Raw genomic sequence first — 57,671 nt, 5'->3', positions numbered from 1 at the left:
ACCGAGAGACGCATGAGGTCCTCGCCCACTCCATCGGCCAAATGGGCATCCTTGCGGATCGGCTGCCGAGCACGGGTGAGGCTTGCTGGATGATAGATAAGGCTGTCGGCATCGCCGAGGCTGACGGCGCGAGTGATCAGGTTGAGCCGGTCCATCATCAGGCGCGCTCCTTCGTATCCAGCGTGGAGGCCAAAGGCCAACATGCCCGATCCGTTGGACATCTGTTTTCGCGCCGTCACCTGATCAGGGTGCGAGTCGAGGAACGGATAACTCACAAATGCCACCGCCGGGTGCGCTTCCAGCGCCCGAGCCACCGCAAGGGCCGTGGCGCTGTGCCGTTCCATACGCAGCGTCAGCGTCTTGAGACCGCGCAGGATTAGGAAAGCTGACATGGGCGAGAGCGCTGCGCCGGTGATGTAGCGCAGGCCCGTTTCATGCAGCGTACGGAGCGTTTGGGCGTCGCCGAGAAGCGCCCCGCCAAGGGCATCGCCATGACCATTGATGTACTTGGTCAGCGAATGGAGCACGATGTCTGCCCCGTGCTCAAGCGGTCGCTGGAGCGCGGGCGAGGCGAAGGTGCTGTCGACTGCAACCCTTACACCGCGCGCGTGAGCGCGCTCGGCAATTGCCGCTATGTCTAGGATGCGGCTCAGCGGATTCACCGGCGTCTCGAAGAAAACCAGCCGCGTCCGCTCGGTGATCGCAGCATCGAGATTGTGGGGATTTGACAGATCGACCGCGACGACCTTGATGCCGAAGCGGGGGACCGCCTGTTCGACCATGGCAAGCGTGTTCGCATAAAGCGTCTTGTGGACGATGAGTTCATCGCCCTGGGACAGGAGCGACAGGATCAGAGTGCCGAAGGCCGCCATCCCCGAGGCAACAACCAGCCCCGCCTCGGCTCCTTCCAGATTCGCGAGCCGCTGCTCGAGGATCTCGGTCGTGGGATTGTATTCGCGCGCATAGAGCCGTCCACCAAGGGCGGCGGCGGCATCGTTTGCTGCCACGCTTTCGAACCCATAGGTTGACGTCAGGAACACTGGCGGCTGGACGGCATTGGAAAAGCCGGCCGGATCGTAGCCATGATGGATCGCCCGGGTGGCAAATCCGGGGCTGGTGCGGTTGAGCGACCCCGTGGGAGCATCGGTTTCGGATTGATGGGAGCTGGTCATTCGGCCTCTGCGATCTCTCTTGGGGTTCCGAAAGATTGACGGCAACCTGGCCAATGTGAAATATCCAGTTGGCGATGAAAGAGATGGTCCAGTCTTCAAGTGCCGGGTCTGCAGCGCGCTCGCACGCGATGGGTGCACGCCAGATATACGAAGCCCTTCGCGAGCAAATCCTCGGCGGCGTCTACGAAACCGGCAGTCAGTTGCCATCCTCCCGGGCCCTGGCAAATGACCTCGGCGTTTCGCGAACCACGGTGACGGTCGCCTATGAGCAACTGGCTGCGGAGGGTTTCATCGAAGTCCGTCAAGGCGCACGACCTCGCGTTGCGTCTTCGTTGATGGGCCATGGGACGGGGCGCACTCACGCGCAACGGGTCAGCCCGATCCACCTGTCCGCATATGGCGAGCGGCTGCGCGCGACGTCACCCTGGCCAGATTATCTGCCGACTGGGCTGAAGGTCGAGTTCCGCTATGGCGACCTCGCGCCGTCGGATTTCCCTTCATTGGTCTGGAAACGCGCGATGAACGAGGCGATGGGGCAGCGCCCGCTGCGTCTTGCCTATGACGATCCTCGCGGCTCGCGCCGGCTTCGCCAGGCGCTTCAGGGCTATCTCTGGCGCGCCCGGACCCTGAGCTGCGACCTCGACCAGATCATAGTTGTGAACGGTTCGCAGCAGGGCCTTGATCTGTGCGCGCGCCTGCTTCTCGATCCCGCCGACCGTTTCGTCATCGAGGATCCGTGCTACAGGATGGCGCGTCAGGTCTTTGCCAGTACGGGTGCCTCACCCATCCCGGTCATCGTCGACGAAGACGGGATGAGGACCGAGTTGCTGGCGGGGATCGGGGCACGACTGGCTTATGTGACGCCATCGCATCAGTTTCCGCTGGGCGGCGTCATGCCGATCGCGCGCCGCCATCAGCTTCTGAAATGGGCGCGGCACAACAACGCCTATGTGATCGAGGACGACTACGACAGCGAATATCGCTACGACATCAATCCGGTCCCTCCGCTGCACAGTCTCGAGGACCACGGGGCTGTCATCTACCTCGGCACGATATCCAAGACGCTCTCGCCGATGCTGCGCATCGGCTACCTCGTCGTCCCGCCCGAATTGCAGGAGGTCTTCGCAACCGCCAAACAATTCGCAGACCGGCATTCGCCGGTCGCTGAACAGGAAGCGCTGGCATCGTTGATCGAGAGCGGCGGCTACGAAAGCCATGTGCGCCGTGTGCGCAGGCTGAACGGCGAGCGTCGGGAAACGTTGTTGGGTGCCTTGCAGCACAGCTTCGGGGATCGCATCACTGTCCAGGGAGCAGATGCGGGACTGCACGTCGCGGTTTGGTTCAATGACCTGCCACGATCGCGGGAAACGGCCTTGGTCGAATCCGCCCGCGACGCTGGCCTGGGGCTACACCTGATCTCGCCGCTCTACGAACGGCCATCGGACCAAGGCCGCACCGATCGCGTCGGACTTGTCATGGGCTATGCCGCCTTGAGCATTCGGCAGATCGGGAAGGGCGTTGAGGTCCTTCGAGAGGTTGTCAAGCAGGTGCAAGACGCGATGCCGGCGCGGAACAACTGAGACGGGGCGACGCCGAAAGCTGGCGCTGAAAACGGTCCGAGGCCCCCCCGTATTTCTTTCCAAACAGCCAACTGGACCGGGAAAATGCCATGCAACTGGCGCTGTTGATCAGGCCAGTTTTGCAGCAGGTTTCCACGAGACGAATTTCCGAGAGCGATGATGACCTGGCGAGGAAAGCTGCTTCACGTCCATATCGCGCCTGCCGCCTCTTATGAAATGGAGGAGCTGGCGCAGGCGCAGCTTATTGCCGGCCAAGGCATTGTCGGAGACCGCTACTACCTGGGGACGGGGACCTATTCCGCGCGTCCTGACGTTCGCGAAGTGACGCTGATCGAAGCTGAAGTCTTGGACGCCATCGCGCAGGGCGAACCCAGGATTCCGGGCTTCAAGGCCAAGCTCGCACCCGAAGATCACCGGCGCAATCTGACGACACGAGGCGTTCCGCTTAGCCATCTTGTCGGCAAACGCTTCCGGGTCGGGGAAACGATTCTCAGAGCCGCCCGGATGAATGTGCCGTGCAAGTATATCGAGGAGTTGCTCGGGCTTCCGGGTCTCTACGAGGGGCTTCTGAACCGCTCCGGCCTGAACTGCACAATCGAGGTCGGGGGCGTGATCCGCCCCGGTGATCTGATCTTGCCCATCGACGAGTGAAACGCCATGGCCTCGCCGCGCATCATCATGAAGCTGACCGTGACCGCCGCCCGCAAGGAGCCGGGCGACGTGCTGGTCATCGACCTGAAACACCCACGCAAACCTGTGCTGCCGGCGTTCGAAGCGGGTTCTCACGTCGACGTCCATCTGCCTGAAGGGAAGGTGCGTCAGTATTCACTTTGCGGCGACCCGACCGAGCTCAGCTGCTACACCATCGCGGTGAAGCGCGAGAATGACGGCCGTGGCGGCTCGGCGTGGATCCACGAAACCATTGCCGTCGGCTCCACACTGCCTGTCTCCGCGCCACGCAACCATTTTGCGCTCAAGCCAGGCGAGGGGCCGACTTTGCTGCTGGCAGGGGGAATCGGGATCACCCCGATTCTGGCCATGGCGCGCGCGCTCACCCGGCAGGCCAAGCCCTTCGAGTTGCACTATTTCACCCGCAGCCGGGCGCTCACGCCACTCTTGGCGGCGATCGGGAGCGATCTTCCTGGCGGCAATGTGCGGATCCATTTCGACGACGAGCCTCAGACCCGGCAGAACATCGCCGCGCTGCTGGCGAACCGTTCGGACGACGCGCAGACATACTACTGCGGACCGCCTGGCTTCATGGCGGTTGTGGGGCGCGCGGCTCAACACTGGCCCGAGGGTACTGTTCATTTCGAAACTTTCCAGCCTCCCGAGTTTGATGGCGCGCCACCGGAATCATTCGTCATAGAACTCCGTGCGGGCAGGGTGGTTGAGGTTTCGGCTGAGACCACGGCACTGGCCGCCTTGCGTGCGGCCGGTGTGCCGTTGATGGCCTCGTGTAAGAACGGGGTGTGCGGGACCTGCGAATGCGCAATGCTGGCGGGACAGCCGATCCATCGGGATGCCGTCCTGTCCAAGGAGGCACGCGGCCACCGCTTCATCCCCTGCGTGTCGCGCGCGACAGGTGTGTTGAAACTCGATCTTTGACCATTTGGGCGGGGGTCCTGTGAGACCGGCAGCTGATTTGCGGGAAACTGAATGACGAGGAAACTGGAATATCTGAACGAGATCGAGCGCTGCGTCTCCTGGCTCGCAGCCTGGACGATCCACCATGCCAACCACGTCCGCGAGGGCGATGAGATCAAGGTCGGGGGGCATCAGGCCTCGTCCGCGTCGCTGAGTACCATCATGACCGCGCTCTACGGTTCGGTCCTGCGCCCGCAGGATCGGGTGGCGGTCAAACCCCATGCGGCGCCGATCTTCCATGCACTTCAGTATCTGGCGGGCAACCAGACCCACGAAAAGCTCATGAACTTCCGCGGCTACAAGGGCGCGCAGAGCTACCCTTCGCGGACGAAGGATGTCGACGATGTCGACTTCTCGACCGGGTCGGTGGGTCTCGGCGTTGCTCAGACGCTGTTCTCGTCGCTGGTGCAGGACTACGTCTCGGGTCACGGCTGGATGAAGGAGCGTGCCGAGGGCCGAATGGTCAGCCTGATCGGCGACGCCGAGATGGATGAGGGCAACATCTACGAGGCCCTGATCGAAGGCTGGAAGCACGGGCTCAGGAACTGCTGGTGGGTGGTCGACTACAATCGCCAGTCGCTCGACGCCGTGATCCGGGAGGGCCTCTGGCAGCGTTTCGAGCAGATTTTTCGCAACTTCGGCTGGGACGTGATGGTCCTGCGCCACGGCGCTCTGCAAGAGGCTGCCTTTGCCGAGCCGGGGGGCGAGAAGCTGCTCGAGTGGATAGAGCGCTGTCCGAACCAGCTCTATTCGGCGCTGACCTTCCAAGGGGGTGCTGCCTGGCGCAAGCGGCTGCTCGACGAGATCGGAGACCAAGGGCCGGTCACCACTCTGATCGAACGCCGCTCCGACGACGAGTTGCAGGCGTTGATGACGAACCTTGGCGGGCATGACATGCCGAGCCTCCTCGAAGCCTTCGAGGCGGCGTCCAGGCATGACCGTCCCGTCTGCTTCATCTGTTACACCATCAAGGGCTACGGTCTGCCGCTTGCCGGACACAAGGACAACCACGCGGGGCAGATGACGCCCACGCAGATGGAAGACTACCGCCTGCAGATGGGCGTAAAGCGGGGTGAGGAGTGGGACAAATGGGCGGCCGCCACCTTGCCGGAAGCGGAACTTGACGCCTTCTTCGCAAAGGCGCCGTTCTTCAGTGAGGGGCGTAGGAGGCTGTCTGCGCCGTCGGTGCCGGTGCCCGAAACCCTTCCGTCACCGGGGCAGCCCGGCAAGCCGCTCTCGACCCAGATGGGCTTCGGCCAGATCCTGAACGACATCGCACGCGAGCGCAGTCTGCTTGCCGACCGCATTGTCACCACCTCGCCCGATGTGACGGTCTCGACCAATCTCGGTGGCTGGGTCAACCGGCGCGGCCTTTTCGCCCGGGAGACCATGGCGGACACCTTCAAGGCCGAACGCATTCCGTCGACCTTTACCTGGGAATTTGGGCCGAAGGGGCAGCACCTCGAGCTCGGGATCGCCGAGTCGAACCTGATGATCATGCTCGGGGCGCTCGGTCTCTCGCACTCGATCAATGGCGTGCGCCTGCTGCCGATCGGGACAGTCTATGATCCCTTCATCTACCGATCGGCCGACCAGCTAAACTACGCCTGCTATCAGGATGCGCGCTTCATGCTGGTCGCAACGCCCTCGGGCGTGACGCTGGCGCCCGAGGGCGGGGCACACCAGTCGATCGGCACCCCATTGATCGGCATGGCGCAGGATGGGCTTTGCGCCTTCGAACCGGCCTTCGTCGACGAACTGTCCGTGATCATGCGCTTTGCCTTCGATTACATGCAACGTAATGGCGAGGGGGATCCGGATGAGACGACGTGGCTGCGTGATCAGACCGGAGGATCGGTCTATCTTCGCCTGTCAACCCGGCCGCTCGAGCAGCCGCTGCGCGACATGAACCCGGCGCTCGCGCGGGACATCGTCAATGGCGCCTATTGGCTGCGTCCGCCTGGGCCCAACGCGAGTGTCGTCATTGCTTATCAAGGCGTCGTCGCGCCGGAGGCGATTGCCGCGACGGGTCTTCTGGCGGAGGACCGGCGCGATGTCGGGCTGCTCGCGATCACCTCCGCGGACCGGCTTAATGCGGGCTGGCAGGCGGCGGAACGTGCCCGGCAGCGTGGCGCGATTGGCGCCCTGAGTCATATCGAGCGGCTGCTCGCGCCGCTATCGCGTGACTGCGGCATCGTCACCGTGATCGACGGCCACCCGGCGACGCTCGCGTGGCTCGGTGGGGTTAACGGGCATCGCGTGAAGGCGCTCGGGGTCGAGCAGTTCGGCCAGACGGGGACTATTGCGGACCTATACCGTCACCACGGCCTGGACACCAACGCCATCGTACATGCGGCGCAGGCGGTCAGTGCGGGACCGGCTGTTCGCTACCGGAAGGCGCTGCCTTGACCATGAGCTACCGGATGCTCCGTGGCTGGTACGGATCGGCTGTTTCCACGGGCGTTCCGGTTCGCTTCAAAGCGGACAGGGCCGGGACACTGTGGACGTTCTGATCGCGCTTGAGTAGCTTGTGCGACCCCCAGGGTCACCTGGAATACGCAGGGAGGCGGCTTTTATTTAGCCTTGCGTCCAATTACGAATTCGATCCAATCCAGTCCGGAGCAAAAGCTCCGCGTCCTCCCGATTTTCGGCTTCGACGTAGCACCGCATTTCCGGGGCATTTCCGGATGGACGCAAATGCAAGACACGCTTATCCGCGAGAGTGATACGAAGTCCGTCAACATCGCTAACCTTGCTTACCACTCCAATCGACCCGACGAAGGCGGCGATGTTAGTTTCCGCTGTACGAAGGTATGTCATGAGGCGAGTGCTGCTTTCGACGGAAAAGTTTTCCAAGCGATCCGCCGCCGCTGCCGGCAATTGAAAGGAACTGCCAATCTCTGACAGTGGCTGCCCACTTGTACTAACAAGGGAAAGTGCCGCAAGGATGGGGAGAAAACTGTCGCGTGTAAGTAGCGCTGGCAGTTTAGTTCCGTTCGGGTCAAAGTCCGTGCCGGTCAACAAACCACCGTTTGCTTCGAAACCAACCACGCGCTCGTGACCCGACGCAACCAAATCGAGCATGGCAGCAATAACAAATGGCGATCCAACCTTGGTACGCACGACTTTAAAAGAACCTGCGGTCTCGATACCAGAGTTTGATGTGACCGGCGTGACGACTGCCTTCGCTTGCAGGAAGTTCGCCGTAATCAGGCCTAACAAATCACCGCGAAGGGGGTCTCCGTGGTCGTCAGCTACCAGTGGGCGGTCACCATCGCCATCTGCCGAGACGACCGCATCAAGCCGATGCTCTTTGGCCCAGAGCTTGAACTGTTGAGCAGTCTCGTCCGAGACCGCTTCAGTGTCGACAGGAATGAAACCTTCCGAACGTCCCAGGGTTACGACCGTCGCACAGTGATATGAGAGAATGTCAACCAAGAGATCGCGCGCGACTGTGCTGTGCTGATATACGCCCACCGTTAAGCCCTTTAGAGCATTATTCTCCATAAGCTTTCGATTGCGCGCCATGAAAAAGGCCTTGCATTCGGCCTCCCGGTGCTGCCGACGTGCAACAGCACCTTCAAGGACGTATCCGCGCTTCTCCAACTGCAAGGCGATGCGCGTTATCTCCCGCTCATCACCCTTGTCGATCTCACCGTCGGGTCGATAGAATTTTATTCCATTACGGTCGGCCGGAATGTGCGAGCCTGTGATCATCAAACAACCACTCTTACGCGCCTGAGCATACAGTGCCAGGGCAGGGGTGGGGACTGCGCCGCAATCGACTACGATGAAGCCGAGCGCGGACAGTGCCGCCGCACAGACGGCGGCGATGGCCGGACTCGAGGCGCGAAAGTCGCGCCCTATGAGTATCTCGTCGCCAATTCTGGCCAGGCCGGATTCCAGCAGGAATGTCGCGAATGCCGTTGCATATAGGGCAGAGGCGGCTCCTGCCAATTCTGTCGCCAGGCCCCGTAATCCACTTGTTCCGAATTTCATACCAAATCCGACGTTGCTAACCGGGTTTTGAAGGTAACATGTTCAAACTTTGGCTCGTCCGGAATGCCCATCGACAGATCCCTCGGACGAGAACAAGAAGTACATTCGGTTACCGTAGACGCGTTCGGTTATCGACGGTTACCCTTGTGAGGATTGACGCAGTCGGCGTCGGCGTGGGCAGCGCACCGTGACCTTCACGGCGACGAGGTTGGAGCGGATGGGATCCGGGTCCGGCAGGGCTCCTCGCGGCTGGCTCACATGAGCGCTATCGCCATCCAGTGATTGTCTCAGTCTACATTAGCTCTGGGTCCCGAAAGCGCGTACAGGCCTGAGACGCAGCAAATCTTCTTATCTATCGCCGTTCGGTGTAGCTCCCGTTCAGAAATGCATGATAGACACTCTCGATGCCTTCCATGAGAGTGATCTTTGCTGCCCATCCCAAAGTGCGCAGCTTGTCGACGCTCATCAGCTTTCGCGGTGTACCGTCAGGTCTAGAGTGATCATGCGCGATCTCCCCAGTAAATCCGACTACACGGCAGATCATTCTAGTCAGCTCTAGGATCGTGATGTCCTGTCCGCAGCCGAGATTGATGTGATCATGGTCAGAGTAGTTCTTCAGAAGGAAGACTAATGCGTCGGCGCAGTCGTCGACGTGCATGAATTCCCGACGTGGTGTGCCCGTGCCCCAGATGGTGATTTGCTTATCACTTATGAGCTTAGCTTCATGCGCTTTCCGGATCAGCGCTGGGATAACGTGGCTTGACTGCAAGTCATAATTGTCGCCTGGCCCGTAGAGATTCGTCGGCATAGCGGAGATGTAGTCGCGGCCATATTGCTGGCGATAGGCTTGAGCCATTTTGATGCCGGTGATCTTGGCGACGGCGTAGCATTCGTTGGTGCGCTCTAGTGGCCCGGTCAAAAGCGCGCTTTCAGGAATGGGCTGTGGTGCCATCTTCGGATAGATGCAAGACGAGCCGAGGAAGAGGACGCGGTCGACATTGTTTTCGTGGGCTGCCGCAAAGATATTGGCCTCGATCATCAGATTGTCGTAAAGAAAGTCGACCGGATAGGTGGCGTTCGCGAGAATACCACCTACCTTTGCCGCCGCCATAATGATAGCGTCCGGTTTCATCACTGCCACGAAGTTTTCAACCTCGGTCTGTCGCTTGAGGTCTAGCTCTCCCCGAGGGGCGGCCACAACTTTGCAGTCTTCAGACGCGAGTCGGCGTACAACAGCGCTGCCCACCATACCTTTGTGGCCAGCGACCCACACGGTTTTTCCGTTCAGATCATACATTACGCTTCCTTCATGACTACAGATGTCTGCATGACCTTCAGGTCTTCGCGTACCATTTCCGCAGCAAGCTCGCGCACGGATGTCTCATGCACCCAGCCGAGCTTCTCCTTCGCCTTGGTAGCGTCACCCAGGAGAAGATCGACTTCCGTGGGGCGGAAGTAGCGTGGGTCCACTTGGACTAGGCATCTGCCGCTCGCTACATCATAGCCCTTTTCGCCGACACCCTTGCCACGCCATTCGATCTCGACGCCGATATCTTCGAAAGCCCACTCGACGAATTGGCGGACAGGAGTCGTTTTGCCCGTAGCCAGCACGTAATCATCCGGTTGATCCTGCTGTACCATCATCCACATACCTCGCACGTACTCACGCGCATGGCCCCAATCGCGTTGAGCATCGAGATTGCCGAGATAAAGCTTGTCCTGCTTGCCCAGGTAGATAGCAGCGGCAGCGCGGCTGATCTTGCGCGTCACAAAAGTTTCGCCACGAAGGGGGCTTTCGTGATTAAAAAGAATGCCGTTGGAAGCGTGCATACCATAGCCCTCGCGATAATTGACGACCATCCAGTAGGCGTAGAGCTTGGCGGCGGCGTAAGGGCTGCGCGGATAAAAGGGCGTCGTTTCGTTCTGCGGTACGGACTGCACGAGGCCGTATAGCTCCGAAGTCGAGGCTTGATAGAAGCGGGTCTTGTCCGTCAGACCGAGGAGGCGAATCGCCTCAAGAAGTCGCAATGTACCGATACCGTCCGCGTTTGCTGTGTACTCAGGTGTTTCGAACGACACCTGCACATGGCTCTGAGCAGCCAAGTTGTAAATTTCGTCTGGCTGAGATTCCTGAACCACGCGGATGAGGTTAGTCGAATCAGTGAGGTCACCGTAATGCAAGATCAGGCGCGGATCGGATTCGTGCGGGTCTTGGTAGAGGTCTTCGATACGACCCGTGTTGAAGGAAGAGGAACGTCGCTTAATCCCATGAACGATGTAGCCTTTTTTGAGAAGAAGACGGGCAAGATAGGCACCATCCTGTCCAGTTATGCCCGTAATAAGAGCAACTTTTCTGCTATCGCCCATTCTATTCCTGCTCTATTAAAGTTTAAAGTTTCGGCTCCGGCTCGCCACGCCGACACAATGTGCGGCCAGCCCCGTGCGCTATGGAGCACTTCGACAGATGCGGCGCGAAGCTCGTCATTGACAGTCCGCCAGCCGAGCACACCTCTTGCTTGGAGTCACAGCAAAATAGAGTTGCGCCGCTAACCTGTCGACTTCGTACATGCGGTCTGAGTGCCGCTCAGCTCACGCCGTGAGCGACATGTACTCCCAGCACCTTGCAGCTGATTTGCTCATCCATCAGTGAGTGAGGACGCCTTTCTTTCTTGCTTCAGCGTCTTCTAATGGGAATTGTTTGGATCAGTGAAATCGATTGTTTGGATAAAGTGCATCCACAGAATGGATGGTCTGACCGAGCAGCGGGGGCGCATCGCCGGCCCGGAGTCGTAGGCGCGAGCTTCCGTTCGGGGCGAGGACAACGTTCGTGGCCGCGAGCCCTCACCACAGCATCCGGCACAGGTCGTGCAGAACTTTGGGAGCAGACTGCAGATTCTGTCGATCAGCTGGTTCCAGGCGCGTCGAGCTGTCGACCTCATCTCGCCCGGTACCGGTTGCTGTATGCAGCCTTGCACCCTTGGCGTATGGCGTCGACGGAACGATTTGCTCCGGCAGGCAGTGTCGCAGCGTTTCCCGGCTGTTTCGGCTCTATTGGCCGGGCCCGCGTCAGCCGAGCCCCTTCATCATGGCATCCAACACATGGATGGCCGGCATCCACTCAATAGATTTTACATATGCCGCGGAGGCCCAGTAGAGAAGGCTGAACCGGAAGCGAGGGCATCGGCTTCAAGCTGTGCGAGCGTCACGGGATTAGTGGGCAGTGCTGAGTGAGCTCTTCTGCCCTATGGCCCGGCCTCTGCCAAGCGCCCGGCGTCAGGGTCTACTAGTGTCGACTAAGGATTCCAAGCCGGATGCAACCTCCTCTCTGAAACGAGATTTCCGAAAATGCATGTTAGTGGATTGGAAAAGCGCCGGTTCGTCGTCTCTCGGAGGCGTACGGGGTTCGGTGATTGTCTGTGGTCATTGGCGGCCGCTTGGCGCTACGCGCAGCGGTCGGGACGAACTCTAGTCATCGACTGGCGGGGGGCCTGCTACCTCGACCAACCCTTCACAAATGCGTTTCCGGTGTTCTTCCAGCCGATCAATGACATCGCTGGCGTGCCGGCTATTTCCGACGACCGGATCAACGACGTTTCCTTCCCTGGTCCATTCTTCCCGGAGTGGTGGAACAGGCCGGCGATCGAGTGCCTTTACCGGCCAGATGAGCAGATTTTCCAAGAGCGCGATGAGTTGGGCGAGCTCTTTCAGGCCGAACACGATGTCGAAGCGAACACAGTAGTGTGTGACGCTTGTCTGATGTGGCGGTGCGATGAGGATGCAGAGCGGCAGGTGTTCCAGAGTGTCCAGCCTCGGCCAGAAATTCAAGCCCGCATAGATGCCATTTATCAGGAATGTTTTGAGGGGCACAGCATCATCGGGATTCATGTTCGGCACGGTAACGGTGAAGACATCATGGAGCATGCGCCCTACTGGGCCGATCCGGAGCTCGCCGTTCGGCAAGTGTGCGCTGCAATTGACAAGGCTAAGGCGTTACCGCACCCCAGGCCTGTGCGGCTGTTCTTATGCACGGACAGCGCGCGGATACTGGATCTTCTGTCGGCCAGGTTTCCCGATCTGCTCACTGTCCCGAAGCACTTCGGATCCAATCAAGGTGGCCCCTTACACACTGCAGCACTCGGGATTGACGGCGGAATTTCCGCCCTCGTTGAGATGTATCTTCTCGGGCGCTGCGATACCGTAATTCGGTTTCCCCCGACGAGCGCCTTTACACGATATGCACGCCTTTTCGCACCACGGGTAATTGAATTCGATCTGAAAGAGCCAAGTCGTTTGACTTTGATAGAAGGCAGCCAAGTCTCTGATCTCAGTTAAGACCCGCCACCTGCGCAATTCGGCAGACGCAACCAACAGGCATAGTTGAATGCGCATTTCTCACCGACGCCAGTGGAGGCGTCGTACATTACCGATAGCGTCGTCATCTGACGCCGCCTGCAACGCGCCAGAACTTCGCTGTTACGCCGGGGCCGCAGACAAGCCAGAGCGACGGCGATCATGACGCTGACGCTCGAAAGAACGCGGGCGATCACTCCAGAGACGAAATTGAGGTTGGTTATGAAAGTCATTCCCGTGATCATCAGCGGCGGAGCCGGATCGCGGCTATGGCCCGCCTCAAGGCAATCGCACCCCAAACCTTTCCTCAAAGTGGCGGATGGATATTCTCTCATTCAGCAGACTGTGCTGCGCGCCGCTTCGATAGAAGGTGTCGTGGAACTCGTCGCTGTGACATCCGGGGACCACCTCTTCCTGACCAAGGACGAATTTGACGAACTGGATTCCGTGGTCCTGCCACGCACCTTTCTGCTCGAGCCCGAAGCTCGGGATACGGCCGCCGCCGTGGCTGCAGCCGCGATCCATGCGAGGGCAACGCAAGGCCCTGACGCGATCCTGTGCGTCTTCCCGGCCGATCACCTGATTAGCAACCTGCCTGCGTTTTTAGACGTCATGGGCCTGGCCATGGAACATGCGAAGCTCGGGCGGATCGCCACATTGGGCATCACCCCAACCAGACCGGACACCGCATTCGGCTACATCGAAGCAGATGGTGAGAACGTCGTCCGTTTCGTTGAAAAACCGGATCTGGAGACAGCCAAAGCCTATGTCGCGTCTCAACGCTTCTTCTGGAACGCCGGCATCTTCTGCTTCAGTGCGCAAACCATGCTCGACGAGATGGTTTTGCATTGTCCCGAGGTGCTCCAGGCCGTCGCCGACAGCTATGAGAACGGCCGCGCCAGTCAATGCCAAGGCTTTGCCAAAATCGAACTCGCGCCTGAGCATTTCGGTTCCGCGCCGCGAATCTCGCTCGACCACGCTGTCATGGAGAAGACTAACAGACTTGCCGTGATTCCCTGCGACATGGATTGGAACGACATCGGATCCTGGAACGCAATGGCCGATTTGATCGCCCCCGACGAAAGCGGGAACAGGACACGCGGCGATGTGCACATGGTCGACACGACCGGCACCTATGTGAGCTCCGACAAGCGCGTCATCGGCACGGTGGGCGTAAGCGATCTGGTGATCGTGGATTCCCCGGACGCTTTGCTTGTCACATCCCGCGACCGCGTTCAGGACGTTAAGAAGCTCTTCGAGGGCCTCAAGGCTTCGGGACATGAAGCTCATCTGGTCCATAGCACGGTACACCGGCCCTGGGGTACCTATACGGTTCTGGAGGAAGGCGAGCGCTTCAAGATCAAACGCATCGAGGTGAAGCCGGGTCGCCAGTTGAGCCTGCAGATGCACTATCATCGTTCGGAGCACTGGGTGGTGGTCAGCGGCTCCGCCAAAATCGTCAATGGCGAGCAGGAGTTGTTCCTGGGGACAAACGAATCTACTTACATCCCCTGCGGCCATAAGCATCGGCTCGAGAACCCAGGCAGAATTGACCTGGTTATCATTGAAGTGCAGAGCGGCGATTATCTCGCCGAGGATGATATCGTTCGCTTTGACGACGAATATGGTCGAACGTAGATAACAGTAAACGGCGAGCCGTCGCTCAAGGATCTCTGTCGTGGGTTCTGGGCCTGACATGACAAGCAGCGGGCCGAGCGTGTCATAGTATCCGCCCCGCACTCTCATCAGGCACTCGATCGTGGTCGAAAACATCGGTGAGCGCTTGACAGCGCGCCGTCCGCGGTAACGAAGACTTCAGATCTTTTTAGGCGGACCCGTTGCTCAGCTGTTCAACGGCACAGCCGTATTTCAGCCTGTAGGCGGAAATGAAATCCTCATCGCTGCAGATGCAGCGGCCGCTGGAATCTTTGGCTTTCGGATCATGGAGGTGAGAACCAAAGGGGGCGCAGTAGTGCTGGCTGTCCGACTCATCGGAAAACCCGCACTATACTTGACCAGGTCTGCGGCAAGCATGATCCCGGCAAGCGCTGATTGAAAGGCCATCGGAACCACGGTTCGAACGAGACGACTTCCATCGCTAAGCTGGAACACCAGACCGCCGCAGATAGCCTGCTGATAAAAGGAACGGAGGGGCTGGCCAACAAACGCGGCGAGCGGCCCAAACGGCACAGCCATCGCCGTAGCCACCCGAGCTACGAACTCATTGGGGACCCCGGTATTGGTCTGCAGGAGCGTTTTACCTCATCGTGTGCTTCCGGCATTCCGAGTTCCTCCGCGACCAGTTGGTGTTCGTCCTTGGATTTCCCGGTCGGCATGTACATGCAGCAAAGGCAAGCCTGGCCGTCATCGAAACCATGCCGCGAGATGCCTAGATCTTGCTCCTGAGTCCAGGCGTTCGCGATCCATCGGGGCAGAGCACCTTGGACAGCTAGACGGTCGGCGGCGGTGTCAAGCGCCACACCCACTCGGTCGAATACCCAGTCGCCCCGGCGCGCAACATATTCTGCCCACTTCATAGGGTGCGCCTCGACTTCAAGGGCGGTGGACCGAAGGGCGTTGGTTGCAAGGGCCGCCTTAGAGAGGCCGACCTCCGCCTGACCTGCCAACACGTAGCGCTGCAGGTTTGAGACTTCGATAGCTTCGTGATCAACTACATGCAGGCGCCCCGACAGACCGGATTGCCTCGCCAGCGCCCAGAGCGAGCCATGGCCTATCGCGCCGAGCCCAACGAGGTGCATTTCGCCAATCTTGTTGTAGGTGCACAAAGAGAGGTCGATGTTCTCGTCCAGCTCGGCGCCGGTCAGCTGGGAAGCAAAGATGGTTCGAAAGACGTTGGCCGCGGCGAAGCAGCTTGCGGCGCCAGCTCCAAAGGGCAGCAAGCTCGAGCCAGAGCCCACCGGGTCCGTACGCGACAGCTTTGCCGCCCAACCCTGCGATCCCATGAAAAACGTTGGGCACCGAAGTGATGGGTGCACCGCGCCTGCAGCTACACGGACCGTCGCATACTTGCCGGAACGCCGGACGCTGAATTTTGGATTGATCGACTTTGCCAAGCGCTCGAGCGCTTGGGCTTGAGAGCTCGCGACCATATCCAGGGGGACTATGGCCAGAACCGGATACAGTCTGGCAAGCAACCTGACCGTAAGGTCACGCGTCGCCTGGCCCTCGGCACACAGGCTTGTCGAGGAGCTCGTCGGCGATGTCGAGGGCGCAATTTTAGGGACGCTGCCCTGGAGGGAGAGGAACCGAAATCCAACTCTGTCAACTCTAGCCTCAATTTTGAGAGAGATGCGTGACCATCACTCCACTAGCATTTCCGTCTACCAGAAGCGGACATAGCCGCGTCAACACCCAGGTCACGCGCGACGTGCTATGCTCATAGCTCCGGTGATTCCACGCTAGGAGGAAAAGATACGGAATCATAGGTGAAGGCAAGCTCCAGTAAGTCAGAGAATAAACATGACCAAGCCCATTCGGATCCTCGTACCAGTCGATAGCCAAGACGCCGAAGCGCTTCGCATTGCGCTGGGTTATGCCCAGAAGATCTGTGAGAAATTTGGACCGGAGGTACAGGACATAGTCCTACTAGTACATACCAAGCAACAGCTGGGCCACACGGGTCTTTCCCAGTCGTTGGGTGCTGGCCATGTCAAGGCTCTTGCCAAGGGACCGATCTCACTGTCCGGGGGTGGCCGCTTGCATGCTGAAACCATGAAGACATGGCGCTACCCGCCGCGAAAGTCGGTGGTTGTGGTCTACTATGCGGAGCCGCGAATCCTCGATTTTGTCGATGATCTGAATAACATCGCTGGCGTAGTGGTCGTCCCGGACATCCCCGCAGCGGCGGATGGTTGGGTGGCCCGCTGGGGCGCGATCATACACGGCCAGGCGCAACAGGCTCCGCCATCCGCCCTGATCGACGACCCTGTGTTTGTGCGCGCGATTGAAACGCTATCCAGCATGATCAACCTATCGACCGGCCTGGGGCATCCTCGCGACAAGGCGATGGCAAACGAGATCATGCGCATTCTCCGAACCAAGGGACACTCCGACCAATCTGCAAATATCAAGTCTTGGGCTATCCGGCGTGGATGGCGGCCTGACCACGCCGCAGATCTCGAAGCGCTGGCCAGGAAGATATGGGCGCTGAGGGCCAAACCGAGCCTTTCGGGCATCCACGATCCCGAAGGGCGCTACCGGCGCTGGCAGGCTGACTCGTGAATGCGTGTAGAGCCGGTTCGAGGTCATTTGTCATTGTTCAATTCGAAGGCGCCGGACATGAGGCGGTGCGGCACCATCGCATCGTCCCGACCTTGAAGCGGTTGGCAACTGGAAGGCTTTGGCACTCCACCGCAATAGGGTTTGCATCGAGCAGAAATCGGCTTCGGTGTATCCCGCGACTTCCCGGCGTTTTTGCGGTCGGCATGCAACCGAACTTGAGACATCGTCGAGCTTCAGCCTGGTCTGGTTGAAGACATTCTGAAGGGCGCTTCCCATTTTTCTCCGCTGGGACCGCTTCACCTGGAGATAATGTCAAAGAGGGCCTCGGCCGATGGTGATCTCAACGAACAAGCTGAAGCCGCCGCCGTGCACCGACGCAATCGGTTGGCGTAAGATCACACAGGCTGGGCAACTCGGTCGTTATGCACCAGAGGCGATCATCGCTGCCTTCCAATATGCCGGCAGCAAGGATCGGCACCTTCGTGAGGATATGGCTAGCTATCTCTCCAATCTGGCGCAGCGGGTTCTGCGCAAGCGCGTCGGAACCAACAAGATGAATAGCGGCCAGGACATCATCGACGACGTCTACGACGAATTCTTCGCCGCAATCTGCAATCCGAACTGCGCCGACGCCAAAGGATACCGAGAATCCTTCTATGGACGACTGACGTTCCGGCTCAAGGACGCTATCGCCGAGGAGGAGGCGGCGAAGCGGATCCCGCCGCCCGAGGAGAAAAAGCCCGCGGCCCGTAACTCGAACGATGACAGCAAGGCCGACGATGGCGAGATCTCAGGTAAAATGGAATTGAGGCCAGCGCTAGAAGAGAGCGCCGATGGCTTGTTTGAGATCGAGGAACATACTGCGGATGCCGGTGTCAAACGACCAGACCCGGCGTTGCTACAGAACGTTGAGGAGCTCGCCGAGACAATAGATATGGAGCGGACCCTTGCCCAGATCCCCGATCCGCGCAAACGTCTCGCGTTTCGGCTTCACGTGGATCAGGTTCCCTGCGGTGGGACAAAGGGGACTGTCTCAATCGCGGGGGCTTTAGGAATTGACCGCAAGACGGCAGAACATTGGGTCGCGGAGGTTCGCGCGTTGCTGATCGAGAACGTGAACCAAGTTCGAGCCGTGACGCGGCGCGCAGCGGGAGAATGATAATGGCGAAAACAATGAGCAAGGATCGAGATGATGTCCTCTACAGCTTCCATACTGACTGCCCGGCGCCGAGCGCCGCCGACATCATCGAATGGACTAAGCGGTTTCCACAATATGCCGAGGATATTCGTGCGCACGCCGCAATCGCGCGCGACTGGACGGCTCAGGCGGACGTAGATGTTGAGATCGACGAAGTTACCCTCCAGCGTGCTCATAGCCGTGCGCTGAACATAATCTATCGAAGTGCCGAGGCCGACAGTGGAGTGCCCTCCCAGGCGGTCGGCTTTTTCGAACTTTTGACGCGCGCGGGAACCAGGATTTCGGGTATCGCTACCGAGATCGGGATCGCGCGAGCGGTTGTGGCGGACCTCTTCAATGGCTGGATGCGGCCCCCCGTGGGCGGAAGGCTTTCGCGCGCGGTGATGCATGCGCTGCGTATTGATCAAGCGGCCTTCGACAGAGAAGTTTTGTTTGCGCTCGCCAATCCGCGCATGGGTGAGGCGAAGGCATCCGGGCCACCGCAGGTCTTACAACGTAGCTACAGGGAAATTGTCGAGAGCAGCGGGATGTCGGCAGAGCGAATACATTACTGGCTTGAAGAGGATTAGCTTTTGGAAGCCTGGATCGATATTCGGCGGAAAGCCCGTGAGGTTCATCTGGCAGCACTTAAGGGTGCAAATGGCGATCGGAGTGCTGAGGCACTTGTCGCGGGCGCACTCAACGTGGCGGATCTTGAGCTGCGGAGGGTAGCGTTGGCCCCAGGGGTATTGGGTTCCCTCGACAGGGCCGCAGAACTCGTCAACGTCGCACAGGGCCAAGATCCTATCGACGAGCGCGTCGTGATCGCCCATGAACTCGGCCATTTCTATCTGCACTTGGACACTCGCAGCGAAGTGCGTGTGACAGCCCACGCGCTTGGAGGCGACCCGATTGATAGTGGCGCAGGCCGGGTCGAAGGATACGCGCCGACCGAGCGCAAGGAGGTCCAAGCCGACGTTTTTGCAGGCGAGTTCCTTTGCCCCTCGGACTGGTTAAGGACGGAATTTGTCGAAAGACGCCGCCGCCCATCCGAGATCGCCGCTGCGCTCGGACTGCCCGCCGCTCTTGTCAGCAGCCAAATGGCGCGCGCGCTCCTTCTCCCACCGCTCCGACCGCCGCCCCCGCAACGACCCGTCAATGCAGCCGAGCTCGATGATAGCCAACAAGGGGCAGTGCTGTGGGATCAGGGACCGCTGCTACTCGATGCTGGTCCCGGCACCGGCAAGACGCGCACACTGGTGCGCCGCATCGAGCATTTGCTCGCAAACAACGTCATGCCGACCGAATTCCTCGCACTCACTTTTTCGAACCGGGCTGCCGAGGAAATGCGCGAGCGGCTTTCGGCCGCCAATGCGGAAGCATCCATTCAGATGTGGGTGGGAACCTTCCACGCCTTCGGGCTCGAACTCCTCAAGAAGTGGCCCTCAGGCCTTGGCCGCACGCTTCCCTTGAAGGTATTCGACCAGACGGCATCGCTCGCACTCTTGGAAGCCAACCTTGAGAAGCTGGACCTCGTCTACTATCAGAATCTGTACGAGCCTGCCTTTGAGCTCGCGCCGGTCTTGCGCGCGATTTCACGCTGTAAGGATGAGCTGGTCTCGCCGGCTGACTATGCCCGCGCGGCTGTCGATTATAAAGCAACAGCTTCGGATGAGGAGGACCTTGAAGCTGCAGACAAGATGCTGGAGTTCGCCCACATCTATGAAGTCTACGAGCACGCCTTATTGCTGGCGAACGCGGTCGACTTCGGAGATCTCATCAGGCTCGCAATCGATCTCATTCAGAACAACGCGGATGCGCGCGCCTATGTGATGGGCTTCAAACACGTGCTGGTCGACGAATACCAGGACGTCAACTTCGCCAGCGCCAAATTCCTGCAGGCGATCGCCGGCGCCAATCCCAATCTTTGGGTCGTCGCGGATCCACGCCAGTCGATCTATCGTTTCCGCGGCGCGGAGCCGGAGAACGTCGCGCGCTTCGTGCCGGACTTCAAGGGGACGCGCCTGGCCCTCAATACAAATTACCGGTCGACGAAACCTATCGTTGACGCCTTTCAACGCTTCGCCAACGACGGCATGCGCGTAGCCAGCCAATGGAAAGTTGAGCGCCCGGAAGCGGGCAGCATTTCACTCACAGTCGCGCCGACCGTGAGCGACGAGGCTGCTGGCATCCGCGATCAGATAGCGCAGTTTCATGCGAACGGCATTCCGTTCGCGGACCAGGTCATCCTGGCCCGAACGCACTTAACCCTGGCGCGAATTACGGGGCCCCTTGAGGCGATGAACGTGCCACTCCTTTATCTTGGCGACCTCTTTGAGCGCGCTGAGATCCGGGACTTGCTATCCCTCCTCGCGCTTGACGCCGAGCGTGGCGCGGTGGGCCTGGCGCGCGTCGCGGCACTGCCCGAATACGCCGTGTTGCGGGAAGAAGTGCTCACGTTAATCGAGTGGGGCCGCGCAAATGGAGTGTCCGTCTTTGAAGCGCTTGCACGCCTTGCTGAGGTGCCAGGTCTCAGTGGGGCCGGAGGGGCAGGTCTGGCCAGGCTGGCTGGACAGTTAGGGGGGTTGCGCCGCTCTTCACCCTGGACAATGCTCACCACCTGGCTTTTCGAGCGGAGTGACTATCTTCGACCTATTCTCTTGCGCCAGGACCCGGCCGCGCAGCAGCAGCTCATTGCAATCTATCAGTTCTTGAAGGTGGCTGTCGAATTCGCGGCCACTGGCGGGCGAAGCCGGCGACGCTTTCTGGCTCGCGTACGGCGCATCGAGGCGCTCAACGAAGATACGGCGTACAGAGCAATTTCGTCGGAAGCGACCGACATGGACGCGGTCCGCGTCATGACCATTCACGGCAGCAAGGGATTGGAATTTCGCGGCGTGCATTTGCCGGGCCTCGCCACGACGTACATGCCGAGCAACCGCCAAGCCGTGCGCGTTCCGCCGCCGCCTTCTCTCGACCGGCTCGCTATGACGTCGGATGACCACGATCACGAGGAGCAGTCACTATTCTTCGTTGCACTCTCGAGAGCGCGCGATCACCTCGCATTGAGCCGCGCCGAGCGATACACACCTTCCCGAAAATCCAGTCCATCGAAGTTTCTCGCGCTCCTTGCAGGGCTTTCCAGCAGAAACCGTGCGGCAGGGCCAGCGGCCCACGCCAAGCGGGGGCTAGCGCGGGCGACCGCGCCCGCCCTGAGCTATGGGGAAGATGCTCTCGGGGTTTATATCAACTGCCCTGCGCGCTATGGCTACAAGGTGAAGGATGGGCTTCTTGGTGGTCCGGAGAGCTCGGCCTATGTGCGGTTCCACGCCTGTGTCTACGATACGGTCGGCTGGCTTGAGGACCAGCGCGCGGCAGGCACTACGGCTGGGGTCGCGGATACGCTGGCGCACTTCACCGCCGATTGGGCCGAACACGGTCCGATTAAACACCCATTTCAGAAATACTACCGTGCCATCGGGATGCAAATGGTCACGCGTATGGCCGAAGCCGTCATAGGTGAAACTGGTCACTACGACCGGCGGGAATGGTTGGTCAACCTCGATGGCCGCAAGGTTGCGGTTACCCCCGATCGTGTCATCATCGCGACCGACGGCTGCGTGACGATCCAGAGGGTTCGCACCGGCAAGAAGACCAAGTCGGAATCGGACAAGGAAATCTACGCCTTGCTTCGGCTGGGTGCCCGTCAGCTTTATCCCGGCAGGCGGATCACGGTCGAGGCATACTACCTGGGGACCGGTGAACGTATGGTTCCGCCGCTGAAGGATGATGGCAAGCTGCTGGAACGATATTCGGAAGCAATCGCCGGAATCGAGAGTGGCGACTTCGGTCCTAAGACGGGCCGGAGTTGCCCAGGCTGCCCCTACTATTTGACCTGCGGCGGCTAGCCGGCCAGTTCCCATTTTTCCGCGCTCGCGGCGCTTCACTTTCAGAGGGTTTTACGCCCCAGAAAGGAAGCACCGAAAATGCCTACGAAAACCATCTTCATCCGTAGCCGTGAACTGCCCGCGGCCATCGAGACCGAGATCGTGGAGGCCGCGCTCGTCGCGGATCTCTTGGAAGCGATCAAACATGCCGGGATCGCAATCAACGCCGACACCGCGATTTTCATCGACGAGGCGGAGGTACCACACGCGATGACGCCGAACTTGCCGGCGACAGACCTTAAGCGCGGCTCCCACGTGCACGTCACCAAATGCAAGAAGATCGAGGTGACGATCAACTATCTGGCGGAGACGGCGACGCACAAGTTCGCCCCGGGCGCACGCGTGCGCCGTGTCAAGGCCTGGGCGATCGACAAATTCAAGCTGAGCGCGCACGACGCGGACGAGCATGTGCTGCAGATGTGTGGCACCACGCGCCGTCCGGCAAGCGATACGCCGCTCAACGAACTGACGGACGGCAAGACCTGTGCCGTCTGCTTCGACCTCGTCCCCGAGAAGCGCGTCGAGGGCTGAGCCATGAACCGTGTGGTGCCGCCGGACCGACTGCTCTTCGAGGCCGATCTGGCGGCCACTGCCTTCCGGGTCGGCGAGATCGATGGGCGCTGGCGTCTAGGCATGATCTCCTGGCCGCACGTCATCATCGCGGTCACGGCGCCGCAGCGGCCCAATAGCCCTGCCGAGTTCGCATTCCGCTTCGAGTGCACTGGCTACCGGCAGTTGCCGGTGACGGCGCAGCCATGGGACCTGCGCACTAACGGACCACTGCCGGCGAAGGACTGGCCCACGGGCCGGTCCATCGTGCCCTCCATCTTCCGCCCGGAGTGGCGTGAGGGGCGGTGCCTCTACCTGCCCTGCGATCGCCTCTCGATCGAAGGCCATCCCGGTTGGATCACCGACCATCCGAGCCGTCTGTGGGATCCAAAACGCGGCATCACCTGTTACCTGGAGCAGCTCCATGACCTTTTCCATCAAGGCGATTATTCGGGCGTTCGTGGCGCCTGAGCACCGGTTATCGATGTCGCGCAAAATGTGGGGCAACACGCTTGCCGAATTGCGGCGCCGAGGTGGCGGGCGCACCGAATCCGGCGTGTTTCTCCTCGGCGTCATCGCGGGCAAGCGGCGGCGGGCGGTCACGGCAATCTATTATGATGAGTTGGATCCCGACGCGTATTCGTCGGGTGTGTGCGTCCTCCATGGAGATGCCTTCGCCAAGCTGTGGGCGCGCTGCCGATCGCTTGGCCTAACGGTCGTCGCGGACGTGCATACGCATCCGGGCGTTGCGCTGCAGAGTGGTAGCGATCGCACCAATCCGATGGTCGCTCGCGAGGGGCACATTGCGATCATCGTACCGAACTTCGCCGCCGTCCCGGTTCAGCAGGCGAGATTGGGCATCTTCGAATACCGGGGCGGACATCAGTGGTTCGACCGGACCGAAGCACATGCCGCCGGCTACTTCTACAATGGCTTCTGGGGATAATGATGACCAACACGCTCAGCGCTGATAATCTGCACCGCACCGCCAAGTACTTCATGGATCGTGGCACAGCCGCCTCTCATCAGGAAGCGATGGCCATGCTGGGCCGCTTTGGCCTCAATGTCCATGTCGGCGCCGACATCGCCGCCTCGGCTGCTAAGCAGGTGGCGCTGCTTTCCCTGGTCAATCTCGGCCACCGCACCCTGCTTGCCGGGGTACGGGTAGTCGGGGCTCCCGAATGCAACAACCTGACTACGCTCAGCACAGCGCCGACGCTGCGTGATGCGATCGCAGATCTGGGCGGCCTGTGCTGTGACGCGGCGGATGCCGTTGCACCTGCTGCCGTCATCGGGAATGGCGAGGCTCCACCAAACACCGTTGTCGGATGGCGGCTCACCTGGGAAGGCTGGCGCGGAGGCGTTGCGCCATTGCGCGATCAGTTGCGCCTTGCGGATGATGAGCACATGGCCCTCGCGCCGCTGGTAGCGGCGGCTTGCCTTATGACGGAGGTCTTCAGCTTCCACGCTGGCGATCATCCGATGGCGGGTCGGCGCGTGGCGGGCCTATCGCTCTGGAGGCCGGGTGTGGATTGGCGTGAACCGTCGGCTGACGAACCTGCCCTCAGCTATTTGCCATCGCGCCTCTGGCTCATTGGCCTTGGCAATCTCGGGCAAGCATTCTGCTGGGTATTGGCCGTGCTGCCCTACAAGGATCACGCCGAGGTCGAGCTGGTCCTCCAGGATTTCGACACCTTGGCGACCTCGAACGCTAGCACGTCGATGCTCTCTTTTGACGCCGACGTCGGTACGAAAAAGGCTCGGATTGCCGCCGCATGGCTGGAAGCGCAGGGGTTCAAAACGGTCATCGAGGAGCGTCGCTTCGGTCCGGCGATCAAGCGCGAGAACGCTGAGCCGGGCGTTGCGCTGTGTGGCGTCGACAATGCGCTAGCGCGCGCGGCATTGGAGGATGCTGATTTCAACTTTGTGGTTGAGGCAGGCCTTGGCGCTGGCCCCGACGGGTTCCGCGGCATTTCTGTCCATACGTTTCCTGGGTCGCGAACGGCGCGCTCGATTTGGCCGAATGTCGCGATCCCCGCCGCATCCGTCGCGCACATGCCGGCCTACGAAAAACTCGTCAACGCGGGCATGGACGAGTGCGGGCTTGCCATATTGGCCTCGCGCACGGTCGGTGTTCCCTTCGTAGGGCTGTTGGCAGCGACATTGGCGATCTCAGAGTTGTTGCGCCGGCTGCATGGTGGGGCGACGTTCGAATTGATATCGACCTCCAGCAACACGCTGGACGACGTTACCACCATCGCCGCGGCGGTCACCACCCCTTACGGCTTTGGACATCTTGCGGCCAGGAGATAGCGAGGTGAACCGCCTCCCGAGACACGACCTGTAGAACGGCTCGGCTAGCACCACTACCTGTCGTGAAATTCATCTATCGAGCCGCAGTCGAATATCACTATGTTCAGGGGCTGGAGACCTGAATGGCATTTCGATTCGTACACACCGCCGACATTCATCTTGACTCGCCGCTGCGCTCGCTGGCGCTGCGCAACCCTGAGCTTGCCGAGCTCGTCGGTGACGCCAGCCGCCAAGCGTTCATCTCGATTGTCGATCTCTGTCTTGCCGAGCGTGTCGATGCGCTGGTCATTGCGGGCGATCTCTACGATGGCGATCAGACGTCGATGAAAACCGCCCGCTTTCTGGCCTCGCAAATGTCCCGCCTGCACCAGGCCGGCATCAGGGTCTTCAAGATTCGCGGCAACCACGACGCCCTGTCGCGGATATCGAAACAGCTTGTGTTTCCCGACACCGTCACGATCTTCGGCGGCCGTCCCCAGTCTGTGCAGCAAACCGCCGGCGGGCTCGACGTCATATTTCATGGATTGAGCTTCGCGACCCCAAAGGCACCGGAGAGCTTGCTGCCCAAATATCCGGCCGCCCATGAGGGCGCGGTCAATGTCGGCATCATGCACACCAGTCTCGCCGGATCGCCCGGGCACGATGTCTATGCCCCCTGCAACCTGGCTGATCTGCACGCGCATGGTTTCGACTACTGGGCGCTCGGCCATATCCATGTGCGCACCATTCATCCCGATGCAAGCACGGTGGTCATGCCGGGAATGCCGCAGGGCAGGGACATCAACGAGGCCGGCGAGAAATCCGTCACCCTGGTGACGATCCGCGACGACCGCTTGATAGAGATCGAGGAACGGCTGACCAGCATCGCGCAGTTCGAACGCGTGAACGTTGACGTGACCGGCACTGTCGAATGGCCGGAGGCAGTGGGCCGCATCCGATCCGCTCTGCAAGACATCCGGACTTCCGTCCGGTCCCGCCATGCGGTTATCCGGCTCAGCCTTTCCGGAGCGTCCCCCCTGTCGTGGGCCTTGATCCGCGACCGCGATGTGTTGCTGGAGGAAGCCAATCAGGTCGCGGAACAGACGGGCGATATATGGGTGGAAAAGCTTGAGCTCGACCTTGCCGAGCGCAGGGCGGAAACGAGCCGTGGCACAGCGGACCCGATTCTCGAACTAGCCCAATCCATGCGCGCCGACGCTACTTCAGAAGCCTTCCGTGCCGAGGTGAGGGCGTTTGTCCAGAAGCTGATCGCCGACCTTCCGGCCGAGGGGCGCGATTTCGCCGGCAAGGACGAGGCCGGACTGGAACTGTTTCTCAGCAAGGTGCTTGCCGGCGGCGCCGACCTGGTGACAGCCCGCCTCAAGGCCGGTGGGTCGCCATGAGGCTGCGCCGCCTTGACCTTATCCGCTACGGCAAATTCACCGACCGTACGATCGACTTCGGCCCGAAGCCGGCGTCCGGACCCGACTTGCATATCGTGTTCGGCCTGAACGAGGCCGGCAAGTCGACCGCGCTTTCGGGCTACCTCGACCTGTTGTTCGGCATCGAGGAGCGCAGCCGTTACAATTTCCTGCACGAGTACGGCGCGATGCGCATCGGGGGCGTGCTCGAATTCACGGGAACCGAGCAGACGTTTACGCGCACGAAACAGCGCAGCAACTCGCTGCTCAACGAGGTTGGCCAGCCCTTGAGTGAGGTGGCGATAACGGCCCATCTCGCCGGTCTGTCGCGCGATGCATATCAGACCATGTTCTCGTTGAACGACGAGACCCTGGAAGAAGGCGGCAAATCGATCCTGGAGTCGCGCGGCGACCTTGGCAAGCTGCTGTTCACCGCCAGTGCCGGGCTCGGGCAAGCCAACGATATGTTGAGCGCGCTCGACGCCGAGGCGGACGGGCTCTACCGGAAGCAGGCGCACGGGACCGACCTGGCACGGCTCAAGAAGCGCCTCGCCGAGCTGAAGGCTGAGAAGGACGCCATCGACACATTGGCTTCGACCTTCGAGACGCTCGAGGCCGACCGTGTCGACGCTACGGAAAAATATGAGCACAGCATCACGGAGCGCTCCGTGTTGTCGGCGCGGCTCGATACGATTGCCAGGTATCTTCGCGCCTTCCCGATCCTGAAGGAGATCGAGCGCCAGACGGACCAACTGGCTGAACTGCCCGATATCGCGGCGCCGTCGCGCACCTGGACCGGAAGTGTGGCCGGTCTCATCGATGACGACGCGAGCTTGAGAACACGGCTCGCCGGCAACATCGACGAAATCGAGCGTTTGACAGCAAGGGTCGCCGCGGTCGACATGGACGAGGCGATTCTTGCGATTTCAGAGCGCATCCGCAATCTCGCGGAAAGCAGGGTGCGCTATGCTTCGGCGGGCCTTGACCTTCCCAACAGAAGGATGGAGCTGCAGACCCTCGACAGCGCGGTGGCGACATGCCTTGCCGCCCTGGCCAGGTCGTCCGAACCGAACCCGGCAGCACTGCTCTTGCCTGCCGCCACCGTTGGGGCTGTCCGCGCCTTGATCGAGCAGCGATCCGGCGTCGCCACAAGCGTGCGCGTCGCCCGCGACGAGGCCGCGGCAGCCGTCGATGCGCTGCAGACCGCGCGGCAAAAGATTGGCGAGGAAAGGGCCGTGCCCGCGCCCGCTAGATCCAGGCTCACCTCGGCGTTGGCAAAAGCGCGGGCGAGCGACCACGTCAGGGAACTCAAGGCAGCACGCGACGCGCAAGATGGGGGCACCGTTCGCTGGGAAGCAGCGCTCTTGCGCCTTCTGCCGTGGTCAGCAGGTGCGCGAGCGCTAGCCAGCATCACCGCGCCCAGCGCCGCACAGATCGGGGCGTGGAAGGTGCAGGCCGCGGATCTCGGCAAGGCCAGGGCCATGCTTTCCGAACGCCTTGCCGAACATGAAGCCAGTCATGCCCTGCTCGCGAGGCGGCTTGACGCGTTGCGTGCCTCTACCGATGTGGCCGACGATGAAACAGCGGCTGTCATCAGGCGTGATCGGGACGCGGCCTGGGCAAAGCACCGGGGCGAACTCACAGGCAAGACAGCGGATGATTTTGCCGTGGCGTTGGCGCGCGACGACAGTATTGGCGCCGGCAGGCTGTCCGACGCCCGCGAACTGGCCGAGATCCGAACGACAACAAGCAGCCTTGCCGGAGCCGCGGCCGATGTTGCGCGCATAGGCGAGCAACTCGAGCGGACCGACGCGGCGGTGGAGGCTCTGTCTTTGGAAATGCGTGGCGCCGCAAGAGAGCTTCTCGCTGACAACCTCGCCTCATCGCTCGAGCGCGCGATCGAACTGATCGAAGACCGTGGCGCCGCGCGAGCAGTTGCGCTCGTGGCTTGGGAGGAGATCGAGCTTGCCCGCAAGAGGGCTGGGCGTGCGACGGACGAGGAGGAGGGTATCCGACTTGAATTGGACGGCGCACTGCGAAGCGTCGGCATAGTTCCTGAGCCTGGCGACAGACTGGAGACCATAGCGGCCGTCGCGGAGCTTTTCCTTGACCGCCAACGCAAGGTGGATGCCGAACATGCCGAAGCTCTCAGGATGGTGACCGCCAGGGAAGAGGATCTGGCCGCGCGACGACGCTCGGTGGGCATGGCGGAGCGGCGCGAGGAGGAGTGGCTGGCGGCCATCGCGCAAGCGCTGGAAGGCACATGGCTCGAGAGCGGGGTTCCCGCATCGAGCGTCGGCACCGTCCTTGATCAGTTGGCCGAACTCGCCAAAGGCCTGCAGGAGCGGGATGCCATGCGCCTCCGCATCGAGAAGATGGAAGCCGACAGGGCCAACTTCGTGGTCGAAGTTGCCGCTGCCGCGGTTGCCACTTGCGAGCCGGCCAGCGACGACGAGCCGGAGCAATTGGCGATCCGGCTTGCCGCGCGTCTAGAGCGCGCCGAACGCACGCGCGAAATGAAAGCAAACCTTGTCGAGGACATGAAGCGCCCACAAGAGGCGCGCGAAGCTCTCGATGCTGAGATTTCGGCCCATGAGCGTCGCAAAAACGAGATCCTGAGCGCCTTTGGCGTGACGACACTTTCCGAGGTCGTTGAACGCGACGAGGTTCTGCGCGACAGGGATCGGCTTCGCGCGGCTGTGATCGGACTTGAGCAGCAACTGTGCGCTGAACTCGCGGTGGATGGACTGGAGCAGGCCATTGCGATGTTGGGCGTTCTCGATCCCGAAAGGCTCCTGGTCGAAAAGGCCAAAAACGAGCAGCGGATTCAGGGTCTTGACGAAGCGATAAAGCAGCAGCTTGTTAGGCAGACCCGAGCATCCGACAAGCTCGACGCTATTGGCAGCGACAGCACCGTTGCCCGGATCGATGCCGAACGCCGAACCGTCCTGCTCGAGATCGAGGAGAAGGCTGTGCGTTATCTCGAGCTCAAACTCGGCGTCATGTCGGCTGGAAACGCGTTGCGGCTCTATCGTGACCGTCATCGCTCCGGAATGATGGCGCGGGCGTCGGACGCCTTCGCGCTGATCACGCGCGGCCAGTATTTGGGGCTGGCAACCCAGCCTGCCAAAGGCGGCGAGGTCTTGATTGCATTGCAACGCGACGGCAAGTCCAAGATCGCCGACGCCTTGTCGAAGGGCGCACAATTTCAGCTCTATTTGGCGCTGCGGCTTGCCGGCTACTACGAATTCGCGAAGCTTCGACCGTCGGTCCCGTTCATTGCCGATGACATCATGGAAACGTTCGACCATGTCCGGTCGGAGGAGGTTTTCAAACTATTTGCGGAAATGGCTTCTGCCGGCCAGGTGATCTACCTCACCCATCATCAGCACCTGTGCGAGATCGCCAGGGCCGTTGTGCCGGGCGTTGCGATCCACGAGCTCAATTAGGATGGCCCCGCAAGTGCAAGGGCGCTCCCCTGCGCCGGCCGGTTTGGGGACCGCTTTGCATTCCCCGCGACATTGAAAGCCGTCCGTAACAGGCGGCCCGGTCTTTTCGCCAGGCGGTCGCTATCGGAGCGGCAGCTTATTGCCGAATCATCACGAAACCGGACGGGCAGCAATCCGGCCCACTCACACCATCTCACTGATAAATCGGTTGTTCGCATGCCACCTGAGTGGTCAAAAGCGTGGCACAGAATAAAAGATCCCAACTTGGAGCGAGTACGCGATGCCGGACGTGATCGATTTTGATGATGCCATGAAGCGGACGGAGGGCGAGGATCGCGCCTTGCTGCTCGGCAATGGCTTCTCCGCTCAATACTTCAGCTACCGCAATCTCCTCGACAAGTCTGGCCTCGCCGCCGGCACTCCGGTGCGCGATCTCTTCGACGCTCTCGCGACGGTCGACTTCGAGGCCGTGGTGCGCGCTCTAGAAGGGGCGGTGCTGGTGGAGCGGGCGTACGGGAACGCCGCCCATGCCGCCGAGATCGAGGGGGATGCCCGGAAGGTGCGAGAGGCACTGGTGGAGGCAGTCAACGCGACACACCCCAAGCACCGGGAGGATCTAGGTTCGAAATACACGAGCAGCGCAGACTTCTTGTCTTGCTTCTCCACCGTGTTCTCGCTGAACTATGATCTTCTGCTTTACTGGGTGAATCTTGAGAAGCGGCTTCTCCGGGACGGATTCGGGTTGGGTAAGACTGCTGGCTCCTTCCACGGCCCCTTCTCGGAGGACGCATACTGCCATCTCTACAACCTGCACGGCGGCCTCCATCTCTTTGAGAGCGGAGCAGGAGAGATAATGAAGGCAGTCGACACTGGTTCTGGAGTCATCGCCACGATCACTGACGAGATCGCCAAGCGCGGCAAGTTCCCGGTCTACGTTGCGGAAGGCACGAGCACCCAGAAGATGCGCAGGATTAACTCAGTCGCCTACCTCCGCCATTGCCTCGACATCCTCAGGGGCAATTCCGCGGTGACGTTCATATACGGACATAGCGCTGACGAGAACGACGCTCACATTTACCGCGCCATTTTCGGGTCTGAGACCAAGCACATCTACTTCGGCGTCTACAAACCGGATGGCGACAAGCTCAGGGCGCTGGACGGTCTCCTGGCAAAGTATCAGAAGACCGCAGGCTCCACGATCGGCTACACATTCTTCGACAGCGGGAGCGCGAAGGTCTGGGAAACTTGAAGAGATCGGGCCCGGGACACATGCGCGGCAGCGCCCATCCACCGGTCCAAGTTCTGGCGCATATGTTCATCGGGACTCGCGCGCAGATCGACGTCGAGCACTGGTTCTACAGAGCGTCTTCCGAGCCATACCGCTAGGCTGATGCCAGAGGTGGTTGTCACCGGATGGCCCGCTGCGTGCGAGCTCTCGGTGCCTCAAAAATCAGCCGGGTCAACTTTCGTCACATTTAAGTTGGAGTGCCATTTGTTCCATCAGATCACGTGTCCACACGTTAAATAGGCCGCATATTGAGAGGATCAGAAAGCGCGCTACTCGCTGGACATTGTACACTTCGTAAGGCCCCAGACGCTGTGTACTTTTCCAAAGGCATGTGCAGTCATGAAATTCCGTAAGTAACTGCATGCGTGAATAGCGTCAGGAAGAGAGAATTGGACATCTCTGACTATTTTTCCATCGCTATACACTGAGAATTGGTCGCGCACCGGTTCGATCGGTATTTCGGTCTCGTCTCCCCTCACTATCCAATCGAAGGTTCTCTCTGGATTAATGCCAACCCTGTCGAGTCGAGACTTGAGGTCCATCAAGACTGTCGGGTTCCACGTGTATTTGTTGTCCAGCCATCGCGGCTTTTCCCGGCTGGATTTCACTTGCAGGTTCATCTCTTCGATAGCGGAGAAGGCAAGGTTTATCGCAATCGAACTGCGGACATGGTCTGAGAACTCGTCGGAATGTTTCTCAAAGATCTGTCCAAACCGTGGGTGCGCCGACCAGGGCGTGATGGCTTCTGTTTCGTAGCATCTTGAGAGTTTGTGGATCGCATAGACAATTCGCCTATCTGGCCAAGCGTTGACCGCCATCGCGACGGCCACCGGCCTCTCCCTCTTGAACGAGAAACGCTCAAAGAGCCCGGTAGTCTGGAAGATGTTCTTGAAGATGCTTGCCTGCTCGGACGCATCATCCGGCAACTCGAAGCCCGCAGTGTTTCCGTATTCCTGATCCGGGAACCCTTCAATGACAACATCGGCGGCGCGGATGAGTTGAATGATGTTGTTAGCCTCGATCTCTTCAGCCTCCACCACCAACAACCGCCCCTGAGTTTCGCCTTCTCCGAGAGAGCCAAACTCGGCCAAAGCGCCAGGTCGCGAAACTTCAGAATAGCCGCTTTTGTGAAACTTATAGCGTCTTGAAGGATCAGGAATAAAGCGAACGGTCCAACCGACGCTCCGACAAAGGGACATCACCAACGTAGTTTGACTTGGTTCAAATATGAGGAAGCTACAGAACGACGGCACACACGCTAGTTCCGCGATTTCACCCACTCGCTGGTCAGCATAATGATTGTTTAGCAAGGAAAGCAAGACCGCGCGGCCATAGGGCACACTAGACTGAGACACTGGTAGAAAAGGTGTGTGATCCAAATTCCAATGAGCGGGTCGAAGCGACCATTCTCGCAGCAATAAACGGATGGCGACAATGAGGCTGGTTGCTGAAAGGCAGCTATCTGCCCGGCCGAACCGAAAGCGGAAATTCCGGTTCCGGCCCCAAAGCTGCCAGGCGGGAACGCGCCGCACGTCGGTCATTCGACCAGGCTTCGTCGTTCCCTGACAGCGGACACTGATCGATCAAACGTTCGGCTTGATCCGCCAGGGCTCCAACACACGCCATGAAGTAACGGCAACCAAAACGGCTTGCTGCCGTCTAGCTCCAGATTATTTGACTCAAGGCGAAAAGGAGCCTTTGGCGGTTCTCGATCTGCTCGGGGCCGAACTTCTCGTAGGATTCGAAGGCAAGCTGGTGCTTTTTGATTAAGTCGGTGAAGTCGAGCTTGGCCTTGTACGCATCCGCCCTGAGTGTTTCGTTCCAATATAGCGTGCCTGCGTACGATTTCAGCTTATCGCCGTAGCTCTCGTTGCTACTGGAAATGTTGTCCCTTCCCTTAAGCAGCAAGACGGCACCTAACCGATTCCTATCGATCTCGAACTGCTCCTCGTTCTCCTCGTACAAGGCTATATTGCCAGGGTTGTGGGACATGATGTGTTCTATGTGATAGCCGTTGACAGCACCTGTCTTGGTCACCAGGTCGTCAACCTTGTAAGCCGGCTTGTTAAGGCCAGCTGCCAGGAACGCATCGAGGCGCGCAAAGAAATATCGGGTGAACCGTGTCGGAACGTCGGTAATAGATGTGTTTTTGAACTGCGCGTATTCAAATGCGTCGAGTACCTCGACTCCCCTCCGTATCGAAAGCAGTTCGAGTAACTTCCTCTCGAATGCGGGCGGTATGGTGCTCGCAGGCTTCCCACGGATTTCGTTCGCAACCTCGTAGACAGCATCGTTGAATTCATTGCTGTCGTAGGCACGCTGCAGTCGCAGCAAGGCGAAGAGCCTGTCGAGATGAAAGGCGACTAGACGTATCTTCTCGTCCTCTTCGTCATCATCGACGACGCATGCGGACAAGATCAGCAGGTTCTGGCTGTCCATGCCGTTGAGTCGATTGTAATAGACGTGCTCAAGCGCCTCCTGTGCGCCCAGTGCTGCCCCCTGTATCCGCGCATAGAGTGCCGTGAAATAGCGAAAATCTTTGGAAATGAAGGTCTTAACGGCACTGGGGTTGTGGTCAAGATTAAGAGCATCGTTGACGTCCTTTTTGAACATTTCCCGATGATAGTCTTTGTCGAACCTTTCCGCAGTACCCCGAGAACTCGAAAATTTGGCTTTCAGCAGGTAGGTGAAGAAAGTGTCAATCTCATCCGTACGGAAGCGATTTACGGACTGCACGCTCTTTTCCCAAAGACCGTTGTAATCGTTCGCGTCGAGTTCAACCTTGTCGATTTGCCCGAGAAGCTTTCCCTTTAGAATCTCATAAGGTCGAAGGCGCACACCACGGTCATTGATAACCTCGAAGACCATTGGCACGTCGGTTTGCGCGACCGACAGATTGATCAACACAAGCCGGTGCAAGAAATAGAAGACAAACGTCTCCAGCTTGTGCTTGCTGCTAAGCCGTCCATTCAACATTTCGCTTATCAAATTATAGTTATCCAACATGTTCACGGCGGTGATGCCGCTGTTCGTCGGGACTTCGTCCTGGTCTTCGAAGAGAGCCTGGACTGTCGCGAGATGCCGCTCGTGGTTCATCCAAAAACGCTTCTTAAACCCGTCTTGACCAGCGATTTTGCCTTTAATCCAGTCGGCAAGAGCAGACTGCTCGGCCGCAGCCATATGATGCAGCTTGATCAGGATCAGCGTTAGGGTAGTCAGCCGCTGCTGACCGTCGACAACATAAACACGACCGTCAATGGTATTCGTAACGTATGTGTTCAGGTAGTACCAAGGGTATTTAGCAATAATTATCTCAGGACCGGGATCCAGTTTGCTGTTCCCTTTGTAGGTCTCATCGAATGCATAAAATATGTCCTCCAGCAATCGACTTATCGGTTCGACTGTCCATTTGTATTCTCGCTGATAGAAGTCGATGTAGTACGTAGTGTTAGAGAAAACCCGGTCAATATTCTGTTTATCCGGCGCGATTTCCATCGATTTCCCCCAGCTCAAATTATTGAAATAAAGTGTAGACCGGCTTTGACACCGAAATTTTATCAAGGTCGAACTGAAAGGCGCCTAGGCACCCGTGTGAGCGACCAAAACTCTTTGCAGGATTCCGTTGCCCAATTCCAGCCGTTTTTAGCTGGGGATGGCTATAGCGAGCGGCGAAGGGCGAACACTTTGTGGTCACGCGGCTATCCGCTCTCTGACATCCAAGAGGCCGACCTTTCGCTTCCGGCCGAAGGCTGCCGGGCCGCAATGCGCCCAGTTTCAGCCGCTAAACCATGTTCCGTGCATGCCTTAAAGCGGCCGTCGGATTACTGGACTATCTCAAAATCACTCAAGAGCGCGCCGTAGACCTGCCTGAAGCTATTATTTGCCCAATCCTCTGCGCCGGCCTGATCATAGGTCTCTGCCAGCCAGCGGAAGTCATTGATGAATGCTCCATCACGCAAAATCCATTGCCGCGTTAGATCGTAGAGAGCCATTGTCCCGTAGAACTGCGTAAACATGCTCATGGTCGCTTCGTCCGACCTATCTGGCCGCTTTCGTGGATACACGCCCGCCTTGTCGCCGCGATCACTGAATAGCGATAGATGGCGTAGCCAAAGGTCCTTAGCTTCATCCTTGGGCCGCTGGCCGGTCAAATAGATACCGGGCCAGCAGAAAAACTCTGGATGGATAAGCTTGTCTCTGTAGAAGGCAATAAAATGGGAGACAAATACGCGGATCGGCATATTCATGGAAGTGTATTCAAAGGTCTGATATTCTTCCATAAGCTTTTGGAGCTCGGGCGCTTTTTCAAGCCAGTTAATCACAGCGCTAATGCCGTCGATAGGGTTGTCGTGGCCGGTCGCTTTAGTTAGCTCAGTCGCGATGGCGACATACTCGTCTCTGGAATAATCGACGACAGCATTCTTCAGGTGAGACATCTGTTTGACCGCTAGGCAGAACATCGTGAAACGACTGCCAGCATCTACGTCTCGAAGGAATTCCTCGTATGATTCAATTTTTAGGGGGATGCCTCGCGTTGGATTGATCGCGAGGTCACAGATAAGCAAAAACAGCCCAACGGCAGGAGAATCAATGCTATCGGGCCACTCATTCTCGGTCAGTCTGAGAAATGCTTCAAACGCCTCTAAATAGATGCCAAAAAGCGATCCGTCATCTTTCATGCTGACAAGCGACGGAGGGGCGGACAGAAAGGCGTGGCTCAGTTGAAGCTGTATGAATCGCGCCTGCCCCTCATAGATTGCCTTCATCCCGACGGCGGGCAGTCGAATGGGTGAGCCATGGAAAAAGCCCTCGACCTTTTCGGATTTCATACGCTGAAGTGAAGACTCAATGGTTTCCATTTTGTCAAAGAGCGAAGCCCCCACGCCGCCCACGGACTCGATCAACCCCATAACCTGCGCGTAAGTGATCAGATAGTCGTGCCCCGCCGCTTCAAAATGTATCTGCTGCAAAAGCCATTCGGCTCGCTCTCGTGGCAAAAGGGCAAGCAACTTGTAATGTTCAATGTCTAACGCGTTATTGACGACGGTATTGGCTCGAGCGAGCTTCACTTGGGCAGCGTCGCCCTCGCGGCGAAGTAATTGATCTGTGTAACCTTTAAGTGGCTTCTTGCATCCGAGTGTTGCAATAATCTCCTTAAGATCGTCCAGGTTCGAGTGGCTTTCCGCTAAATAACTGAGACTTAACACGAGGCCAGAAGTCGAGCCGACATGCTGCCACCAATGCACAGTTTCATGAAGGTACGTTGAAAAGGCATCGACCAGTTCCGGCGACAGATCGGCGAATTGTATCGGCTGATCGTCAAGTTTCTCAATTAACGCGTGATTTACCGGGCTAAGCCGAAGAACAAAACGCATTGTCTCATACATGCCATGCTGATTGATGCAGGCCTGAAAGATCGCATCGGATTCCGTAGCGTCATCAAATATCCCAACGCCTTCAATCGAAATCATCATTCGTTCACCGACGGTTTTGGCACGACTGACAATTTGTCATCGGGCAGCGACGGGTGCAATCTAGGCGTCTCTTCCCCCACCGATTTGTCGATAGCAGCATATGTTCGCAATTAAGGTCGTCACCTGAAGGGCTGGTTCCTCTGGCCATTCGCTCCGAAGCGGACTGTCAGCAGTCGGCCCCATACAAGTCATTCGCTCGTGCCTTCGCGATGACATTTCTTGGCGCCCCCAATCTTCCAAGCCTGCAACGTTCACTGCATCGCACGGGCGCGTATATTGGGTATCTTCAATATTCTGAAACGTCACGCCATCCTGCTTCCGTTTAACAAAACTCGGAGGCTGCGCCCATGACACCGACGAAGCTCCTTGTCGGTCAGATAGTCATTGTGTTCGCCATCGTCATTCTCGGCGTATGGACAGCGACTCAATGGTGCGCCCAAACTTTAGATTATCAGCCGCAACTCGGACCCCCATGGTTTGTCGCAGCCGGATGGCCGATCTACAAGCCGTGGCAACTGTTCGAGTGGTGGTTCCATTTCGACGCATACGCGCCCGAGGTCTTCGACACGGCCGGGATGCTTGCGGCCACCACAGGCTTCATGGGCTGCGCGGCCGCCATCGCTGGCTCCCTCTGGCGTGCGCGGCAGCGCGGCCTAGTCACCACTTATGGCTCGTCGCGATGGGCCGTGTCTTGGGAGATCGAGAAGGCAGGGCTGTTTCGACCAGCCGGTGTTTTCCTTGGCAAGCTGAAGGACCGCTATCTTCGCCATGACGGGCCGGAGCACGTAATGGCCTTTGCTCCCACGCGCTCGGGCAAGGGTGTTGGACTGGTTGTTCCGACGCTTCTTTCCTGGACCGGCTCGGCCGTCATTCACGACATCAAAGGCGAGAACTGGCAGCTGACCGCCGGCTGGCGGTCGAAGTTCTCGTACTGTTTTTTGTTCAATCCGACCGATCCGAGGTCAGCACGCTACAATCCGCTACTTGAGGTGCGCAAAGAGGTGAACGAGGTCCGCGATGTCCAGAACATCGCTGATGTCTTGGTGGATCCGGAAGGTGCGCTCGAGCGGCGCAATCATTGGGAGAAGACCAGTCACTCACTCTTGGTCGGCGCCATCTTGCACGTGCTCTATGCCGAAGAGGAAAAGACGCTCGCCCGCGTCGCCACCTTCCTGTCGGATCCGCAACGCTCCTTTGCCGCGACGCTGCAGCGGATGATGACGACCAATCACCTCGGCACGGCGGACAAGCCCCAGGTCCATCCGGTCGTGGCCTCCGCAGCGCGCGAGGTGCTGAACAAGTCGGAAAATGAGCGTTCTGGCGTGCTCTCGACCGCGATGTCGTTTCTCGGGCTCTATCGTGATCCGACAGTGGCCGCGGCAACATCGACCTGCGACTGGCGCATTGCGGACCTGATGGATGCCGAGCGGCCGATGTCGCTCTATCTGGTCGTGCCGCCGTCGGACATCTCGCGCACCAAGCCGCTGGTGAGACTGGTGCTCAATCAAATCGGCCGCAGGCTGACTGAGCGCCTGGAGGGTGACCCGAAGAAGAGCCGCAGGCATCAACTCCTCATGATGCTCGACGAATTCCCGGCGCTCGGACGCCTCGATTTCTTCGAGACCGCGCTTGCCTTCATGGCAGGCTACGGCATCCGCGCCTATCTGATCGCTCAATCCTTGAACCAGATCTCCAAGGCCTATGGCGAGAACAACGCCATTCTCGACAATTGCCATGTGCGGATTTCCTTTTCTTCCAATGACGAGCGCACGGCCAAACGCATCTCGGACGCGCTCGGTACAGCGACGGAACTCAGATCCATGCGCAACTATGCCGGCCATCGGCTGGCACCCTGGCTTTCGCACGTCATGGTGAGCCGCCAGGAAACTGCGCGACCGCTGTTGACACCAGGCGAGGTGATGCAATTGCCGCCTTCGGACGAGCTGGTGCTGATATCAGGATTGCCGCCGATCCGTGCGAACAAGCTCCGCTACTACGAGGACCAGAATTTCACCGAACGGGTGCTGCCGGCGCCGGTGTTGCGCGACGGTCTGTACGCGGACTGTCCTGCGTCGCGCCCCGACGATTGGAGCGGACTAGTCCGCAGTGTTGACCGCCGTCTCGCTGCAGATGACGAAAACGCCGGCGCGGCAATCGAAGAAGACGGCGGCGTGCAACAGCAGCGTCATCCCGGCCTGCCTGAAGACCACGTCGTCGTCTCTCAGGAGCCTGATCAAGACGACCTCTTCAATCTGGCGGACGATGACGCCGAGGCACTCGCAGACAAGCGCGTCATGGACCGGGTTTCCACCGCAGCCAGCGCCTACGGTATCAACGAGGGAAGGGGCGACGACAAGGACATCATCCCCGGCTTCTAAGCGCTTTCGCAGCTCAGGCGTATCTCAGCGTAGGTAACGCCCATAAGCGATTTTTCAGATATCGGCGATGTTCGTTCCCGCCGCCGGCGCATCAGCGCCGGCCAGTCGGAACGAGCCCCATGAAGCCCCATCGCATTCGCCACCAGTTTCTGCTCGAACCCGCGTTAAGCGAGAAGCTGGAAACGCTCAGCCGCAACCCGTCGACCACAAAATCGGCGATCGTTGCGAAAGCGGTCGAGGCCTTCATCGAGCGGCGTGGCGAGAACGAACTCGACAATCGTTATGGCAGGCGGCTCGACCGTCTTTCCCGCGACCTCGACCATATCCGAACCGATGTCGAGGTGATCCTGGAGAGCCTCGCACTCTTCATACGCTTTTCGATTACGCTTCATTCCCACACGCCGGTCCCGGATCGGGCGACACAGGCGATTGCCCAAGAGCGCTTTGACAAATTCGTCGAGCAGGTCGGTCGCCAGATCGCCTCCGGGAAGCGCTCGCTTGGCAACGGCAATGGCAATGGAGGCGAAGGATGAGCTCTCATCCCGCAGCCGACCACCGCCGCCGCGCCATGCTGCGCACAGCCATGGGCCCCGCGATCACCGAGGCCCTTGCCGATCCGACCGTCATCGAGGTGATGGTCAACCCCGACGGCGCGCTGCGGCTCGACCGGTTGGGAGAAGGCCGGGTCGATACCGGCGTGCATATGCATCCATCCGAGGCCGAACGCATCGTCCGCCTCGTTGCCTCTCACGTGCGCGCCGAGGCGCATGCGGACAACCCAATCGTCAGCGCCGAACTACCCTCAGGCGAGCGTTTCGAGGGCCTGTTACCGCCAATCGTCTTGGCGCCATGCTTTGCCATCCGCAAGCCGGCAGCAAAACTCTACACGCTGGCCAACTATGTCGCCGATCGCATCATCCTCCCGCTGCAGGCCGATGCGCTGAGGAAGGCGGTCCGTGAGCGGCGCAACATCCTGGTCGCCGGCGGCACGTCGTCGGGCAAGACCACGCTTGCGAATGCGCTGTTGGCAGAAGTCGCCGAATGCGATGAGCGGGTGATCCTAATTGAGGACACCCGCGAGCTGCAATGCGCGGCCAAGGACTGTGTTGCGCTGAGGACGAGGCGGGGCTCCGTCACACTTGCCGATCTCGTACGCTCGACCCTACGGCTGAGGCCCGACCGCATCATCGTCGGCGAAGTGCGGGGCGCGGAAGCCCTCGACATGCTGAAGGCATGGAACACCGGACATCCCGGCGGCATTGCCACGGTTCACGCCAATTCGGCACGCTCCGCACTCTATCGTATTGAGCAGCTCGCCCAGGAAGCCGTTGTCACCGTTCCCCGCCGGCTGATCGCCGATGCCGTCGACTTGGTCATCTTTATTGCCGGAAGAGGACCCGCGCGCCGCGTTGACGCGATCGCCGAGGTCACGGGTCTCGACGGCAGCGGCGATTACGCCGTCACCCCGCTCACACTTCCGCAACTCCAGCAGCTCTGAAAGGTCACCTCATGCGCAAGAAGCTTCGCTTTCTTTCGTTCGCCGCCGTCGCGCTTCTTCTCACGGCCCAGGCCCACGCTGCCGGCTCCGGCATGCCGTGGGAACAGCCGCTGCAGCAGATTTTGGAATCGGTGCAGGGGCCGGTCGCCAAGATCATCGCGGTGATCATCATCATCACCACCGGCCTGACCCTTGCCTTCGGCGACACGGCGGGCGGTTTCCGCCGGCTGATCCAGATCGTCTTCGGCCTGTCGATCGCCTTCGCGGCCTCGAGCTTCTTTCTTTCCTTCTTCTCCTTTGGCGGCGGGGCAGTCGTCTGATGAGCACCGGAGAGCAGCATATCGAAGGCTTCGAGGTTCTGGTCCATCGGGCGCTCACCGAGCCGATCCTGCTCGGCGGCGCGCCGCGGGCGGTGGCGATCCTCAATGGCACGGTGGCCGCGGCCATCGGCCTAGGCCTGCAGCAGTGGATTGCCGGTCTGATCCTCTGGATCGCCGGCCACACGCTCGCGGTCTTTGCCGCACGGCGTGATCCGGATTTTGCCAGCGTGCTTGTCCGTCATCTTCGTCAAAAGTGCTGGCTTGCATGCTGAAGCTTTCCGAATACCGCGGCAAAGCCGACCGGCTTGCCGACCATCTGCCGTGGGCAGCACTCGTCGCGCCCGGCATCGTGCTCAACAAGGATGGCAGCTTCCAGCGGACATTGCGGTTTCGTGGCCCCGACCTTGAAAGCGCGACGGAGGCCGAACTTATCGGCATATGCGCGCGGGCAAACAATGCGCTGAGAAGGCTCGGCTCCGGCTGGGCATTATTCTTCGAGGCCGAGCGCAGCGAAGCGCTGGGCTATCCGAGCTCGGCGCTTCCCGATGCTGCCTCATGGCTGATCGATGAGGAACGGCGCGCGGCCTTCGAGGGCAAGGTCGCGCATTTCGAGAGCATCTATCATCTGACCTTGGTCTTCATGCCTGGGCCCGATGGCCAAGCGCGCGCGGAAAGTGCTCTCGTCGACTCGCATGACTTGGGAGGGGAAAGAGACTGGCGCCAGGAGCTTGCCCGGTTCCGAGACGAGACTGACCGCGTTCTCGATCTTCTTTCGGGCTTCGTGCCCGAGGTGCGCGCGCTCGACGATGCCGAGACCCTGACGTACCTGCACGGCACGATCTCGACACGCCGTCATCCGGTCGCCGTGCCGGAAACGCCAATGTATCTCGACGGCGTCCTGGTTGACGCGCCGCTGACCGGCGGCCTAGAGCCGATGCTGGGCGAGCAGCATCTGCGCACGCTCACAGTTCTCGGCTTTCCGAACGTCACCCGGCCAGGAATCCTTGATGCGCTCAATAACCAGGATTTCGCCTATCGCTGGGTGACGCGCTTCATTCCACTCGACAAGGCGGAAGCCACGAAGACGCTGACTCGGCTCCGCCGGCAGTGGTTTGCCAAGCGCAAATCGATCGCGGCTATTCTGCGCGAGGTGGTGACCAACGAACCGGTGCCTCTCGTCGACAGCGACGCCGACAACAAGGCGCTCGATGCCGATGCAGCACTGCAGGCATTGGGCGGCGATCATGTCGGCTTCGGCTATCTCACCACAACGGTGACGGTGTGGGATCAGAACCGTAAAGCCGCCGCGGAAAAGCTTCGCGCCGTCGAGCGGATCGTCAACGGGCTCGGCTTCACCACCATTCGCGAAAGCATCAATGCCGTCGAAGCGTGGCTTGGTTCATTGCCGGGTCATGTCTACGCCAACGTTCGCCAGCCGCTCGTTCACACGCTTAACCTTGCCCATCTCGTGCCGCTGTCGTCCGTGTGGGCAGGTCCAGCGGAGAACGAGCACCTTGCCGAGGTCACCGGCGATTACGCTCCGCCGCTTCTTTTCGCCGAAACCAGCGGCTCGACACCGTTTCGGCTTTCGACCCATATCGGCGATGTCGGCCACATGCTGATTGTCGGGCCGACCGGTGCCGGCAAGTCGGTTCTGCTTGCCCTGATCGCTTTGCAGTTCCGGCGCTACGCTGGCGCGCAAATCTATGTCTTCGACAAAGGCAATTCGGCCCGCGCCGCCGCGCTTGCCGTGGGCGGCGACCACCATGCGTTGGGTGCGAATGGTGCGCTTGGTTTCCAGCCGCTGCGCCACATCGACGACCCGGCCACACAGAGCTGGGCGGCCGAATGGATCGCCGGCCTCATTGCCCACGAGAATGTCACCGTCACCCCGGAGGTGAAGGAGGCAATCTGGTCGGCGCTCACCAGCCTCGCCACCGCGCCGGCGCAGGAACGCACGCTGACTGGCCTGTCGGTCCTGCTTCAGTCCAATGCGCTCAAATCGGCGTTGATGCCCTACACGCTCGACGGTCCATTCGGCCGCCTGCTCGATGCCGATGACGACCGGCTGGCCATCTCGGATGTGCAGTGTTTCGAGACCCAGGAGCTGATGCACAGCCAAGGCGCTGTGCTGCCTGTGCTCACCTATCTGTTCCATCGTCTTGAGGACCGGTTTGACGGGCGGCCGACGCTGCTCATGCTCGACGAGGCCTGGGTCTATCTCGACAACCCGCTCTTTGCCGCCCGCATCCGCGAATGGCTTAAGGTGCTGCGTAAGAAAAACGTCTCCGTCATCTTCGCGACGCAGTCGCTTGCCGACATCGCCGGCTCTTCTATCGCACCCGCAATCATCGAGAGCTGCCCGCAGCGCATTTTTCTCCCCAATGATCGTGCGGTGGAGCCGCAGGCACGGGCAGCCTATGAGCGCTTCGGTCTTAATGAGCGACAGATCGAATTGGTCGCCCGCGCCACGCCGAAGCGCCACTACTATCTGCAGTCGCGCCGCGGCAATCGCCTCTTCGAGCTCGGGCTAGGCCCGATCGCTCTTGCGCTTTGCGGCGCCTCCGACCCGGCCGCGCAGACCCTGATCGACAATATTCTTTCCGAAGAAGGGCAGGGCAGCTTTGCCGCCCGTTTCTTCAGTGCGCGCGGCCTGGATTGGGCTGCCGAGCTTCTCCAGCAATTTCCTCAACCTAACAAGGAGCAATTGTCATGATCGGACGCCGCCTTTTTACTAGCCTGGTCACCGTTTCCCTGATCGCCAAACCGATGGCTGACTACGTCCAGCCGGCCTATGCGCTCATCGTGTTTGACCCGTCCAACTATACGCAGAATGTGCTGTCGGCAGCACGCGCATTGGAGCAGATCAACAACCAAATCCAGTCGCTTCAGAACCAGGCGACCATGCTGCAGAACATGGCGCGCAACCTTCAGCGCCTGGATTTCTCTTCCGTGGGCCAGCTTACCGGCTCGCTCCAACGGATTGACGGTCTGATGACCCAGGCGAGCGGCCTGAGCTTCGATCTCGACAAGCTGCAGGACCAGTGGCGCCAGCAATATCCGGAAAGCTACGACGCCACCATCAAGGTCAGCGATGTGGCGAGTGCCGCGCGCGAGCGCTGGCAGAGCGCCATGCAGGCGTTCCGCCAGACCATGAGCGCGCAGTCGCAGATCGTCGAGAACGTGCAGGCCGATGGCGACCTGCTTACCGATCTCGTCAATCGCAGTCAGGGCGCGGCAGGTGCCCTCGAGGCAAGCCAGGCTACGAATCAGCTGATCGCGCTTTCGACCAAGCAGCAGATGCAGATCCAGACGCTGCTTGCGACCCAGTTCCGGGCCGAGGCCGAGGATGCGGCGCGCAAGGCGCAGTCTGAGGAAGCCGCTCGCGAGACGACGAAGCGTTTCCTGGGCACCGGCACGGCTTATCCCGGCAACTGATCGGCAGTTCTTCAAGACAACGAGGAAGGCGGCGACATGAACGACCTCGGAGTCATCGATCGCTTCATGGAGACCTTTACCCGCTACATTGACAGTGGGTTCGGTCTGCTTTCGGGCGACGTCGCCTTTCTCACCACCATTCTGATCGGCATTGACATCACGCTCGCGGGCTTGGTCTGGGCGTTCGGCGGCGAGCCCAACATTCTTGGCCGGCTTGTTCGCAAAGTGCTCTATGTCGGCGCCTTCGCCTTCGTCCTGAACAATTTCAAGAACCTCGCCGACATAATTTACCGCTCCTTTGCCGGTCTCGGCATCAACGCATCGCCCGGCAACCTGTCCGCCGACAGTCTCCTGCGGCCAGGCCGCATTGCCGCGGCCGGCTTCGAGGGCGCCTGGCCGCTCCTCAATCAAGCGAGCCAGCTAGTAGGCTTCCCCGAGATCTTCGGTAACGCGCTCACCATCTTCGTGCTGCTTCTGGCCTGGTTCCTGGTCCTCATCGCCTTCTTCATTCTTTCCATCCAGCTCTTCATCACCATCCTCGAGTTCAAGCTCACCACGCTGGCCGGCTTCGTCCTGGTGCCCTTCGCGCTCTGGAACCGCTCGGCGTTTCTGGCCGAGCGCGTGCTCGGCAATGTGATTTCGTCGGGCATCAAGGTGATGGTGCTTGCCGTCATCGTCGGCATCGGCTCCACGCTCTTTGGCGAGTTCGCTTCCGCCCTGCAGGGCCAGGAGCCGGACCTGGCGGCGGCCATGTCTCAGGTACTGGGTGCGCTGGCGCTGCTTGGGCTCGGCATTTTCGGCCCCGGGATTGCCTCGGGTCTTGTTTCCGGCGCGCCGCAGCTTGGCGCCGGCGCGGCACTTGGAACAACGGCGGCCGCAGCTGGATCAACGCTCGTTGCCGGAGGCGCTGCGTTTGCCGGCGCGCGCATGGCAACAGGCGGCGGCCTCGCCGCAGTCCGTGCCGGCGCCGCCATGGGGTCCGCTGCCACCGTCGCTTGGCAGACGGGGCGCGCGACATCGCCCGAGTCCGGGCTGTCCGGGGTAGCTGCTGGGGTGCAGGGGGTTGCGAGTGCCGCTAGCGGCGCCGCTATGCGGGGGATGCGATCCGCAGCAGAACCATTCCGCCGTAGTGCCGACGCCGGTCGCGATGCCGGCTGGACCGCGACCGGCGGCATGCCGACCAGCTCGATGAGCGGAAGCTCTCCAGTTATAGCTCCCGCGGCCGCGCCTGCCTGGGCAAGGCGTCTGCGTTCCGAACAGACCGCACGCGCCCATCGCAATGCTGCCACGCAGGCGGTGCGCGATGGAGATCGGGGCGGAAGCGGCGCCAATCCCTCCCTCAATGACAAGGAAGACTAGATGCTCTTCAAGCGACCCGTTCAGCGTTATGGAAAGACGCCCGAACCCGTAACACCCTACCAGAAGGCCAGCCAACTCTGGGATGAGCGCATCGGCGCGGCGCGCGTGCAGGCCAAGAACTGGCGCTTCATGGCCTTTGGCTGCCTGGCTCTGACGACGGGACTTTCCGGTGGGCTTCTGTGGCAGTCGATGCAGGGCCGCGTCGTGCCTTATGTCGTCGAGGTCGACCGCTTTGGCGAGGCGCACGCGGTCGCGCCGGCAGTCCAAAACTACCAGCCCGACGATGCCCAGATCGCCTGGCATCTCAGCCGCTTCATCCAGAATGTTCGTTCGGTTTCCACCGATGCGGTTCTGGTGCGGCAGAATTGGCTGTCGGCCTACGACTTTGCCACCGACCGAGCGGCGCTCTTCCTCAACGAATATGCCAAGGCGAACGACCCTTTCGGCCAAATCGGCACGCGCAGCGTGTCAGTGCAGGTGACCAGCGTGGTCAGGGCTTCCGACAGCTCGTTCCAGGTCAAATGGACCGAGCAGGTGTTCGAGCGTGGTAGCCTCGCCAGCACGACGCGCTGGATCGGGATCCTCACCATCCTCATCCGCCCGCCTAGGACAACCGAGCAGCTGCGCAAGAACCCGCTCGGCGTCTTCATCAACGCCATCGACTGGTCGCGCGAGCTCGACAGCGGCGCGCCAACCCCCGTTTCCCCTAAGGAGCCCACCAATGACAAATAGAGCCCCATTGCTTCGTGCTGCCTTGATCCTGTCGGCGTCTGCTGCGGTTCTTTCGGCCTGTGCCTCGAAGCCAGTGCCGCCGCCTCAGATTTCCTATGACCACGAGGACTTCAAACCAGCCTCGATCGAGAAGGCGCCGGAGAAGCCGGTCAAGGTCGTGGAAGTGCCGAAACCGTTACCGTTGCCTGGTCAGTTGATGCCCGCACCCGGCAAGCCCGCCCCAGATAAGCGCTCGCCGGAAGAACAGGTCGCCGATGCCAACAAGGCGGCGACGCAACAACCCACCAAGTTTGGCTATGTCAATGCGGTGCAGGTTTACCCCTTTGCCGACGGCGCACTCTACCAGCTCTACGCCGCGCCGGAGCGCGTCACCGATATCTCATTGCAGCGGGGCGAGAAGCTGACCTCGGTCTCAGCCGGCGATACGGTCCGTTGGGTGATCGGTGACACCGTTAGTGGCTCAGGCGATGACCAGCGCACTCATGTGCTGGTGAAGCCATTCGCGCCGGGGCTTGCCACCAATCTGGTCATCACGACGGACAGGCGATCCTATCACCTGCAGCTTCAAAGCACTGAGAAAACTGCCATGGCGGCGCTCTCCTGGATTTACAGCGAAGACCAACTCGTGGCGCTTCGGCGGCGCAACGCTCAGGCAGAGGCTGAAATGCCCGCGGCCTCGAACGTAGCACTCGAAAACATCCGCTTCCGCTATTCGATCGCCGGCGACACGCCACCGTGGAGACCGACGCGCGCCTTTGATGATGGCAGCAGGGTCTATATCGAATTCCCTCGCCGTATCGACCAAGGTGAGGCGCCGCCGCTCTTCATCGTCGGAGCCGACGGGGACAGCCAGCTCGTCAACTATCACATGCGCGGCAACTACTACATCGTCGATCGCCTCTTTGCTGCGGCCGAGCTAAGGCTGGGCACCAAACAGCAGCAGGTGGTGCGCATTACGAGAACCGACGGTCGGCAACCGCCGCGGCGGGTTTCGCTGTTTTCGCGTTTTGGCAGGTGAGGGGAGGCTCATGACCGATACTTCCCATCCGAATGCTCCGCCGAAGCTCAATCCCGAACAGCTGCAGCTGCGAGCCTCGCCCCGCCGAGCGGTGCGGTTCAGGCGCGGCATAATCGTCGCGATCGCTGCTGTTGGTTCCGGCGCTGTTTTTGGCGTCACGATGGTGGCGCTGCGGGGACCCGCATTGCGCCTGAAACAGCAGGCCGAAGAGCTCTACAGCACGGACCGCAAGCCGACCGCCGAGGGACTTGAATCGCTGCCCAAGGACTATTCCGGGAGCAAGCCGAAGGCTCCGGTGCTTGGACCGCCGCTGCCCGGGGATCTCGGCCGTCCTATTCTCGAGCACCAGCGCCAGCTTGGCATCGCACCTGGGCAAGACGTTTCCGCCGAGGCGCAGCGGCTTGCACAACAAGCGATTGAGGCGCGCGAGTCGCAAGTCCTCTTCCGCATCGAAAACCGGCCCCAGCAGGCGGAAGCTTTTGGCAATGGGCAGGGCGGACGTTCGCCTTTCGAGACGGCGTCTCCGCAGCCGGATACCGAACGCCAGCGAGCTTCCGTCGCGCCGGCCGAGGGCGACCAGAACAATCAACAGCGCAAGCTCGATTTCATCGATCAACGGAACACCGGCGGGATCTACAACCCGCATGCACTGCAGACGCCGGCCTCGCCGTATCAGATCATGGCCGGCAGCGTGATTGCTGCAAGCCTGATCACCGGCATCAATTCCGACTTGCCCGGCCTCGTCGTCGCGCAGGTTACCGAGAATGTGCGCGACAGCGTCACCGGCAGCATCCTGCTCATCCCGCAGGGCTCCCGGCTGATCGGCACCTACGATAGCGTTGTAGCCTTTGGCCAAAGGCGCGCTCTGTTGGTGTGGCAACGCATTGTGATGCCGGACGGCTCATCGATCGAAATAGACAATCTGCCCGTGACCGACGCGGCCGGCTACGCCGGGCTCGAGGACAAGGTGGATTTCCATACTTGGCAGCTGATCAAGGGCGTCGCCGTGGCCACATTGCTGGGGGTTGGTACCGAGTTGACCTTTGGGGAAAACGAAAGCGACTTGGTCAAGGCGATTCGTGAATCCACCCAGCAGAACGTCAGTCAAGCCGGCCAACGGATCACTGAAAAGAACCTGAACGTCCAACCCACGATCACCGTCCGCCCTGGTTGGCCGTTGCGCGTCATCGTGCACAAGGACCTCGTGTTGCGGCCATACACGGGGTGAACAGGAGGACTTCATGGCTAACCTGAAACTCGGAAAACTTCCGGACCGGACACCTTCGAAGATCACCATCACCGTTGGCGCCGACTTGAGCCAAGCACTCAACGACTATGCCGCACTTTACCGTGAGACCTATGGCGAGTCCGAAACGGTGGCGGAACTGATCCCCTTTATGCTGGTCGGGTTCCTGGAAGGCGACCGGGCATTTGCCAAGGCCAGAAAGGAAGGTCTGCCGGGCGCCGGCGCGTCGGAGAAACCATCAAGGCACTCAGCTTCAACATTGGACAATGCGTAGCGTGGGCGGCTCGGCTTGTCCGAGTAGAGATACAGCTGATGAAATTGCAGCACCAGGAAGTTTCCTGAGCGCAAATGCTGCTGTGGTTGAAGCAGCACCCTGATAGTGATCCCGCTCTAATGGCCTCTCTTGAGGTGACACGTCAAAGACGAGTGTTGAGCCGCGAGAAAACCGTGACCCAAACGCCCAAGCTCGTCGAGCCACACCTTGCGGGTACGCAATAAAGCCTTCTTCATCAAAATCAGCCTCTCTCAAAATTGCAGCGGACCGCCTTCGCTATCCTGCACGGTTTGAAAAAAACGGTCCCCTACTTCGTCTGGATCGTCCCTCACCTCACCCGACGAGGGCGACGGCGCTACAGGCGAAGCCGCTGCTTTGGTGGTGCGTTCCCGAGCCCCTTTAGCGCAAGGGGGTCGTCACCCGCATCGGCCGAGACGCAGAGCGGCTTGGGGCGCTGCCTAGAGCCCGGCCCAAAGGGTGGGCTAGACTGCTTCTCTGCCCGGCTACTCTGCCGCCTCGGCCTGTATTTCGTGCGGCTGCTCGGGCACTTCCTTCTTCTTCCGCTTCTTCTTCCGGCCCTCGGCGGCAACAGCTTGGTCCGTGACGAAAATGACGCTCCCCGGAACATCCATGAGCTGCAGCGCCTTCATCCCGCGCATAAGGCTGATACGGGAAAACAGCGGAAGGTTTAGAGACCTTCCGGCAGAGTCCTTCCGGGTGACGATGCCAAAGACGATGCGGTACTTGCGGTCCCGCACAAGACCAACAAGCGCATCCGCGTCGCCGCCCGCCATCAGGTCGCGGACAAGCGCCTCTAGCTTGTCGACCGCCTGCGGCTCAAGGCGGATCAGTTCGATTGCGTTCACGCCCTGATTGAACAGATGGCTCAGCTGCGCAGACAGCGTTGACACCTTCACGTGATAGAAAGTTGCGACGCCATCGCGCACCGCCAGCAAGTCGCACGGCTCCACCGCGCTCTGCCCGTCCGGGCTGATATTTTGCATATCGAGGCAGGCGATGGCGGCATCGCCGGCGGCGACCGCCGCATTGTATTCGCCTTCGCTGGCATGGGCGTAAGCCGGCAAGTCGCTGGCGGCGAACAGCGGGTCGAGATAGGTGCTGAGGCGCGCGATATAGGTGTTCTCGACACGGTACCAATTGCCTTCGCAGAGATGGTAGGTATCGCCGTCGGCACCTTCCAGGGTAGTGTCGAAGACAAGGCTTTTGTAGATGCTGTAGCGGTCGCGGTCGTTCCCGTTCTCGTCCGTCAGGACCAGCACGTGCCGCCGCAAATCCTCAACGCCCATCCTATCAAAGTCGACCTCGTGCTCATCTAGATACGCAAAGTACCGCCCGATATAGACATCGTCATAGACGAGGCCGCGCCCGGCGCCGGCGAAAGCCACATAAAGATTGTCGCTGTAGTTGATGATTTCGGGCACGGTGATGTTGAGGTCGGGATCGCGCGCGCGGAACGCGGCCAACACACGGCCGTTCAGCGCCTCGATCTGCGCCGGGTCGCGCACCGGCACGATGTTCTGGATCTCAGGGAACGCCGCCTTGTAGGCATCGCTCTGGTATAGGGCCAGCAATTTCTCGCACAGGTCCGGCAGCTCGCCCGCCTCTACATCGGTGCTTATGCGCAGGTTGCTTGCGCCCGTGGCGTGTCGGAACAGGTCCTTGTGCTCGTCGCGCACCTTCCCGGTAAGGCTGCGCAGGATCGTGCTGTCCCGGTCGAAATCGAACAGCGTCAATTCGGATTCGATCGGCAGCTGTGTGCGCTGGCGCTTGGCGGCGCCGGGATCCAGCGTATCGGTGCTTTTCAGCTTGCGCGGGTCGAGGCTGTTGAGCGTGACCCGCAGTCCGAAATCATACTCATAACTGGAATCGATCAGGTTGTGAGCGACATGACCAAAGGACAGCGCGATACACCTGTCGCCGACCGGGATAAAAATGAGCGCGCCCTTTGTGACCTGCGTCAGCTCCTTCTCGATATTGAAGTACCCCTTCCACCAAGGCGGGCGCGGCGCGCTGTCCAATACAAAAAGAGACGCATTCTCTGGCAACCCCTGCGCGCCGACATCATCGTCGAGAACATGATCCTCCCGCAGTGCGTTCGTTGCGTCGTAGCCTTCCTTCAGAAGGTAGATCGAAAATCCCCTGCTTTTCGCCATATTTCCCCGGCACCCGCGAACGTAAGTATTTGTTCCTTATTCAGAGATGAGCCGTATAGCATTGTCAACAAAATACGCTCGCATGCTGTTTCATCGGCAGACACGACGGCACTCGGCGCAATGTGTTGGAAGGGCCGGCCGTTGGCGGAGGATCGTCCCCGGCAGGAGCGCCATTTCCGTGTAAAGCTCGGCACTACTTTCTGTTTCCAACGCAACGGATGTCTGCTTTCCTGGGCTCCTCTCGGGAAGGGCCAGTCCGTTGCTCTGGCTACGTCATTCCAGTTCTCGACCATCGCGCAGTCATTCTCGATGGTCCCGCGCCAAATGTTTGCGAACTCACATAGGTTCGTAAATTGGGACTTGCGATACAGGCACCTATATAGCAGCCAGCTGATATACCAGCGTATATTGACAGTTGCGATATACCAACCTATATCAAGCTAGCTCATTCTCAGAGTCGCATACGCCATGAAGATCAGAACAGCTCGCGACATTGGTATCCTGATCAAGGAGGCCCGCACCCGGCGCGGCCTCTCACAGGCTGCCTTGGCCAAGATGATCAACACCACCCAGACGTGGGTGTCGTGGATCGAGAACGGCAAGCCCGGCGCCGAGATCGGCAACGTGCTCCTGGCGCTGACCACGCTTGGTGTGGAGCTGGACTTTCAGATCACGCCGGACCCGACGTCGGCTGCTAATCATCATAATGCCGATGAACGGCATGTCGAGGATTACGACGACGAGATTCCCTACAAGCTCTAAGGTGATGATGATCATGGTGAACCCGATCGACGCCCTCGACGTCTATATCGCTGGCAGACCGGTTGGGCGGCTCCACCACCTGCAGGGCGGCAAGCTTTCGTTCTCCTATGACGAGGCATGGATGGAGGGACGGGTGAGGATCCCGCTCTCCCTGTCCATGCCGACGATCACCAGGACCTACGAGGGCAAGGTCGTCGAGGCATTCCTCTGGGGCCTGCTGCCGGATAATGAGCAGACCCTCGGCAGATGGGCGCAGAGGTTCCAGGTCTCCGCCCGAAACCCGTTTGCCCTGCTCAAGAATGTCGGCCGCGACTGCGCCGGCGCCGTCCAGTTCCTTCCGCCTGGCCACCAGGTTTCCCGCGGCGAGAACGTGGAGTTGCTCACCGAGGCACAGATCGGCGACCGCCTGCGCGACCTGCGCAAGGATGGTGCAGCGACCCGCCGAATCGGCGATCCTGGTCAGTTCAGTCTCGCTGGTGCGCAGGCAAAGACGGCGTTCCATTTCGACAAGGGCAGCAAAAGCTGGGGGATCCCTCTCGGCGACACGCCCACGACACACATCTTCAAGCCGCCTTTGCCGCACTTGCACGGGCATACTGAGAACGAGCATTTCTGCCTGCAGCTTGCATGCAAGCTCGGCATGGACGCTGCACACAGCCAGGTTCTCGACTTCGCAGGCGAAAAGGCGATCGTTCTCGAGCGCTTCGACCGCCGCAGCATCGACGGCAAGACCATCCGCATCCATCAGGAGGACATGTGCCAGGCCCTATCGGTGATGCCGACGCTCAAATACGAGAACCAGGGCGGTCCAGGTATCACGACGATCTCCAAAACGGTGCTGTCGGCCTCCCTCGACCCCATCCGAGACCGTCAGACCTTCATGGCCGCGAACGTCTTCAACTGGATCATCGCCGGCACGGATGCGCATGCAAAGAACTACTCGATGTTGCTCGGTGCCCAGGGCGAGGCCCGCCTAGCTCCGCTCTACGACATCTCCTCCATTCTGCCGCATCTCGGCGAGGGAGAGATCGAAGCTGAGATGCGCGACCTTAAGCTGGCGATGAAGATCGACAGAGTCTACCCGATCGACGAGATCATGCCACGCCACTGGGCGCGCTGTGCGTCCTCAGCAAAGGTTGGCGGCGAGTATACGGTGCGGACGATCCGCCATCAGCTCGCAGTGATGCCCGACATGGCATCGGAGTGCGCCCAAGAGCTTCGCCAGGAGGGGATCTTCCATGAGATCGTTGGTCGCCTCGTCGACGCGATCGCGACGCGCATCGAGGGGCTGTCCCGGATCTATGGAGAGGAAGCCGCCGCGGAGCCACTGGAGGTTGTGGATGTGAAAGTCGGGCGGGGATAGCGGATCCACGAACTAAATGCCGGCGAAACGGACGGACCACACACTGCCCACGGGATTCTCGCTCTAATAGCGGGGCCCCGGGCCGGGTAGATGGCCGGTTTCGGAACCGGCCATCGGCATCTTGAATAACGGGAATGGGGTCGGCTGCAGAACGGCAGCTTCCCGCCGAACTGCTGCCCAAGAGCGGCCAGTCTTCTCGGCCCGAACACCGTCATCCTTATTGAATTCGAGTTGCGGCGGTTTTCGACGGTCAGTATGATTTCCGGCGGTTGGAGATTTGTATCGGCGTTTGATGAACGACCGCTGTTGGGTTCAAAGTGGATGGTCGCGTTGGTGTATGGACAGCAGGCTTGCGGCGTCCATCGATTGAGATCACCCGCGGGTTTTTGCTCTTGAGTTCATCCAGATAATCGGCCCACCACTGCATCATCTCGACGCGCTCGTCCCAGTGCTCTGCCCGGGCGTAGGCGCGCCGAACGTCGTTATTCTCAATGTGGGCCAGCTGCCGCTCTATGGCGTCCGGATGCCACTTGCCGCATTCGTTCAGCAGAGTTGATGCCGTTGCTCGAAAACCATGCGCGGTAGCTTCTTCCTTGCCGTAACCCATACGACGCAGTGCGGCGTTAAGCGTATTGTCGGAAATCGGACGCGAAGCCGACCGAACACTAGGAAACAGCAGCGATCCATCACCAGAGATTTCTCTCAGTGAAGTCAGGACGCTGATCGCTTGCTTTGATAGGGGTACGCGGTGCGGCCGTCGCATTTTCATGCGTGCTTCAGGGATCGTCCACACCGAGCTTTCAAAATCGAACTCTTCCCATTCAGCGGCGCGAAGCTCGCCGGGGCGGGGAAACAGCAGCGCTATCAGCTTTAGACCGGCTCGGGTTGTAGGCTGTCCATCAAATGCATCGATCCCCCTCAGCAAACCGCCCAAGGCCTTCGGATCGGTAATCGCGGCGCGAGACGTTACCTTCGGACTGATGAGTGCGCCTCTGAGGGCGAAGGTCGGATCTGTCTCGGCGCGTGCGGTCGCGATTGCGTATCGAAACACGCTGCCGATGGTGGAGCGCAGTCGCCTGGCCGACTCGTATCGACCGCGAACCTCGACGCGACGGAGGGCGGTAAGGATGATAGCCGGATCGATCTTCCGAATGCACTTATCGCCGATTATCGGATAGGCAAAGTCGAGCAGCCATTTGACCTTGCTGATCGTCCGGACGGCACGTCCCTCCTTCTTCAGCTTGTCAACATATTCGTCCGCGATTGAGCGAAAGGAGTCCTTTGCCGAATCGGCCTTCCGCAAGCTGCGTTCCTTTCCAGGGTCGACGCCAGCTAGCAGGAGCCTTTTAGCATCATCGCGCGCCTCCCGTGCCTCGGCGAGAGAGATAAGCGGATAGCTCCCCAGCGCGAGCAGTTTCTGCTTGCCGTCAAAGCGGTAGGCGAGCCGCCAGAGGCGAGAGCCCGTGGGCTGTACCCATAGCTGCAGCCCGCCCCCGTCAGACAATTTCACGAGTTTGGAAGCAGGGCGGGCGTTTCGACATTTCACGTCGGATAGGGCCATTCGTCAGGTCTCCCTTGGCTGTTTCGATACCATCAGGATGTCGAATACCAACGGAAATACCATCCCCCCGCCTCGTTGGACCAAATGCGCCCGAAGCGCTCTCTGTCCCGCTTAATTGCGCAATGCGACGGAAAAAGATCAACAATCCCAGTGGCTTGCAGAAGCTGCAGCGTAGAAGGTTCGGCTTAACGGAGTGTCGGGAGAAGAGGGGATGGTGCCCAGAGGCGGATTCGAACCACCGACACGCGGATTTTCAGTCCGCTGCTCTACCAACTGAGCTATCTGGGCCTGTTCCGGCAAACGAAATCTCGTTGACCGGAGTTCATCGAGGCGCCGTGGGCGTCCCTTGAAAGCGCGTGGGTTATAGCATGGGAATTCGGCCTGTCCAGCGCCCAGATGGCGATTTCAGACAGGAAAGGCGATGCCGTGCGACGGCCGCTTCCGATGCCGTTGCGGCAGCCGGAAATGGCGAGCAGTGCGACGCCATTTCGTCCGGCGGCGTCCTTATCGCGGGCCGCAACCGTTCGACCCGTCTTTAGTTAGCCGGCGATCAAGTCGGCAATGCTTTCGCGGCAACGGCGCGGGGCATACCTGCCGCCGCCTATCTGGCGCCGGTCACGCCCCGGCGAAAATCGGAGGGCGACATGCCGGCCAGCTTGCGGAATGACTTGTTGAAGGCGCTGAGCGAGCCGAAGCCCGAATCCATGGCGACGCGCAGCACATTGGCGTCCTGATGCATCAAAAGCGCTTGCGCATAGCTCAGCCGCAGCAGGTTGACATATTCGTTGAGCGTCATGCCGGTCGATTTCTTGAACAGGTTCATCGCGTATTTGGGATGGATATCGGCGGCGGTCGCTATGTTCACGCTATCGATCTCGTAGAGGAAGTTCTCGGCGATGAAATCGCACATTCGACCGACATTGCGGGACGACTGCTGGTCGAAGGGGCTGCCCGTTTCCTGCCCGGGCGCGGTTTCCGGCACCAGACGATAAGGCTCGAATCGCACCCGCTCCAGCCTGAGCAGCAACTCGTTCACGGCATGCTCGATCATGGCCGGATCGCCCGAACGGAAATAACGATTCCAGCGCTCGAAATTGTGGTGGTCCGCCGGATCGGTCGCGCCCGTCACCAGCGTGGCGCCGGTCATCAGCCGATGGCGGACATCCGTCGGCAAATGCAAGCGAAAGAAATGCACCAGCGGCAGATGCGCGCCGGCATAGATGGCGTCGTCGGAGAGATCGGTCATCTGGTGCGGCAGGCCGCCCCAGAACAGGCACATGTCGCCTGCCGACAGTGCGATCTCATGTTCGTTCATGCGGTAGTGCACGCTGCCGCGCACGATGAAATTGACCTCGACCTGGGCGTGCCAATGCGGCTTGAGCATCACCAGCGGATGGTTATGAAACATCTGCAGGGCAAGCGGCAGGCCTTCCACGCTGCTGGCGCCAGGCTGATAAAACGGCCGTTCCGGCATCTTACTTTCCGCCAATTTTATATTCCCTTTGACGGCGACACGCCTTGCCCACTGCATAGTCTAGCCATGCTCGCAGTGAGAGAGCAAATGAAATGGGAGGATTTCTATGCGCATCACAATGACCTGCGCCGCGCTCGTGCTTGCCCTGGGGTCTGCCCCGGCCTATGCGCAGTCCGGCGAAATCACCATCTGGAGCTGGAATGTCGCCGCTTCATCGTTGAAGGCGACCATTGCCGGCTTCAACAAGCAATTCCCCGACGTCAAGGTTACGGTCCAGGATCTCGGCAACCAGCCGACTTACGATAAGTCGATCGCCGGTTGTGCGGCCGGCGGCGTCGGTCTGCCCGACATCGTCACCATCGAGAACGGCGAAGCCGAGAACTACTGGAGTCAGTTCCCCGACTGCTTCGTCGACCTGCATACGCTGGGTTATACCGCAGAGGATCAGGCGAAATTCCCCGACTTCAAACGCACCGAGCTCGAAGTCGGCGACAAGGCTTATGCGATGCCGTGGGATTCGGGCCCGGTCGCGGCCTTCTATCGCCGCGACTTCTACGAAAAGGCCGGCGTCGATCCGGCGTCGATCAAGACCTGGGACGATTTCATCGCGGCCGGCAAGAAGATCCAGGCCGCCAATCCGGGCGTCACCATGACCAACGCCGATTTCAACGGCGATAGCGAATTCTTCCGTATGATCTCCAACGAACAGGGCTGCGCCTATTTCTCCGCCGATGGGCAGTCCATCACGGTCAACCAGCCCAAATGCGTCGATGCCATGACCAAGATCAAGGAGATGAAGGACGCCGGCATCATTTCGTCGGCCGACTGGGGCACCAAGATCACCAACAACACCGCCGGTACCGTCGCCACCCAGATTTATGGCGGCTGGTATGAAGGAACCATTCGCACCGAATCGGCCGGTGAAAACGGCAAATGGGGCGTCTATCTGATGCCGAGCCTCACCGCCGATGGCCCACGCGCCGCCAATCTCGGCGGGTCTTCGCTGGCCATCACATCGGCGTCGAAGAACAAGGAGGCTGCCTACGCCTATCTCAAGTACACGCTCGGAACCAATGAAGGCCAGATGACGATGCTGAAGGGTTTCGGCCTCGTGCCCTCGCTGATCTCGGCACTCAATGAGCCCTATGTTTCCGAAGGCCTGCCCTACTGGGGCGGCCAGGCGGTGTGGAAGGACATCCTCGGCACTTTGCCAAAGGTCGTTCCCAGCCGCGGCACGCCATTCCAGAGCGATGCCGAAATCATCGTTCGCGCAGTGCAGACCAAATATCTGGCCGGCGGCTATCCCGACGCCAAGGCGGCACTCGACGACGCCGCAAGCCAGATCGCCGCGGCGACCGGATTGCCCGTCAAATCTTGATCTGGAGATGATGTCGCGGGGGGGCGGGAATGGGGGCGGCCCCCAGAGGACTGGCGGTTAGACCAAGGACCGGGCCCCCCCCCCCGGCGCCGATGGGGGGTTCGGGGTG

At 60.1% G+C, this 57,671-nt stretch carries 43 protein-coding genes and 1 tRNA gene (1 of these 44 running past the window's edge); 32 read left to right on the top strand and 12 right to left on the bottom strand.

Annotation, left to right across the window (positions count from 1 at the left end; translation table 11 throughout):
- Positions 1–1,172, bottom strand: the 5' portion of a protein-coding gene (locus NKJ90_RS27760; protein ID WP_352487309.1) for a trans-sulfuration enzyme family protein. 61 nt of this gene lie to the left of the window's left edge; 1,172 of the gene's 1,233 nt are visible here — the first part of the coding sequence; it begins with the start codon at positions 1,170–1,172; its stop codon lies off the left edge, out of view.
- 83 nt (positions 1,173–1,255) lie between these two features.
- Between NKJ90_RS27760 and pdxR the strand changes: the two genes are divergently transcribed.
- The 4 genes from pdxR (at position 1,256) to NKJ90_RS27740 (ending at position 6,808) form a co-directional block, all read left to right on the top strand.
- Positions 1,256–2,752 carry a MocR-like pyridoxine biosynthesis transcription factor PdxR gene (pdxR, locus tag NKJ90_RS27755; RefSeq protein WP_502904952.1) on the top strand — a complete coding sequence of 499 codons (1,497 nt, stop codon included), beginning with the start codon at positions 1,256–1,258 and terminating at the stop codon, positions 2,750–2,752.
- A 159-nt stretch (positions 2,753–2,911) separates the two neighbouring features.
- Positions 2,912–3,403 (top strand): MOSC domain-containing protein, encoded by a 492-nt coding sequence (locus NKJ90_RS27750; protein WP_023758446.1) that lies wholly within the window; start codon positions 2,912–2,914, stop codon positions 3,401–3,403.
- Positions 3,404–3,409: 6 nt separating this feature from the next.
- The gene (locus tag NKJ90_RS27745) at positions 3,410–4,360 is read left to right on the top strand and encodes a PDR/VanB family oxidoreductase (RefSeq protein ID WP_352487297.1); all 951 of its coding nucleotides are present in this window, start codon (positions 3,410–3,412) and stop codon (positions 4,358–4,360) included.
- A 51-nt stretch (positions 4,361–4,411) separates the two neighbouring features.
- Entirely contained in the window at positions 4,412–6,808 is a 2,397-nt protein-coding gene (locus tag NKJ90_RS27740) for a transketolase (protein WP_352487295.1), read from the top strand.
- Between the two features lie 168 nt (positions 6,809–6,976).
- Here the strand turns inward: NKJ90_RS27740 and NKJ90_RS27735 are convergent, their stop codons facing one another.
- The 3 genes from NKJ90_RS27735 to gmd form a co-directional block, all read right to left on the bottom strand.
- On the bottom strand, positions 6,977–8,398 hold the full coding sequence (locus NKJ90_RS27735) for a phosphomannomutase (RefSeq protein ID WP_352487294.1): 1,422 nt from the start codon (positions 8,396–8,398) through the stop codon (positions 6,977–6,979).
- Positions 8,399–8,750: 352 nt separating this feature from the next.
- On the bottom strand, positions 8,751–9,695 hold the full coding sequence (gene fcl / locus NKJ90_RS27730) for a GDP-L-fucose synthase (protein WP_352487293.1): 945 nt from the start codon (positions 9,693–9,695) through the stop codon (positions 8,751–8,753).
- Positions 9,695–10,765 (bottom strand): GDP-mannose 4,6-dehydratase, encoded by a 1,071-nt coding sequence (gene gmd / locus NKJ90_RS27725; RefSeq protein ID WP_352487292.1) that lies wholly within the window; start codon positions 10,763–10,765, stop codon positions 9,695–9,697. The genes fcl and gmd overlap by 1 nt, the downstream gene beginning before the upstream one ends.
- Positions 10,766–11,743: 978 nt before the next feature.
- Between gmd and NKJ90_RS27720 the strand changes: the two genes are divergently transcribed.
- Together NKJ90_RS27720 and NKJ90_RS27715 are read left to right on the top strand one after the other, a co-directional pair.
- A complete protein-coding gene (locus NKJ90_RS27720) occupies positions 11,744–12,730 on the top strand; it encodes a nodulation protein NodZ (protein ID WP_023711832.1) in 987 nt (328 codons plus the stop codon).
- 240 nt (positions 12,731–12,970) lie between these two features.
- Positions 12,971–14,386 carry a mannose-1-phosphate guanylyltransferase/mannose-6-phosphate isomerase gene (locus NKJ90_RS27715; RefSeq protein WP_352487307.1) on the top strand — a complete coding sequence of 472 codons (1,416 nt, stop codon included), beginning with the start codon at positions 12,971–12,973 and terminating at the stop codon, positions 14,384–14,386.
- A 575-nt stretch (positions 14,387–14,961) separates the two neighbouring features.
- Here the strand turns inward: NKJ90_RS27715 and NKJ90_RS27710 are convergent.
- Positions 14,962–15,903, bottom strand: coding sequence for an E2 ligase fold family C protein (locus NKJ90_RS27710; protein ID WP_352487291.1), 942 nt, complete (start codon positions 15,901–15,903; stop codon positions 14,962–14,964).
- A gap of 325 nt (positions 15,904–16,228) precedes the next feature.
- Between NKJ90_RS27710 and NKJ90_RS27705 the strand changes: the two genes are divergently transcribed.
- The 11 genes from NKJ90_RS27705 to NKJ90_RS27655 all read left to right on the top strand — a co-directional run bounded on the left by NKJ90_RS27705 (position 16,229) and on the right by NKJ90_RS27655 (position 31,074).
- Positions 16,229–16,990, top strand: a complete 762-nt coding sequence (locus NKJ90_RS27705; protein ID WP_352487290.1) for a DUF1889 family protein — start codon at positions 16,229–16,231, stop codon at positions 16,988–16,990.
- A 331-nt stretch (positions 16,991–17,321) separates the two neighbouring features.
- Positions 17,322–18,149, top strand: coding sequence for a hypothetical protein (locus tag NKJ90_RS27700; protein WP_352487288.1), 828 nt, complete (start codon positions 17,322–17,324; stop codon positions 18,147–18,149).
- 2 nt (positions 18,150–18,151) lie between these two features.
- On the top strand, positions 18,152–18,757 hold the full coding sequence (locus NKJ90_RS27695) for a hypothetical protein (RefSeq protein ID WP_352487287.1): 606 nt from the start codon (positions 18,152–18,154) through the stop codon (positions 18,755–18,757).
- A gap of 3 nt (positions 18,758–18,760) precedes the next feature.
- Entirely contained in the window at positions 18,761–22,075 is a 3,315-nt protein-coding gene (locus NKJ90_RS27690; protein ID WP_352487285.1) for a UvrD-helicase domain-containing protein, read from the top strand.
- Between the two features lie 78 nt (positions 22,076–22,153).
- A complete protein-coding gene (locus NKJ90_RS27685; protein ID WP_023758437.1) occupies positions 22,154–22,645 on the top strand; it encodes a hypothetical protein in 492 nt (163 codons plus the stop codon).
- 3 nt (positions 22,646–22,648) lie between these two features.
- Positions 22,649–23,134, top strand: a complete 486-nt coding sequence (locus tag NKJ90_RS27680) for a DUF7665 family protein (RefSeq protein ID WP_352487284.1) — start codon at positions 22,649–22,651, stop codon at positions 23,132–23,134.
- Positions 23,088–23,609, top strand: a complete 522-nt coding sequence (locus NKJ90_RS27675; protein ID WP_352487282.1) for a hypothetical protein — start codon at positions 23,088–23,090, stop codon at positions 23,607–23,609. Before NKJ90_RS27680 ends, NKJ90_RS27675 begins: the two co-directional genes overlap by 47 nt.
- A 2-nt stretch (positions 23,610–23,611) precedes the next feature.
- On the top strand, positions 23,612–24,976 hold the full coding sequence (locus NKJ90_RS27670) for a BilD N-terminal domain-containing protein (RefSeq protein WP_352487281.1): 1,365 nt from the start codon (positions 23,612–23,614) through the stop codon (positions 24,974–24,976).
- Between the two features lie 122 nt (positions 24,977–25,098).
- Entirely contained in the window at positions 25,099–26,358 is a 1,260-nt protein-coding gene (locus NKJ90_RS27665; RefSeq protein WP_352487280.1) for a metallophosphoesterase family protein, read from the top strand.
- Positions 26,355–29,825 carry an ATP-binding protein gene (locus tag NKJ90_RS27660; protein ID WP_352487279.1) on the top strand — a complete coding sequence of 1,157 codons (3,471 nt, stop codon included), beginning with the start codon at positions 26,355–26,357 and terminating at the stop codon, positions 29,823–29,825. The genes NKJ90_RS27665 and NKJ90_RS27660 overlap by 4 nt, the downstream gene beginning before the upstream one ends.
- Positions 29,826–30,105: 280 nt before the next feature.
- On the top strand, positions 30,106–31,074 hold the full coding sequence (locus NKJ90_RS27655; protein ID WP_352487277.1) for a DUF4917 family protein: 969 nt from the start codon (positions 30,106–30,108) through the stop codon (positions 31,072–31,074).
- Positions 31,075–31,382: 308 nt separating this feature from the next.
- Here the strand turns inward: NKJ90_RS27655 and NKJ90_RS27650 are convergent, their stop codons facing one another.
- The 3 genes from NKJ90_RS27650 to NKJ90_RS27640 all read right to left on the bottom strand — a co-directional run bounded on the left by NKJ90_RS27650 (position 31,383) and on the right by NKJ90_RS27640 (position 36,587).
- The gene (locus NKJ90_RS27650) at positions 31,383–32,654 is read right to left on the bottom strand and encodes a hypothetical protein (protein ID WP_352487276.1); all 1,272 of its coding nucleotides are present in this window, start codon (positions 32,652–32,654) and stop codon (positions 31,383–31,385) included.
- A 118-nt stretch (positions 32,655–32,772) separates the two neighbouring features.
- Positions 32,773–34,608, bottom strand: coding sequence for a DUF262 domain-containing protein (locus NKJ90_RS27645; RefSeq protein WP_352487275.1), 1,836 nt, complete (start codon positions 34,606–34,608; stop codon positions 32,773–32,775).
- Between the two features lie 326 nt (positions 34,609–34,934).
- Positions 34,935–36,587, bottom strand: a complete 1,653-nt coding sequence (locus NKJ90_RS27640) for a hypothetical protein (protein WP_352487274.1) — start codon at positions 36,585–36,587, stop codon at positions 34,935–34,937.
- Between the two features lie 347 nt (positions 36,588–36,934).
- Between NKJ90_RS27640 and NKJ90_RS27635 the strand changes: the two genes are divergently transcribed.
- From NKJ90_RS27635 to NKJ90_RS27580, 12 genes are all read left to right on the top strand, one after another.
- Positions 36,935–38,965 carry a conjugal transfer protein TraG gene (locus tag NKJ90_RS27635; protein WP_352487272.1) on the top strand — a complete coding sequence of 677 codons (2,031 nt, stop codon included), beginning with the start codon at positions 36,935–36,937 and terminating at the stop codon, positions 38,963–38,965.
- A gap of 119 nt (positions 38,966–39,084) precedes the next feature.
- Positions 39,085–39,498 (top strand): hypothetical protein, encoded by a 414-nt coding sequence (locus tag NKJ90_RS27630; protein ID WP_023711820.1) that lies wholly within the window; start codon positions 39,085–39,087, stop codon positions 39,496–39,498.
- Positions 39,495–40,463: a P-type conjugative transfer ATPase TrbB gene (trbB, locus tag NKJ90_RS27625; RefSeq protein ID WP_352487271.1), complete on the top strand. Its 969-nt coding sequence runs from the start codon at positions 39,495–39,497 to the stop codon at positions 40,461–40,463. The genes NKJ90_RS27630 and trbB overlap by 4 nt, the downstream gene beginning before the upstream one ends.
- Before the next feature lie 11 nt (positions 40,464–40,474).
- A complete protein-coding gene (locus tag NKJ90_RS27620) occupies positions 40,475–40,783 on the top strand; it encodes a TrbC/VirB2 family type IV secretion system protein (protein WP_023689362.1) in 309 nt (102 codons plus the stop codon).
- Positions 40,783–41,055 carry a VirB3 family type IV secretion system protein gene (locus NKJ90_RS27615; protein ID WP_352487269.1) on the top strand — a complete coding sequence of 91 codons (273 nt, stop codon included), beginning with the start codon at positions 40,783–40,785 and terminating at the stop codon, positions 41,053–41,055. Before NKJ90_RS27620 ends, NKJ90_RS27615 begins: the two co-directional genes overlap by 1 nt.
- Positions 41,049–43,499: a conjugal transfer protein TrbE gene (trbE, locus tag NKJ90_RS27610; RefSeq protein WP_352487268.1), complete on the top strand. Its 2,451-nt coding sequence runs from the start codon at positions 41,049–41,051 to the stop codon at positions 43,497–43,499. Before NKJ90_RS27615 ends, trbE begins: the two co-directional genes overlap by 7 nt.
- A complete protein-coding gene (gene trbJ, locus NKJ90_RS27605) occupies positions 43,496–44,221 on the top strand; it encodes a P-type conjugative transfer protein TrbJ (protein ID WP_023669263.1) in 726 nt (241 codons plus the stop codon). Before trbE ends, trbJ begins: the two co-directional genes overlap by 4 nt.
- A 36-nt stretch (positions 44,222–44,257) precedes the next feature.
- The gene (gene trbL / locus NKJ90_RS27600) at positions 44,258–45,580 is read left to right on the top strand and encodes a P-type conjugative transfer protein TrbL (RefSeq protein WP_352487267.1); all 1,323 of its coding nucleotides are present in this window, start codon (positions 44,258–44,260) and stop codon (positions 45,578–45,580) included.
- Positions 45,581–46,312, top strand: coding sequence for a conjugal transfer protein TrbF (gene trbF, locus NKJ90_RS27595; protein WP_352487265.1), 732 nt, complete (start codon positions 45,581–45,583; stop codon positions 46,310–46,312).
- Positions 46,302–47,330: a P-type conjugative transfer protein TrbG gene (gene trbG, locus NKJ90_RS27590; protein WP_352487264.1), complete on the top strand. Its 1,029-nt coding sequence runs from the start codon at positions 46,302–46,304 to the stop codon at positions 47,328–47,330. Before trbF ends, trbG begins: the two co-directional genes overlap by 11 nt.
- Positions 47,331–47,340: 10 nt before the next feature.
- Positions 47,341–48,558: a TraB/TrbI/VirB10 family type IV secretion system protein gene (locus tag NKJ90_RS27585; protein WP_352487263.1), complete on the top strand. Its 1,218-nt coding sequence runs from the start codon at positions 47,341–47,343 to the stop codon at positions 48,556–48,558.
- A 13-nt stretch (positions 48,559–48,571) separates the two neighbouring features.
- Positions 48,572–48,850 carry a DUF2274 domain-containing protein gene (locus NKJ90_RS27580; protein ID WP_352487261.1) on the top strand — a complete coding sequence of 93 codons (279 nt, stop codon included), beginning with the start codon at positions 48,572–48,574 and terminating at the stop codon, positions 48,848–48,850.
- Between the two features lie 503 nt (positions 48,851–49,353).
- Here NKJ90_RS27580 and NKJ90_RS27575 read toward each other — a convergent pair.
- On the bottom strand, positions 49,354–51,024 hold the full coding sequence (locus NKJ90_RS27575) for a DUF6119 family protein (RefSeq protein ID WP_352487259.1): 1,671 nt from the start codon (positions 51,022–51,024) through the stop codon (positions 49,354–49,356).
- 468 nt (positions 51,025–51,492) lie between these two features.
- On the opposite strand from NKJ90_RS27575, the gene NKJ90_RS27570 reads away from it, so the two are divergent.
- Positions 51,493–51,786: a helix-turn-helix domain-containing protein gene (locus NKJ90_RS27570; RefSeq protein ID WP_023697324.1), complete on the top strand. Its 294-nt coding sequence runs from the start codon at positions 51,493–51,495 to the stop codon at positions 51,784–51,786.
- Positions 51,787–51,799: 13 nt separating this feature from the next.
- The gene (locus tag NKJ90_RS27565; protein WP_023697323.1) at positions 51,800–53,149 is read left to right on the top strand and encodes a type II toxin-antitoxin system HipA family toxin; all 1,350 of its coding nucleotides are present in this window, start codon (positions 51,800–51,802) and stop codon (positions 53,147–53,149) included.
- A gap of 250 nt (positions 53,150–53,399) precedes the next feature.
- Here the strand turns inward: NKJ90_RS27565 and NKJ90_RS27560 are convergent, their stop codons facing one another.
- From NKJ90_RS27560 to NKJ90_RS27550, 3 genes are all read right to left on the bottom strand, one after another.
- A complete protein-coding gene (locus NKJ90_RS27560) occupies positions 53,400–54,710 on the bottom strand; it encodes a tyrosine-type recombinase/integrase (protein ID WP_352487258.1) in 1,311 nt (436 codons plus the stop codon).
- 212 nt (positions 54,711–54,922) lie between these two features.
- Positions 54,923–54,998 (bottom strand) — tRNA-Phe (locus tag NKJ90_RS27555).
- Positions 54,999–55,311: 313 nt separating this feature from the next.
- Positions 55,312–56,184: a helix-turn-helix domain-containing protein gene (locus NKJ90_RS27550; RefSeq protein WP_031259888.1), complete on the bottom strand. Its 873-nt coding sequence runs from the start codon at positions 56,182–56,184 to the stop codon at positions 55,312–55,314.
- 106 nt (positions 56,185–56,290) lie between these two features.
- Here NKJ90_RS27550 and NKJ90_RS27545 point away from each other — a divergent pair, with 106 nt between their 5' ends.
- Positions 56,291–57,562 carry an ABC transporter substrate-binding protein gene (locus NKJ90_RS27545; protein WP_352487257.1) on the top strand — a complete coding sequence of 424 codons (1,272 nt, stop codon included), beginning with the start codon at positions 56,291–56,293 and terminating at the stop codon, positions 57,560–57,562.
- The last annotated feature ends 109 nt before the right edge of the window (positions 57,563–57,671 follow it).

It is taken from the genome of Mesorhizobium sp. M0051, assembly GCF_040323235.1.
Taxonomy (GTDB): domain Bacteria; phylum Pseudomonadota; class Alphaproteobacteria; order Rhizobiales; family Rhizobiaceae; genus Mesorhizobium.
Note: the sequence above shows the minus strand (reverse complement) of the source record. Positions and strands in the feature narration are given on the sequence as shown.

What these genes read in the sequence shown, in the direction of transcription:
- pdxR (WP_502904952.1), top strand. Translation starts at nt 1,256, where the DNA reads ATGGTCCAGTCTTCAAGTGCCGGGTCTGCAGCGCGCTCGCACGCGATG.
- NKJ90_RS27670 (WP_352487281.1), top strand. Translation starts at nt 23,612, where the DNA reads ATGACCAACACGCTCAGCGCTGATAATCTGCACCGCACCGCCAAGTAC.
- NKJ90_RS27705 (WP_352487290.1), top strand. Translation starts at nt 16,229, where the DNA reads ATGACCAAGCCCATTCGGATCCTCGTACCAGTCGATAGCCAAGACGCC.
- NKJ90_RS27675 (WP_352487282.1), top strand. Translation starts at nt 23,088, where the DNA reads ATGACCTTTTCCATCAAGGCGATTATTCGGGCGTTCGTGGCGCCTGAG.
- NKJ90_RS27645 (WP_352487275.1), bottom strand. Translation starts at nt 34,608, where the DNA reads ATGGAAATCGCGCCGGATAAACAGAATATTGACCGGGTTTTCTCTAAC.
- NKJ90_RS27550 (WP_031259888.1), bottom strand. Translation starts at nt 56,184, where the DNA reads ATGCCGGAACGGCCGTTTTATCAGCCTGGCGCCAGCAGCGTGGAAGGC.
- NKJ90_RS27565 (WP_023697323.1), top strand. Translation starts at nt 51,800, where the DNA reads ATGGTGAACCCGATCGACGCCCTCGACGTCTATATCGCTGGCAGACCG.
- NKJ90_RS27575 (WP_352487259.1), bottom strand. Translation starts at nt 51,024, where the DNA reads ATGGCGAAAAGCAGGGGATTTTCGATCTACCTTCTGAAGGAAGGCTAC.
- NKJ90_RS27735 (WP_352487294.1), bottom strand. Translation starts at nt 8,398, where the DNA reads ATGAAATTCGGAACAAGTGGATTACGGGGCCTGGCGACAGAATTGGCA.
- NKJ90_RS27650 (WP_352487276.1), bottom strand. Translation starts at nt 32,654, where the DNA reads ATGACCGACGTGCGGCGCGTTCCCGCCTGGCAGCTTTGGGGCCGGAAC.
- fcl (WP_352487293.1), bottom strand. Translation starts at nt 9,695, where the DNA reads ATGTATGATCTGAACGGAAAAACCGTGTGGGTCGCTGGCCACAAAGGT.
- NKJ90_RS27615 (WP_352487269.1), top strand. Translation starts at nt 40,783, where the DNA reads ATGAGCACCGGAGAGCAGCATATCGAAGGCTTCGAGGTTCTGGTCCAT.
- trbG (WP_352487264.1), top strand. Translation starts at nt 46,302, where the DNA reads ATGACAAATAGAGCCCCATTGCTTCGTGCTGCCTTGATCCTGTCGGCG.
- NKJ90_RS27620 (WP_023689362.1), top strand. Translation starts at nt 40,475, where the DNA reads ATGCGCAAGAAGCTTCGCTTTCTTTCGTTCGCCGCCGTCGCGCTTCTT.
- NKJ90_RS27640 (WP_352487274.1), bottom strand. Translation starts at nt 36,587, where the DNA reads ATGATGATTTCGATTGAAGGCGTTGGGATATTTGATGACGCTACGGAA.
- NKJ90_RS27655 (WP_352487277.1), top strand. Translation starts at nt 30,106, where the DNA reads ATGCCGGACGTGATCGATTTTGATGATGCCATGAAGCGGACGGAGGGC.
- NKJ90_RS27635 (WP_352487272.1), top strand. Translation starts at nt 36,935, where the DNA reads ATGACACCGACGAAGCTCCTTGTCGGTCAGATAGTCATTGTGTTCGCC.
- NKJ90_RS27570 (WP_023697324.1), top strand. Translation starts at nt 51,493, where the DNA reads ATGAAGATCAGAACAGCTCGCGACATTGGTATCCTGATCAAGGAGGCC.
- trbL (WP_352487267.1), top strand. Translation starts at nt 44,258, where the DNA reads ATGAACGACCTCGGAGTCATCGATCGCTTCATGGAGACCTTTACCCGC.
- trbF (WP_352487265.1), top strand. Translation starts at nt 45,581, where the DNA reads ATGCTCTTCAAGCGACCCGTTCAGCGTTATGGAAAGACGCCCGAACCC.
- NKJ90_RS27630 (WP_023711820.1), top strand. Translation starts at nt 39,085, where the DNA reads ATGAAGCCCCATCGCATTCGCCACCAGTTTCTGCTCGAACCCGCGTTA.
- NKJ90_RS27665 (WP_352487280.1), top strand. Translation starts at nt 25,099, where the DNA reads ATGGCATTTCGATTCGTACACACCGCCGACATTCATCTTGACTCGCCG.
- NKJ90_RS27660 (WP_352487279.1), top strand. Translation starts at nt 26,355, where the DNA reads ATGAGGCTGCGCCGCCTTGACCTTATCCGCTACGGCAAATTCACCGAC.
- NKJ90_RS27580 (WP_352487261.1), top strand. Translation starts at nt 48,572, where the DNA reads ATGGCTAACCTGAAACTCGGAAAACTTCCGGACCGGACACCTTCGAAG.
- NKJ90_RS27680 (WP_352487284.1), top strand. Translation starts at nt 22,649, where the DNA reads ATGAACCGTGTGGTGCCGCCGGACCGACTGCTCTTCGAGGCCGATCTG.
- NKJ90_RS27715 (WP_352487307.1), top strand. Translation starts at nt 12,971, where the DNA reads ATGAAAGTCATTCCCGTGATCATCAGCGGCGGAGCCGGATCGCGGCTA.
- gmd (WP_352487292.1), bottom strand. Translation starts at nt 10,765, where the DNA reads ATGGGCGATAGCAGAAAAGTTGCTCTTATTACGGGCATAACTGGACAG.
- trbB (WP_352487271.1), top strand. Translation starts at nt 39,495, where the DNA reads ATGAGCTCTCATCCCGCAGCCGACCACCGCCGCCGCGCCATGCTGCGC.
- NKJ90_RS27585 (WP_352487263.1), top strand. Translation starts at nt 47,341, where the DNA reads ATGACCGATACTTCCCATCCGAATGCTCCGCCGAAGCTCAATCCCGAA.
- NKJ90_RS27545 (WP_352487257.1), top strand. Translation starts at nt 56,291, where the DNA reads ATGCGCATCACAATGACCTGCGCCGCGCTCGTGCTTGCCCTGGGGTCT.
- NKJ90_RS27685 (WP_023758437.1), top strand. Translation starts at nt 22,154, where the DNA reads ATGCCTACGAAAACCATCTTCATCCGTAGCCGTGAACTGCCCGCGGCC.
- trbJ (WP_023669263.1), top strand. Translation starts at nt 43,496, where the DNA reads ATGATCGGACGCCGCCTTTTTACTAGCCTGGTCACCGTTTCCCTGATC.
- trbE (WP_352487268.1), top strand. Translation starts at nt 41,049, where the DNA reads ATGCTGAAGCTTTCCGAATACCGCGGCAAAGCCGACCGGCTTGCCGAC.
- NKJ90_RS27750 (WP_023758446.1), top strand. Translation starts at nt 2,912, where the DNA reads ATGACCTGGCGAGGAAAGCTGCTTCACGTCCATATCGCGCCTGCCGCC.
- NKJ90_RS27745 (WP_352487297.1), top strand. Translation starts at nt 3,410, where the DNA reads ATGGCCTCGCCGCGCATCATCATGAAGCTGACCGTGACCGCCGCCCGC.
- NKJ90_RS27700 (WP_352487288.1), top strand. Translation starts at nt 17,322, where the DNA reads ATGGTGATCTCAACGAACAAGCTGAAGCCGCCGCCGTGCACCGACGCA.
- NKJ90_RS27695 (WP_352487287.1), top strand. Translation starts at nt 18,152, where the DNA reads ATGGCGAAAACAATGAGCAAGGATCGAGATGATGTCCTCTACAGCTTC.
- NKJ90_RS27560 (WP_352487258.1), bottom strand. Translation starts at nt 54,710, where the DNA reads ATGGCCCTATCCGACGTGAAATGTCGAAACGCCCGCCCTGCTTCCAAA.
- NKJ90_RS27720 (WP_023711832.1), top strand. Translation starts at nt 11,744, where the DNA reads ATGCATGTTAGTGGATTGGAAAAGCGCCGGTTCGTCGTCTCTCGGAGG.
- NKJ90_RS27740 (WP_352487295.1), top strand. Translation starts at nt 4,412, where the DNA reads ATGACGAGGAAACTGGAATATCTGAACGAGATCGAGCGCTGCGTCTCC.